The 55,173-nt window shown below is 69.3% G+C and carries 59 protein-coding genes and 2 riboswitches (2 of these 61 running past the window's edge); of the genes, 26 read left to right on the top strand and 33 right to left on the bottom strand.

Annotated elements, in window-relative coordinates:
- Positions 1-644 carry the 5' portion of a DUF1349 domain-containing protein gene (locus HNR30_RS17735; RefSeq protein ID WP_181610933.1) on the bottom strand. Its footprint begins 280 nt before the window's first position, so the window shows 644 of its 924 coding nt (coding positions 1-644); it begins with the start codon at positions 642-644; its stop codon lies beyond the left edge, outside the window.
- A gap of 214 nt (positions 645-858) precedes the next feature.
- Entirely contained in the window at positions 859-1,224 is a 366-nt protein-coding gene (locus HNR30_RS49300) for a MerR family transcriptional regulator (RefSeq protein ID WP_181610932.1), read from the bottom strand.
- 74 nt (positions 1,225-1,298) lie between these two features.
- Here HNR30_RS49300 and HNR30_RS17725 point away from each other — a divergent pair, with 74 nt between their 5' ends.
- Complete coding sequence (locus HNR30_RS17725; RefSeq protein WP_181610931.1) at positions 1,299-1,640, top strand: hypothetical protein; 342 nt, start codon at positions 1,299-1,301, stop codon at positions 1,638-1,640.
- A gap of 24 nt (positions 1,641-1,664) precedes the next feature.
- On the top strand, positions 1,665-3,113 hold the full coding sequence (locus HNR30_RS17720) for a hypothetical protein (RefSeq protein WP_181610930.1): 1,449 nt from the start codon (positions 1,665-1,667) through the stop codon (positions 3,111-3,113).
- Positions 3,114-3,603: 490 nt separating this feature from the next.
- On the opposite strand, the gene HNR30_RS17715 is transcribed toward HNR30_RS17720, so the two are convergent.
- The 7 genes from HNR30_RS17715 to HNR30_RS17685 all read right to left on the bottom strand — a co-directional run bounded on the left by HNR30_RS17715 (position 3,604) and on the right by HNR30_RS17685 (position 10,171).
- Entirely contained in the window at positions 3,604-3,885 is a 282-nt protein-coding gene (locus HNR30_RS17715; RefSeq protein ID WP_181610929.1) for a metal-sensitive transcriptional regulator, read from the bottom strand.
- A 21-nt stretch (positions 3,886-3,906) separates the two neighbouring features.
- Positions 3,907-4,974, bottom strand: a complete 1,068-nt coding sequence (locus tag HNR30_RS17710; RefSeq protein WP_181610928.1) for a glycosyltransferase — start codon at positions 4,972-4,974, stop codon at positions 3,907-3,909.
- The gene (locus HNR30_RS17705; RefSeq protein ID WP_181610927.1) at positions 4,971-5,741 is read right to left on the bottom strand and encodes a hypothetical protein; all 771 of its coding nucleotides are present in this window, start codon (positions 5,739-5,741) and stop codon (positions 4,971-4,973) included. Before HNR30_RS17705 ends, HNR30_RS17710 begins: the two co-directional genes overlap by 4 nt.
- A gap of 97 nt (positions 5,742-5,838) precedes the next feature.
- Positions 5,839-7,935: a (Fe-S)-binding protein gene (locus HNR30_RS17700; protein WP_181610926.1), complete on the bottom strand. Its 2,097-nt coding sequence runs from the start codon at positions 7,933-7,935 to the stop codon at positions 5,839-5,841.
- A 108-nt stretch (positions 7,936-8,043) separates the two neighbouring features.
- On the bottom strand, positions 8,044-8,625 hold the full coding sequence (locus HNR30_RS17695) for a TetR/AcrR family transcriptional regulator (protein ID WP_181610925.1): 582 nt from the start codon (positions 8,623-8,625) through the stop codon (positions 8,044-8,046).
- The gene (locus HNR30_RS17690; protein WP_181610924.1) at positions 8,622-9,365 is read right to left on the bottom strand and encodes a class I SAM-dependent methyltransferase; all 744 of its coding nucleotides are present in this window, start codon (positions 9,363-9,365) and stop codon (positions 8,622-8,624) included. The genes HNR30_RS17695 and HNR30_RS17690 overlap by 4 nt, the downstream gene beginning before the upstream one ends.
- Complete coding sequence (locus HNR30_RS17685; protein ID WP_181610923.1) at positions 9,362-10,171, bottom strand: sugar phosphate isomerase/epimerase family protein; 810 nt, start codon at positions 10,169-10,171, stop codon at positions 9,362-9,364. Before HNR30_RS17685 ends, HNR30_RS17690 begins: the two co-directional genes overlap by 4 nt.
- Before the next feature lie 39 nt (positions 10,172-10,210).
- Between HNR30_RS17685 and HNR30_RS17680 the strand changes: the two genes are divergently transcribed.
- The 8 genes from HNR30_RS17680 to HNR30_RS17645 all read left to right on the top strand — a co-directional run bounded on the left by HNR30_RS17680 (position 10,211) and on the right by HNR30_RS17645 (position 16,567).
- Positions 10,211-10,909: a class I SAM-dependent methyltransferase gene (locus tag HNR30_RS17680; protein WP_181610922.1), complete on the top strand. Its 699-nt coding sequence runs from the start codon at positions 10,211-10,213 to the stop codon at positions 10,907-10,909.
- Positions 10,910-10,950: 41 nt separating this feature from the next.
- A complete protein-coding gene (locus HNR30_RS17675) occupies positions 10,951-11,301 on the top strand; it encodes a MerR family transcriptional regulator (RefSeq protein ID WP_181610921.1) in 351 nt (116 codons plus the stop codon).
- Positions 11,298-11,606, top strand: a complete 309-nt coding sequence (gene trxA / locus HNR30_RS17670; RefSeq protein ID WP_181610920.1) for a thioredoxin — start codon at positions 11,298-11,300, stop codon at positions 11,604-11,606. The genes HNR30_RS17675 and trxA overlap by 4 nt, the downstream gene beginning before the upstream one ends.
- A 48-nt stretch (positions 11,607-11,654) precedes the next feature.
- Positions 11,655-12,545 carry a neutral zinc metallopeptidase gene (locus HNR30_RS17665; RefSeq protein WP_181610919.1) on the top strand — a complete coding sequence of 297 codons (891 nt, stop codon included), beginning with the start codon at positions 11,655-11,657 and terminating at the stop codon, positions 12,543-12,545.
- 45 nt (positions 12,546-12,590) lie between these two features.
- Entirely contained in the window at positions 12,591-13,496 is a 906-nt protein-coding gene (locus tag HNR30_RS17660) for a neutral zinc metallopeptidase (protein ID WP_181610918.1), read from the top strand.
- 33 nt (positions 13,497-13,529) lie between these two features.
- Positions 13,530-14,942, top strand: a complete 1,413-nt coding sequence (gene radA / locus HNR30_RS17655) for a DNA repair protein RadA (RefSeq protein ID WP_181610917.1) — start codon at positions 13,530-13,532, stop codon at positions 14,940-14,942.
- 100 nt (positions 14,943-15,042) lie between these two features.
- Positions 15,043-16,119: a DNA integrity scanning diadenylate cyclase DisA gene (gene disA, locus HNR30_RS17650; protein WP_181610916.1), complete on the top strand. Its 1,077-nt coding sequence runs from the start codon at positions 15,043-15,045 to the stop codon at positions 16,117-16,119.
- Positions 16,120-16,156: 37 nt separating this feature from the next.
- Entirely contained in the window at positions 16,157-16,567 is a 411-nt protein-coding gene (locus HNR30_RS17645) for a DoxX family protein (protein ID WP_181610915.1), read from the top strand.
- A 5-nt stretch (positions 16,568-16,572) separates the two neighbouring features.
- Here HNR30_RS17645 and HNR30_RS17640 read toward each other — a convergent pair whose 3' ends face one another.
- Positions 16,573-17,265: a hypothetical protein gene (locus tag HNR30_RS17640; protein WP_181610914.1), complete on the bottom strand. Its 693-nt coding sequence runs from the start codon at positions 17,263-17,265 to the stop codon at positions 16,573-16,575.
- A 168-nt stretch (positions 17,266-17,433) separates the two neighbouring features.
- On the opposite strand from HNR30_RS17640, the gene HNR30_RS17635 reads away from it, so the two are divergent.
- Positions 17,434-18,189 (top strand): iron-sulfur binding domain-containing protein, encoded by a 756-nt coding sequence (locus HNR30_RS17635; RefSeq protein ID WP_376771749.1) that lies wholly within the window; start codon positions 17,434-17,436, stop codon positions 18,187-18,189.
- Positions 18,190-18,193: 4 nt separating this feature from the next.
- Here HNR30_RS17635 and HNR30_RS17630 read toward each other — a convergent pair whose 3' ends face one another.
- Positions 18,194-18,511: a cupin domain-containing protein gene (locus tag HNR30_RS17630; protein ID WP_246378648.1), complete on the bottom strand. Its 318-nt coding sequence runs from the start codon at positions 18,509-18,511 to the stop codon at positions 18,194-18,196.
- Between the two features lie 107 nt (positions 18,512-18,618).
- Between HNR30_RS17630 and HNR30_RS17625 the strand changes: the two genes are divergently transcribed.
- Complete coding sequence (locus HNR30_RS17625; RefSeq protein WP_312894468.1) at positions 18,619-19,068, top strand: MarR family winged helix-turn-helix transcriptional regulator; 450 nt, start codon at positions 18,619-18,621, stop codon at positions 19,066-19,068.
- A 13-nt stretch (positions 19,069-19,081) separates the two neighbouring features.
- Here HNR30_RS17625 and HNR30_RS17620 read toward each other — a convergent pair whose 3' ends face one another.
- The 6 genes from HNR30_RS17620 to HNR30_RS17595 form a co-directional block, all read right to left on the bottom strand.
- Entirely contained in the window at positions 19,082-20,017 is a 936-nt protein-coding gene (locus HNR30_RS17620; protein WP_181610911.1) for a TIM barrel protein, read from the bottom strand.
- 496 nt (positions 20,018-20,513) lie between these two features.
- Positions 20,514-23,018: an ATP-dependent Clp protease ATP-binding subunit gene (locus HNR30_RS17615; RefSeq protein WP_181610910.1), complete on the bottom strand. Its 2,505-nt coding sequence runs from the start codon at positions 23,016-23,018 to the stop codon at positions 20,514-20,516.
- A gap of 447 nt (positions 23,019-23,465) precedes the next feature.
- On the bottom strand, positions 23,466-23,804 hold the full coding sequence (locus HNR30_RS17610; protein ID WP_181610909.1) for a histone-like nucleoid-structuring protein Lsr2: 339 nt from the start codon (positions 23,802-23,804) through the stop codon (positions 23,466-23,468).
- 464 nt (positions 23,805-24,268) lie between these two features.
- On the bottom strand, positions 24,269-24,739 hold the full coding sequence (locus tag HNR30_RS17605; protein ID WP_181610908.1) for an RDD family protein: 471 nt from the start codon (positions 24,737-24,739) through the stop codon (positions 24,269-24,271).
- A gap of 100 nt (positions 24,740-24,839) precedes the next feature.
- Positions 24,840-26,393, bottom strand: coding sequence for an RDD family protein (locus HNR30_RS50155; protein WP_181610907.1), 1,554 nt, complete (start codon positions 26,391-26,393; stop codon positions 24,840-24,842).
- Between the two features lie 86 nt (positions 26,394-26,479).
- The gene (locus HNR30_RS17595; RefSeq protein WP_181610906.1) at positions 26,480-27,040 is read right to left on the bottom strand and encodes an amino-acid N-acetyltransferase; all 561 of its coding nucleotides are present in this window, start codon (positions 27,038-27,040) and stop codon (positions 26,480-26,482) included.
- 253 nt (positions 27,041-27,293) lie between these two features.
- Positions 27,294-27,431, top strand: a riboswitch (cyclic di-AMP (ydaO/yuaA leader).
- Between the two features lie 11 nt (positions 27,432-27,442).
- Here HNR30_RS17595 and HNR30_RS49290 point away from each other — a divergent pair.
- Entirely contained in the window at positions 27,443-28,495 is a 1,053-nt protein-coding gene (locus HNR30_RS49290) for a C40 family peptidase (RefSeq protein ID WP_312894467.1), read from the top strand.
- A gap of 29 nt (positions 28,496-28,524) precedes the next feature.
- Here the strand turns inward: HNR30_RS49290 and HNR30_RS17585 are convergent, their stop codons facing one another.
- On the bottom strand, positions 28,525-28,737 hold the full coding sequence (locus HNR30_RS17585) for a LuxR C-terminal-related transcriptional regulator (protein ID WP_181610905.1): 213 nt from the start codon (positions 28,735-28,737) through the stop codon (positions 28,525-28,527).
- 366 nt (positions 28,738-29,103) lie between these two features.
- On the opposite strand from HNR30_RS17585, the gene HNR30_RS17580 reads away from it, so the two are divergent.
- Positions 29,104-30,054 carry a cytochrome P450 gene (locus HNR30_RS17580; RefSeq protein ID WP_312894466.1) on the top strand — a complete coding sequence of 317 codons (951 nt, stop codon included), beginning with the start codon at positions 29,104-29,106 and terminating at the stop codon, positions 30,052-30,054.
- Here HNR30_RS17580 and HNR30_RS17575 read toward each other — a convergent pair.
- Positions 30,036-30,434 (bottom strand): winged helix-turn-helix transcriptional regulator, encoded by a 399-nt coding sequence (locus HNR30_RS17575; protein ID WP_181610904.1) that lies wholly within the window; start codon positions 30,432-30,434, stop codon positions 30,036-30,038. The two genes, HNR30_RS17580 and HNR30_RS17575, sit on opposite strands and share 19 nt — an antisense overlap.
- A 77-nt stretch (positions 30,435-30,511) precedes the next feature.
- Between HNR30_RS17575 and HNR30_RS17570 the strand changes: the two genes are divergently transcribed.
- On the top strand, positions 30,512-31,432 hold the full coding sequence (locus HNR30_RS17570; protein WP_181610903.1) for an NADP-dependent oxidoreductase: 921 nt from the start codon (positions 30,512-30,514) through the stop codon (positions 31,430-31,432).
- A 74-nt stretch (positions 31,433-31,506) separates the two neighbouring features.
- Here HNR30_RS17570 and lysX read toward each other — a convergent pair whose 3' ends face one another.
- The gene (gene lysX / locus HNR30_RS17565; RefSeq protein WP_312894465.1) at positions 31,507-32,982 is read right to left on the bottom strand and encodes a bifunctional lysylphosphatidylglycerol synthetase/lysine--tRNA ligase LysX; all 1,476 of its coding nucleotides are present in this window, start codon (positions 32,980-32,982) and stop codon (positions 31,507-31,509) included.
- Positions 32,983-33,122: 140 nt separating this feature from the next.
- On the opposite strand from lysX, the gene HNR30_RS17560 reads away from it, so the two are divergent.
- Positions 33,123-33,605, top strand: a complete 483-nt coding sequence (locus tag HNR30_RS17560) for a hypothetical protein (RefSeq protein ID WP_181610901.1) — start codon at positions 33,123-33,125, stop codon at positions 33,603-33,605.
- A 52-nt stretch (positions 33,606-33,657) separates the two neighbouring features.
- Here HNR30_RS17560 and HNR30_RS17555 read toward each other — a convergent pair whose 3' ends face one another.
- The 5 genes from HNR30_RS17555 to HNR30_RS17535 are packed head-to-tail and all read right to left on the bottom strand — an operon-like array spanning position 33,658 to position 39,560.
- The gene (locus tag HNR30_RS17555) at positions 33,658-34,440 is read right to left on the bottom strand and encodes a type III pantothenate kinase (RefSeq protein WP_181610900.1); all 783 of its coding nucleotides are present in this window, start codon (positions 34,438-34,440) and stop codon (positions 33,658-33,660) included.
- Positions 34,440-36,908: an L-aspartate oxidase gene (locus tag HNR30_RS17550; protein ID WP_246378644.1), complete on the bottom strand. Its 2,469-nt coding sequence runs from the start codon at positions 36,906-36,908 to the stop codon at positions 34,440-34,442. Before HNR30_RS17550 ends, HNR30_RS17555 begins: the two co-directional genes overlap by 1 nt.
- A 38-nt stretch (positions 36,909-36,946) precedes the next feature.
- Positions 36,947-37,723, bottom strand: a complete 777-nt coding sequence (locus tag HNR30_RS17545; RefSeq protein WP_181610898.1) for a DUF4097 family beta strand repeat-containing protein — start codon at positions 37,721-37,723, stop codon at positions 36,947-36,949.
- A complete protein-coding gene (locus HNR30_RS17540; RefSeq protein WP_181610897.1) occupies positions 37,720-38,367 on the bottom strand; it encodes a response regulator transcription factor in 648 nt (215 codons plus the stop codon). The genes HNR30_RS17545 and HNR30_RS17540 overlap by 4 nt, the downstream gene beginning before the upstream one ends.
- The gene (locus HNR30_RS17535) at positions 38,358-39,560 is read right to left on the bottom strand and encodes a sensor histidine kinase (protein WP_312894464.1); all 1,203 of its coding nucleotides are present in this window, start codon (positions 39,558-39,560) and stop codon (positions 38,358-38,360) included. The genes HNR30_RS17540 and HNR30_RS17535 overlap by 10 nt, the downstream gene beginning before the upstream one ends.
- A 135-nt stretch (positions 39,561-39,695) precedes the next feature.
- Here HNR30_RS17535 and HNR30_RS17530 point away from each other — a divergent pair, with 135 nt between their 5' ends.
- Together HNR30_RS17530 and HNR30_RS17525 are read left to right on the top strand one after the other, a co-directional pair.
- Entirely contained in the window at positions 39,696-40,343 is a 648-nt protein-coding gene (locus HNR30_RS17530) for a DUF998 domain-containing protein (RefSeq protein WP_181610896.1), read from the top strand.
- The gene (locus HNR30_RS17525) at positions 40,343-40,948 is read left to right on the top strand and encodes a DedA family protein (protein WP_181610895.1); all 606 of its coding nucleotides are present in this window, start codon (positions 40,343-40,345) and stop codon (positions 40,946-40,948) included. Before HNR30_RS17530 ends, HNR30_RS17525 begins: the two co-directional genes overlap by 1 nt.
- Here the strand turns inward: HNR30_RS17525 and panD are convergent.
- The 4 genes from panD to HNR30_RS17505 all read right to left on the bottom strand — a co-directional run bounded on the left by panD (position 40,878) and on the right by HNR30_RS17505 (position 43,482).
- Entirely contained in the window at positions 40,878-41,288 is a 411-nt protein-coding gene (panD, locus tag HNR30_RS17520) for an aspartate 1-decarboxylase (protein ID WP_181610894.1), read from the bottom strand. The genes HNR30_RS17525 and panD overlap by 71 nt on opposite strands.
- 25 nt (positions 41,289-41,313) lie before the next feature.
- On the bottom strand, positions 41,314-42,123 hold the full coding sequence (panC, locus tag HNR30_RS17515) for a pantoate--beta-alanine ligase (RefSeq protein WP_181610893.1): 810 nt from the start codon (positions 42,121-42,123) through the stop codon (positions 41,314-41,316).
- Positions 42,114-43,004 (bottom strand): Rossmann-like and DUF2520 domain-containing protein, encoded by an 891-nt coding sequence (locus HNR30_RS17510; protein WP_181610892.1) that lies wholly within the window; start codon positions 43,002-43,004, stop codon positions 42,114-42,116. Before HNR30_RS17510 ends, panC begins: the two co-directional genes overlap by 10 nt.
- Positions 43,005-43,260: 256 nt before the next feature.
- The gene (locus tag HNR30_RS17505) at positions 43,261-43,482 is read right to left on the bottom strand and encodes a chaplin family protein (RefSeq protein ID WP_181610891.1); all 222 of its coding nucleotides are present in this window, start codon (positions 43,480-43,482) and stop codon (positions 43,261-43,263) included.
- A gap of 157 nt (positions 43,483-43,639) precedes the next feature.
- On the opposite strand from HNR30_RS17505, the gene HNR30_RS17500 reads away from it, so the two are divergent.
- The 4 genes from HNR30_RS17500 to HNR30_RS17485 are packed head-to-tail and all read left to right on the top strand — an operon-like array spanning position 43,640 to position 47,627.
- Positions 43,640-44,596 (top strand): SAM-dependent methyltransferase, encoded by a 957-nt coding sequence (locus tag HNR30_RS17500; RefSeq protein WP_181610890.1) that lies wholly within the window; start codon positions 43,640-43,642, stop codon positions 44,594-44,596.
- A gap of 4 nt (positions 44,597-44,600) precedes the next feature.
- A complete protein-coding gene (locus tag HNR30_RS17495; protein WP_181610889.1) occupies positions 44,601-45,083 on the top strand; it encodes a cation:proton antiporter regulatory subunit in 483 nt (160 codons plus the stop codon).
- A complete protein-coding gene (locus HNR30_RS17490) occupies positions 45,084-46,250 on the top strand; it encodes a cation:proton antiporter (protein WP_181610888.1) in 1,167 nt (388 codons plus the stop codon).
- 33 nt (positions 46,251-46,283) lie between these two features.
- The gene (locus HNR30_RS17485) at positions 46,284-47,627 is read left to right on the top strand and encodes an FAD-binding oxidoreductase (protein ID WP_181610887.1); all 1,344 of its coding nucleotides are present in this window, start codon (positions 46,284-46,286) and stop codon (positions 47,625-47,627) included.
- Here HNR30_RS17485 and HNR30_RS17480 read toward each other — a convergent pair.
- Together HNR30_RS17480 and HNR30_RS17475 are read right to left on the bottom strand one after the other, a co-directional pair.
- Positions 47,585-48,763: a cytochrome P450 gene (locus HNR30_RS17480; RefSeq protein WP_181610886.1), complete on the bottom strand. Its 1,179-nt coding sequence runs from the start codon at positions 48,761-48,763 to the stop codon at positions 47,585-47,587. The two genes, HNR30_RS17485 and HNR30_RS17480, sit on opposite strands and share 43 nt — an antisense overlap.
- Complete coding sequence (locus HNR30_RS17475) at positions 48,763-49,482, bottom strand: TerC family protein (protein ID WP_181610885.1); 720 nt, start codon at positions 49,480-49,482, stop codon at positions 48,763-48,765. The genes HNR30_RS17480 and HNR30_RS17475 overlap by 1 nt, the downstream gene beginning before the upstream one ends.
- A gap of 101 nt (positions 49,483-49,583) precedes the next feature.
- Positions 49,584-49,699: riboswitch (SAM riboswitch) on the top strand.
- A 35-nt stretch (positions 49,700-49,734) separates the two neighbouring features.
- Between HNR30_RS17475 and HNR30_RS17470 the strand changes: the two genes are divergently transcribed.
- Entirely contained in the window at positions 49,735-51,024 is a 1,290-nt protein-coding gene (locus HNR30_RS17470; RefSeq protein ID WP_181610884.1) for an aminotransferase class V-fold PLP-dependent enzyme, read from the top strand.
- Here HNR30_RS17470 and HNR30_RS47810 read toward each other — a convergent pair.
- On the bottom strand, positions 51,021-51,758 hold the full coding sequence (locus HNR30_RS47810) for a DoxX family protein (protein ID WP_246378642.1): 738 nt from the start codon (positions 51,756-51,758) through the stop codon (positions 51,021-51,023). The genes HNR30_RS17470 and HNR30_RS47810 overlap by 4 nt on opposite strands.
- A 120-nt stretch (positions 51,759-51,878) precedes the next feature.
- Here HNR30_RS47810 and HNR30_RS17460 point away from each other — a divergent pair, with 120 nt between their 5' ends.
- The gene (locus HNR30_RS17460) at positions 51,879-53,036 is read left to right on the top strand and encodes an NADH-quinone oxidoreductase subunit D (RefSeq protein ID WP_181610883.1); all 1,158 of its coding nucleotides are present in this window, start codon (positions 51,879-51,881) and stop codon (positions 53,034-53,036) included.
- Entirely contained in the window at positions 53,033-54,130 is a 1,098-nt protein-coding gene (locus HNR30_RS17455) for an acyltransferase family protein (RefSeq protein WP_220133623.1), read from the top strand. The genes HNR30_RS17460 and HNR30_RS17455 overlap by 4 nt, the downstream gene beginning before the upstream one ends.
- Positions 54,131-54,161: 31 nt before the next feature.
- Here the strand turns inward: HNR30_RS17455 and HNR30_RS17450 are convergent, their stop codons facing one another.
- On the bottom strand, positions 54,162-54,995 hold the full coding sequence (locus HNR30_RS17450; RefSeq protein WP_181610882.1) for a helix-turn-helix transcriptional regulator: 834 nt from the start codon (positions 54,993-54,995) through the stop codon (positions 54,162-54,164).
- A 171-nt stretch (positions 54,996-55,166) separates the two neighbouring features.
- On the opposite strand from HNR30_RS17450, the gene HNR30_RS17445 reads away from it, so the two are divergent.
- Positions 55,167-55,173, top strand: the 5' portion of a protein-coding gene (locus HNR30_RS17445; RefSeq protein ID WP_181610881.1) for an NmrA/HSCARG family protein. The gene runs 863 nt beyond the window's last position; only the first 7 of its 870 coding nucleotides appear in the window; its start codon is at positions 55,167-55,169; the stop codon falls past the right edge of the window.

The following is a 55,173-nucleotide window of genomic DNA, read 5'->3' as shown; positions in this document are numbered from 1 at the left end:
GCGCCGCCCTCCTCCTTGTAGAGGGCGGCCACCAGCCCTCCCGTCCTGGCCAGGACGAGTTCCACCCAGCCAACCTTCACCGGATGCTCCTCCGGCTTGGAGCTGCCGTCGAGGGTCTCCTTGACCTCGACGCGGTTGGCGACGTCGCCCGTGCCGGTCGTCACGGACAACCAGTTGGGCTTGGTGTCGGAGTCGGGGACCCTGACCATCGCGCCGCCGAGCGAGAAGATCTGCTTGGGCGGGCCGCCCTTGAGCCCCTCCGACTTGACGCGCATGTGCATGACGATGTCGCCCGCGAGCTCCTGGTAGACGAAGGGGCCTCGGAAGCCGTCGAACCAGGCCGAGGGCTTGGGTTCCATGGTGAGGTGGCCGCCGGCGATCTCCAGCTTGGTGAGGCGGTTGAGGTCGCCTTCCGTGTCGCTGAGCTTCAGCCATACGGGCAGCTCCGCCGTACTGGTGAATTCGCTCGAGGCCGAGCCGACCTCGCCGCCGGGGTCGGGCGGTTCGGCTTCTGCCAGGGGGAGGGCGGCGGTCGCCTGGGTGCCGCCGGTCGGCGCCGCTGGTGGAGGGGTCGATGGACCGCCCGTCGTGCAGCCGCTTACCCCGCAAACGACCACAAGAGCCGCAATTACCCTCGCCCGCATATCGGACATTCTGCCGTCTCTAATGGCCGGGGCGGCACCTGACTGGCATGTTCATGATCCTGCCGCACCACCGGAGTGCTGTCTGCGCTACCTCCCGGGCGGCATCCCGGACTCCCGCTTGAAGGCCAACTCCGAGGAGCATCGCCACATGGAGTCGAGCAGCCAGCTCGGCAGGATCGTCGTCGCCGTCCGGCACTGAAGCAGGATCCCGGTTTCACAGCAGGAGCCTGCAGCGACCGGCCTCGCAGTCCCGCAGGCTCTCCAGGGCGGCCTGCCTGGCCCTTCCCAGCTCGGCGATCCTGGCGTCGATCCGGGTCACCACCGCCTCCAAGCGCCACCGCTCGCTGTCGCACGTGGCGTCACCCTGATCGTGGGCTGTCAGGGCGTCGACGACCTCGTCGAGGGTGAACCCGAGCTCCTGCAGGCTCCTGGCCATCTGGATGCGCTCCACCGCGGCCGGGGTGAAGACGCGGTAGCCGGACGGCCGGCGTTCCACGGCGGGCAGGATGCCGCGGCGCTCGTAGAAGCGGACCGTGTCGACGCTGACCCCGGCCTCCCGCGCCACTTGACCGATCTTCACCTGATTCACCTCTTGACTCTGGACTCAGGTCCAGAGTCTACGGTTTGAGCAACAGCGACAGAAGGAGACCCGTCATGGACATCCCACCCCCCTCCACCCCGGTCGTGTGCGACATGACCGCCGCCCAGGACACCGTCGAGGAGCGGGTGCAGGAGTATCGGCGACTGTTCGAGCGGCACCTCGCGGGCCGGGAGCGGACCGGCCAGGGCATCCGGTTCCTGCTGCGCGCCGAGGACGGGGTCGAGGAGTGGGTGCGGGATCTGGCGGCCAGGGAGAAGGCCTGCTGCGCGTTCTTCGCCTTCGAGGTGTCGGCCGAGGGCGACCAGGTGGTGTGGGAGTGCGCGGTCAGCAACGACGACAACGCTCGTGCCGTCCTGGAGGAGTTCTTCCGGCTTGCGGGGGATGCGGTCCACTAGCGGGTGGCGCGTACTATTGCCGCCATGCCCGACCGCTGGGACGCGTTCGACGAAGCCGAGGCGGAGGCGAGGGCCATGATCCTCGACCCGCGCTGGTCAGGCCTGGCCGTACCCGTCAGAGCTCAGGCCATCGCCGCCCGCATCCTCGTCACCTCCGACGGCAGCAGGTGGCTGTTCGGCGCCTACGGCCGGTGGCACGTCCAGGATCCGGTCGACGGGCGCTGGCATCTGGCCGCCCCGCCCGCCCGCTGCCCGGCGACGAGGGTGGCCCACCCGGCGGCCGTGGTGCTCACGCACCTGATCCCGACCGGGCCGGACTGCGCGCCCGACGCGGGATCGGTGCAGGGGTTCATCGGGCCCGACGTGCCGAAGGAGCTCACCGAGCGCATCCGGGTGCTGCTGCGGGCCGCGGGCAGGCGGCCGATCGGCGAGTATCCGCTCACCGCCTTCACCGAGATCTTCGCCGCCGACGTGCCCAGCACCGTGGCCGCGATCTGGGGCACGATCATGTGGTGCGCCTACGCTCCGGCCTTCGACGGGAACGAGCGGCTGATCACGGTCTTCGGCGAGTACCTGGGCAGGCCGCTTCCCGGCGACGAGTGGGTGCGGTGGATCCCGTCGCCGGGGCTCACGGACCTGGCCACGTTGTTCGCAGAGCGCGTACGGGGCGGGGAGCATCGGGCGGCGCTGCGGCTCGTGGCGCTGATGGCCGACACCGCGCACGCCCTGGCCGACGACGCCCGGTTCCGGCCCCGGGCCGCGGCGCTTCTGGCGATGGTGGAGCCGCTGCTGCGCCAGCCGGATCTCGACGACCGCGCCGCCGTCCACGGCGATGAGGCCGTACGGCACGCGTGGCTGGCTCGTTGCCCCCGCGACTTCGACCGGGTGGTGCTGGCCGAGCGCTCTCCCGGCGAGGCGTTCAGGCATGCCGTGTACGACCTGGTGGGCAGCCTGGCCTTCGCCACCGAGCCGCTGGTGTGGGCGGGGGCGTTTCTCGCCGAACTGCCCGATCCGGAAGGGCGCATGGAGGCGTGGCTGGATCACCGCCTGCGCTCCGCGGTGCGAGGTCAGGGGCAACCGGGGGCCGCCCCTTTCCAGCGGGAGGCGGCGACGGACAACAGGGTGGCGGGCCGCGGGGAGGCGGCGACGACCAGGGTGGCGGGCCGCGCCTCGACCGATTCCTGGGAACTGCCCACGGGCGAGTGGGCTCCCGATGCGAGCGACTGGAGCGGCTCCACCTCCCGGCCCAGGCCGGAGCCGCCGATTCCCACGCTTCCCAGCCCCGCCGTACAGAAGCTGATCGACCGCGAGCCGCCTGACCGGTCGACCGCCGCCGCGGTCCTGGGCGCCGCCTACGCGGCCGCGCACGCCTGGGCGAGGCTGACGGGCGTCGAGCTCAGCCAGCATCCGGGCCCCAAGGCCGTCGCGGAGCGGATCGCGCACGAGCGGGACGACCCTCACGTAAACCACTAATCCCGCTATTTCACCCTTACTCCGCCTATATCGTTCTAACACTCAACCCATCCCGTGATTTCCCGAATTGTGATCTTAGAAACCGGGAAATGATCCTGTTGGGGGTAGCGCGGCGCAGAAAGGAATGACTCCGATGGGCCATGTCGCCGCAAGGCCCCCCGCCGTAACCTCGAAGAGGGTGTGGGCTGCGGAAGGAAGGACGACGCGGTGGGGCACGAAGACTTGGACCTCCGGGTCCATGACCGTGTCGCGTTGGACGAGATTGCGCTCTACGCCGAGGTACTCTCCGCCGTGGCGATCAGCCCGCGGCGACTGACCTTGGACGAGCTCGACGACGCGCTCGGGTTGCGGACTTCGGCAAGTCACTGAGAGAAGTCACGAGAGCAAGTCAGCACAGGACCATCACAAAGACCTAGTCCCGGACTCCCAAGGGGTCCGGGACGGTGGTTTACGGGCCTCGGAAGGGGCCCCGGGGTGACTAGTCCCCGCGTTATGAGCGCACCAGCCGGGCGATGGCCGCCGAGGCCTCCTTCACCTTCGCGTCCGCCTCAGGGCCCCCGCTGTTGATCGCGTCGGCGACGCAGTGGGAGATGTGATCCTCGAGCAGCCCGAGCGCTACGGCCTGCAGCGCCCGCGTGGCGGCGGAGATCTGGGTGAGCACGTCGATGCAGTAGGAGTCGTCCTCCACCATGCGCTGCAGGCCCCGGATCTGACCCTCGATCCGCCTGAGGCGGGTCAGATACGCCTGCTTGTCTCCGCTGTACCCATGCATGACTACAAGGTACCGGCTCCGTCAGCGCAGATCGCTGACCAGTTTCTCCCATTGTTCGCACACCTCTCCGGCGGAGTGGCGTACGACGGTCTCCATCGCCCCGGCGGCCAGGGAACGCCTGCGCCGCTCGTCGTCGATCACGGCGAGCAGGGCCAGGGCGAACCGCTCGGACTCGTTGTCGCCCTCGGGCACGAGCACCCCGTTGTAGCCGGTGGCGATGAACTCGGAGGGCCCGCGCGCCCCGTCGAAGGCGACGACGGGCACGCCGCAGCCCATCGCCTCCAGCACCGTCATGCCCAGGTCCTCCGAGCGCGACGAGGTGGCCACGATCGAGGCCTTGGCGAACTCTCCGGCCAGATCGGAGGTGGTGCCCATGAAGTAGACGTGGTTGTGCAGGTTGAGCTCGCCCACGAGTTGCCTCAGGCGCGACTCCTCCGGGCCTGAGCCGTACAGCCGCAGCCGCCAGTCGGGCCGCTTGTCGGCGACGACGGCGAAGGCCCGCACGAGCCTGTCGTAGGCCTTGACCGGCACCCACCTGCCGCCGGCGGCGACGATGCGGTTGTCCATGCGCGAGCGCGGGAACGGCCCGGGTGGGAGGGCGTCGGGCACGACGTGCACGCCGGGGCCCTGCTCGAGGAGGCGGTCCCACTCGTCCTTGGCCGACTCGGTGCCGGTGACGACCGCGTCGAGCCGCGGGTAGTACTTCTTCACGGGCCCTGGTACGGCGGGGCGGCCCCACTCGCGGGCGATTCTGAAGATCTCGCGAGGCGCGTACCTGGCCGCCTGGACAGAAAGCCCAGGTCTGGTGGTCAGCAAAATGTCACTCTTGAGACCACGCAACATGCGCCACAACGCCACCTCTGTCCGCACCTGTCCCCGCGGCAGCAGGTGACGCACGCCCGGCCTGGCGTCGATGAGCGACCGCATCCGCACATTCGGGCCGACCGGGAAGAAGGGTTTCTCCTTGTGCCGCCTGATGCTCACGACCTCGACGTCGTGGCGCAGCGACAGCGCGTCGGCGAGGTTCAGGGTGGCCCGCACGTCCCCGCGCATGCCGTACGCGGAGGGCAGCACCAGCGTGATCCTCACCCGCCCACCTCGATCCGCAGCTCGTCGTCGGCGGTGTAGCTGGGCCGTACGGGCACGCCGTCGACGCGGGCGGCGGGATAGTGCACGCGGCGGCGCTTGCCGTCGACGTCGTCGAGGCGGGAGCTGAGGCGCAGCGGCGTCGGCACGCCCTCGACCTCCAGCGCGGGCTCCCAGCTGCCGGGGTCGTCGGTGATCACGTCGACCAGGGAGACGGCCGCGTGGAAGCGGATGCCCTGCACGGTGGCCGGGGTGCGGATGGTGGCCTGGGGGCGGTGGAGGGTCAGCCTGGCCTCGTGACGTGCGTCGTCGTCGTCGAGGCCGGTGTAGGCGAGCACGCCCGTGACCTCGAACCGGCCCTCGCGGAACCACACCGCCTTGACCTCGGCCGCGGGCGCCGCGTCGGCGATCTTCAGCGCCAGGTAGCCGTTGCGGGTGCGGTATGAGCGGTATGCCAGGGTGCGCTTGCACAGCGCGTAGGTGTCGAGGTGGTCGAGGGAGAAGCCCGGATCGATGGATCTGAGCCGCGTCTTCTTGCCGTCGTGGCGCAGGTAGGCGTCCCAGCGCCCCGCGCTCAGGTCGAGCGGGGCCAGGGAGACCGCCAGCGAGGCGGTCTCCAGCGGACCCAGCGGGATCTCCCGCTGCACCCCGCTCACCCGATGTTTCAGCACCAGGTGGGTGCCGTCGGGGAGGGGGTGCTCCATGGCGAGGCGGAGGGAGAGCACATCAGCCAAGGTGACCTCGGCGTCCGTGACGACCACGCGTATCACCGGCCCCCTCCCCGTCGATTGAAGCCATGCGACGTTGAGGTTACCGTGATTTTCCCGTTATGTGGATGCCGGGTTTCGTACCTGACATCCGGATGTTTCAGGATTTGACGGAACGAATCAGAAGCTGCGCCACGTCCACCACTTCCAGCGACTCCTTGGCCTGGCCGCCGTTCTTCTTCTCGTTGATGGCGTCACCGAGCATCACGAGACAGAAGGGGCAGGCGGTGGAGACGGTGTCGGGATCGGTCGTCAGCGCCTCGTCGACCCGCTCGGTGTTGATGCGCTTGCCGAGCCGCTCCTCCATCCACATGCGCGCGCCTCCGGCGCCGCAGCAGAAGCCGCGGTCCTTGTGGCGGTGCATCTCCTGGGTCTGCACGCCGGGCACCTTCGACATGATGTCGCGGGGCTGGCTGTAGACCTTGTTGTGGCGGCCGAGGAAGCACGGGTCGTGGTAGGTGATCTTCTCCTCGATCGGGTTGATCGGCACCAGCTTGCCCTCGTCGACCAGCTTGGCCAGCAGCTGGGTGTGGTGCACGACCTCGAACTGACCGCCCAGCTGCGGATACTCGTTGGCCAGGGTGTTGAAGCAGTGCGGGCAGGTCGCGACGATCTTCTTCGCGCCGACCTCGGTCAGCGTCTCGATGTTCTGCTTGGCCAGCATGTTGAAGATGAACTCCATGCCCAGGCGACGGGCGGGGTCACCGGTGCAGGCCTCCATGGGACCGAGCACGGCGAACTTGACGCCCGCGATGTGCAGCAGCTCGGCGACGGCCTTGGTGGTCTTCTTGGCCCGGTCCTCCAGGGCTCCGGCGCAGCCGACCCAGAAGAGGTACTCCGTGTCCTCGGAGAGCTTCTCGTCGACGACCTCGACCTCGAAGTCGAGCTCCTCGATCCAGTCCGCCCGCTTCATCTCGGACATGCCCCACGGGTTGGCCTTGTTCTCCAGGTTCTTGATCATCACACCCGCCTCGGACGGGAACGACGATTCGACCATGACCTGGTAGCGGCGCATGTCGAGGATGTGGTCGATGTGCTCGATGTCGACGGGGCACTGCTCGACGCAGGCGCCGCAGTTGGTGCACGACCACAGCACGTCGGGGTGAATGACGCCGTCCTCACCGACGAGCGGCTTGTCCAGCAGCGCCAGGACGTCCTGGCCGGCGTGCGAGGTGTCGGCGCCGGGCAGGAGGTACGGCGCGACCTTGAAGGCGTGGTCACGCTGGTCGAGGATGAGCATCTTCGGCGACAGCGGCTTGTCGGTGTTCCACGCCGGGCACTGCGACTGGCAACGCCCGCACTCGGTGCAGGAGTAGAAGTCGAGGAAGCCCTTCCACGTGGTGTCGCCGATCTTGCCGCGGCCCAGCTTCTCGGGGTCGAGGTCCTCGTCCTCGAAGTCGACGGGCTTGCCGTCGATCCGCATCTCGGGCGCCTCACCCAGGCCGTCGGGACGGCGGGAGAACAACACGTTGAGCGGCGCGGTGAAGATGTGCAGGTGCTTGGAGTTCACCACGATGACGAGGAACACCAGCATGAAGCCGATGTGCAGCAGCAGGGCGATCTCTTCGAGCAGCGTGCTGGCGGGCAGGATGTTGCCGAGCCCGATGGAGACGAAGGCGCCGCTGTCGTAAGGCAGGTTGCCGTTGGCGCTGGCGGCGCCGCGGGCGAGGAACAACGTCCAGATGATGTTGAAGATCATGAACAGGACGAGCCAGGCGCCGCCCAGGTGGGAGCCGAAGAAGCGCGACTTGCGGCCCTCGGTCTTGGGAGAGTTCTTGATCCGGATGACCGCGAAGGCGACGAGGCCGAGCAGACAGGCCACCGCGATGAAGTCCTGCAGGAAGCCGAGCACCGCCCACTGCCCGATGATCGGGATGTGGAAGTCGGGCTCACCGGTGATCGCACCCTGGATGATCGCGCCGTAGGCCTCGATGTAGACCGTCAGCAGGATGAAGAACGCCCACATGACGAAGAAGTGCGCGATGCCAGAAGGGGTCCACTTGAGCAGCTTCTTCTGGCCGAAGACCTCGACGATCTGCGCCTTCAGCTCTTCGGGCACATGGGTCTTGGCATATTCGATCCGCTCGGGAGCGGGCGGGCCGGAGGTGGCCAGCTTGAAGAGGAACAACGCCCGCCTTCCGGCCACGGCCACCGCCGCGACGGTCATGACGAGCGCGAGGATCGCTACCCAGAGCACCGGGTCCCTCCCACAGAGTTGCGTTGCCAATCAGCCTACGTCGGCTGGTCAGCCACGTTCTCCCCAGCCTTGCTACTGGCGAGTAACGTTACCATCTAGAACAATGCTCTATGGGTCAAGGTAGCGCTGGAGCGTCGGCCCCACCAGTTCGACGATCTCTTCCAGGTCAGCGGAGGCGATCGGTTCCAGCCGGAGGACATACCTCGCCATGATGATCCCAAACATCTGCGCGAAAGCCGCCTCGATGCGGATGTGGGGCACCTCCAGCGCGTCGGCCACGCGGAACAACATCGCGCTCGACATGAACTCCCGCAGTGTCTCCCTCGCCTGGTCGTTGGTCATCGCCGAGCGCATCAGCGCGATGACCGGCTCCCTGGCCTGCGGGTCGGAGGTCACCGTGAGCAGCAGCCTGACCAGCCGCTCCCCCAGTTCGTGTCGCGGCGCGCCGAGGAGCTCGGGCAGGATCACGTCGGGCGTGACGGGAAGCTGCAGCGCCTCCGCGAAAACGCCCTCCTTGTTGGCGAAGTAGTGGTGCACCAGGGCAGGATCGACGCCCGCCTCCCTGGCGATGCCGCGCATGGTGGCCTTGTCGTACCCCTTCTCCGAGAAGACCTTCCGCGCCGCCGTGAGGATCTCTCCCCTGGTGTCGGCCGCACCCGGGCGGCGTCCGGGCCTGCGGGCCGTACTCAACGACCCACCGCCAGGTAGACGCGCATCGGCACGGTCAGCACGCCTTCCTGAGCGTCGCCGTCGAGCCGCCCGCGCAGCCTGCCGACCAGCTCGTCGGCCTGACCGGGATCGAGGGCGGCCATGTAGGAGTGCGACCTGAGATCGAGCAGGAAGTCGTCGACCGTCACCAGCCGGGTCCAGTGGACCCAGCGTTCCTCGACGTCGAGCACGGCCGCGATCGACGGCACACGCCACTGGGGATGCGCGGGACCCCAGTATTCGGGGGCGAGCTCGGCCAGCTCGGCCTCGTAACCGGCCAGCCAGTCGGCCCTGGCCGTGTCGTGGGTGTTCCACCACGCGGCGATCATGCCCGTACGGCGGAGCACGCGCCGCGCCTCGTTCACCGAGACGACCGGGTCGAGCCAGTGCCACGACTGGGCGTAGCACACCAGGTCGGCCACCCCGTCGTGGAGCGGGAGCTGGTTGCCGTCGGCCCGCACCGCCGCGCCCGCGCCTCGCGACACCAGGCGCGACAACATCTCGGCGCCGGGGTCGACGGCCACCACCCGCGCACCTCTGGCCTGCAAGGCCCTGGTCGAGATGCCGGTGCCGGCGCCGACGTCGACCACCAGGGCGCCGTTGAGCGAGGTTTCCGCCAGCTCGGCCAGCGCCGCGAACAGGCCGTCGGGGTACCCGGGCCTGGCCGCGTCGTAGGCGTCGGCCACCCGGTCGAAGACCTTGCCGAGGGTGCGTCTGATCATGGAGAGGTCGCGAGGTGGAGCCGGGCGAAGGCCAGCGCCTCCGCGAGATCGTCGATACGTTCCGTACGGCTGACGGCCTTACGGGTGTTGATCTCGAGCACCACGTTGCCGGTGAAGCCGGTCGTGGCCAGCCGCTCGAGTATCGCCGCGCACGGCTGGTTGCCGCGGCCCGGCACCAGGTGCTCGTCGAGGTTGGTCACCCCGGTCCCGTCGGCCAGATGCAGGTGGGCCAGCCGGTCGCCCAGCTTGACCGCCATCTCCATCGCGTCGGAACGTGACACCGCCGTGTGCGACAGGTCGAGGGTGACGTTGGGGAAGTCGTAGTCGATCGGGTTCCAGTCGGGTGAGTAGGGCACCACCGCCTTGCCCCTGGCCTTGAGGGGGAACATGTTCTCGACGGCGAAGACCACGTCGGTCTCGTCGCGCATGCGGGCCAGCCCGATCTCGAAGTCACGGGCGTAGTCGCGCTGCCAGCGGAAGGGCGGGTGTACCACGACCGTGGTGGCGCCCAGCCGCTCGGCGGCCTGCTGTGCCTTGACCAGCTTGGCCCACGGGTCACGGCCCCAGACCCGCTGGGTCACCAGCAGGCAGGGCGCGTGGATGGCCAGCACCGGCACCTCGTAGTGGTCGGACAGCCGCTCGATGACGTCGATGTCCTGGCTGACCGGGTCTGCGCCCACCATGATCTCGACACCGTCGTAACCGAGGCGCCCGGCGAGTTCGAACGCGTCGGGAGTGCGTTCCGGATATACCGAAGCCGTGGACAATGCGATCTTCGCATTGGGCACGCGGATGACGTCTGTCACCCTGCCAGCCTAAAGCGCGAGCTCTCCTATCGTTGACCCATGCCACGCATCCACACCGGCGCGATCCCCAGCCCCAACATCTGGAACACCCCCGCGGTCTACGAAACCGAGAACCGCGCGGTGGATCCCGAGGGCCTGGCCGACGCCCGCCTGCGTGAGCTGCGTCCCTGGAGCGGCGCCACCGTCCTCGACATCGGCTGCGGCACCGGCTACCACCTTCCCGCCTACGCCCGCGAGGCGCGCGCCGTGATCGGCGTCGAACCCCACGGCGACCTGGTGAGCGTGGCCAGACGCCGCTGCGCCGCCCTGGACAACGTCACCGTCCACGCCGCAGCCGCGCAGGCGCTCCCCCTGCCCGACGCGTCGGTCGACGTCGCGATCGCGCGGTGGGCCTACTTCTTCGGCCCGGGGTGCGAGCCCGGCCTGCGGGAGCTGTCCAGAGTCGTACGGCGGGGCGGCGCGGCCTTCGTGATCGACCTCGACGGCTCGCGCGGCGCGTTCGGGCGGTGGTTCCGCGAGACCGTGCCGCAGTACTCCCCCGCCAAGGTGGAGGAGTTCTGGACCCGGCAGGGCTGGGAGCGCGAGGAGCTCGACCTGCGGATGGCCTTCGAGACCAGGGCGGACCTGGAGGCGGTGCTGCGCATCGAGTTCACCCCCAGGGTGGCGCGCTCCGCCGCGTCGGAGGTGACCGGACTCGAACTCCCCTACCCGAACGTGCTGCGCTGGCGCCGCTTCTAGGCCTTGACCCTGACATCGGTGTCAACGTTTACCTTGGCGGTATGCGAATCGGCGAGCTGGCCACCAAGACCGGCGCGAGCACCCGCTCCTTGCGCTACTACGAGCAGCACGGCCTGATCTCCGCCAGACGCGAGAGCAACGGCTACCGGGAGTACGACGAGGGCGACGTGCGCCTGGTGAGCGAGATCCGTGAGCTGCTCGCGATCGGCTTCACCCTGGAGGACGCCAGGCCCTTCGTCGACTGCCTGCGCAGCGGGCAGCCCTCGGGCGGCTCCTGCTCGGAGTCGGTCGAGGTCTACCGCCGCAAGATCGCCGAGATCGACGAGGAGATCCGCGTCCTGCTCGCCCGCCGCGCCGAAGTGGCCGCCCAGCTCAAGGGAGCGTTGCAATGATCGAGTTGACCGCCGACACCTTCGAGGAGCAGGTGCTCAGGAGCGACAAGCCGGTGCTCGTCGACTTCTGGGCCGAGTGGTGCGGTCCGTGCCGCATGGTCGCGCCGGTGCTGGCCGAGATCGAGGCCGAGCACGGGCTGACGATCGGGAAGCTGAACTTCGACGAGCATCCGCAGATCGGGGCCCGGTACGGGGTGATGGGGCTGCCGACGATGGTGCTCTTCGAGAACGGGGAGCCGGTGAAGCAGATCGTGGGGGCCAAGCCGAAGCGGATGCTCGTTATGGAATTGGGCCTAGAGGGATAAAAGCGACATAAGGCATGATTTGCGGCTGTGTGCCGCAAATCTCCCCTTGTGCTGCTGTTCCTGCTGGTGACGGGCTGTGCGACGACCTCGGTCGTCGCCGCGCCTTCCGTGCCGGTGTCTCCCACGCCCACGGCGACGGCGACGGCGACGGCGACGGCGACGGCGACGGCGACGGCGACGGCGACGCCCGCTCCGAAGCCCACCCCCAGCAACGCCCCCACCGGTGACGCGGCACGCGACCACAACCCGCTCAACCGCCTGGCCAAGGCCAAGGCCATGAGCTGCAAGGCGCCGGGAGTGCGCGACCGCGACTTCGGGTCCATGAAGAAGTACCTCGGCGCGGTGACGGCCTGCCTCGACCGGTTCTGGAAGCGCGAGTTCGCCCGCGCCGGGCTTCGCTACGAGGCGCCGGAACGCAGCTTCGTGCGCTCCAAGCCGAAGCGGTTCTGCGGCGGGAAGTGGTCGAAGGGCGCCGACGGCATCTACTGCAACGACCCGGAGTCCAAGGACGCCCATCGCTTCACGGTCGTCATCGACGAGGGGTGGCGCTGGGCGGACCTGCGGCTCGACATGGCGATCCTGACCGCCCACGAGTACGGTCACCACGTCCAGGAGATGTCGGGCTACTCCTCACACGTCGAGGACTCCTACTGGCGCTCCAAGGGCCGCAAGGCGGAGGACCTCGTGACGCGCCGCTCCGAGCTGCAGACCACCTGCTTCGCCGGAATCGCGATCGGCGCCCTCCACGACTCGATGTTCTCCTCCAGGTGGCACTGGGATTCCTACCGCAGGGCCAACCGCGAGTGGAACCAGCCGGACGCCTGGGACCGCACCCATGGGCTGCCCAAGACCCAGCTCACCTGGCTGGAGCGTGGTTTCAAGGCGCGCACCACCGGTGCCTGCAACACCTGGCGGTACAAGACTTCCGAGGTGAAGTGACCCCATCCGGAAACGCATATATCGTGATACGCCACTATGCCCCGCATGCTCCCCCTGCTCGTGGCCGCTTTCCTGATCACCGGATGCTCCCTGCTCCCGGTGCCCTCGGCGTCCACGCCGCCCGCGCCCACGAAGCAGGCGGCGCGCCCCAAGCCCACCGCGACCGCCAAGCCCAGGTCCAAGCCCTCGGCCACTCCCGCGCCGCGCCGGGTGCTGAGCGATCCCCCGGTGGGTGACGCCGCCCGTGACCGCAACCCGCTGAACAAGCTGACCAAGGCCAGGCCACGTGCCTGCAAGACGCCCGCCGTGCCGTACAACAGCTGGAGAGGCATGCGGAACTACCTGGCGGCCTTCGCCTCGTGCCTGGACCGGCACTGGAAGGCCGAGTTCACCAGGGCGGGGCTGAAGTTCCAGGTGCCGCGGCGCTCCTTCCTGTCCAAGCCGGCCAAGAAGGCGTGCGGCGGGTGGATCAAGGGCGCCACCGGGCTGTACTGCGGCGACTCCCGCTCGAAGGACTACAGGCGGCTGTGGGTGCTGATCACGAAGGACGACCTGTATCCGGAGGCGCGGATATACATGGTCGACCTGATCGCCCATGAGTACGGCCACCACGTGCAGGAGATGTCCGGGTTCGGCGACGTCACCAACCGTGCCTACTGGCGCGCCGACGGCGAGGGCAAGAAGGCCGAGGACGCGGTGACACGCAGGTCGGAGCTGCAGGCTCAGTGTTTCTCCGGCATCGGGCTCGGCGTGTTCTACGACGCGTTGTTCCCCACGCCCACCACGCTCGACCAGTATCGCGAGTCGATCGTCACCTGGGACCAGGACAACGAGTGGGACCGCACGCACGGCCTGCCGCGCACCCAGTTCACGTGGTTCGATCGCGGCTTCGACCAGCTGCGGCCCGCCGCCTGCGACACCTGGCACGCCCGGGCCGCGCGCGTGAAATGAGATTTGTCGGCGGGCCCCGCTAGCCTGCTCGGCATGGCGAAGACAGCTGCAGCTGGATACCGCTGCACCGAGTGCGGCTGGCGCACGCTCAAATGGGTCGGCCGGTGCTCGGAGTGCCAGGCGTGGGGCACTGTCGACGAGGAGGGCGCCGCCAGGGGCGTGCACGTCGTTCAGGCGGGCGCCACCAGCGCGCCGGCGATCCCCATCGGCCAGGTCAAGGCCGAGGTGGCCATCGCCCGCACCACCGGCATCGGCGAGCTCGACCGCGTGCTCGGCGGCGGCCTGGTGCCCGGCGCGGTGGTCCTGCTGGCCGGCGAGCCCGGCATCGGCAAGTCGACCCTGCTGCTCGAGGCCGCGGCCAAGCTCGCCGACCGCGAGACGGTCCTCTACGTCACGGGCGAGGAGTCCGCCTCCCAGGTGCGCCTGCGCGCCGACCGCATCGGCGCCCTGCGCGACCGGCTCTACCTCGCGGCCGAGACCGAGCTGGCGGCGCTGGTCACCCACGTCGAGAAGGTCCAGCCCAGGCTGCTCGTCGTCGACTCCGTGCAGACGATCGGCTCGGCCCAGGCCACCGGCGTCCCCGGCGGCGTCACCCAGGTCCGCGAGGTCGCCGCCAACCTCGTACGGCTGGCCAAGGAGCGCGACATGTCGACCGTGCTCGTCGGCCACGTGACCAAGGAGGGCTCGATCGCCGGTCCGCGCACCCTTGAGCACCTGGTCGACGTGGTGCTCAACTTCGAGGGCGACCGCCACTCCCGGCTGCGCCTGGTGCGCGCGGTGAAGAACCGCTTCGGCCCCACCGACGAGGTCGGCTGCTTCGACCTGCACGAGCGCGGCATCGAGGGCATCAGCGATCCGACCGGCCTGTTCGTCTCCCACCGCACCAAGCCGGTGCCCGGCACCTGCGTCACCGTGACCGTCGAGGGCACCAGGCCGCTGCCCGCCGAGGTGCAGGCGCTGGTCGCCCGCACCGAGGCCCAGCAGCCGCGCCGCACCAGCTCCGGGCTCGACACCTATCGTGTGCAGCTCATCCTGGCGGTGCTGGAGCGCAGGCTCAACGCCAAGCTGGGCGGCTGCGACGTCTTCACCGCCACCGTGGGCGGCATCAAGCTGGCCGACCCCGCGGTCGACCTGGCCGTCATGCTCGCGGTGGCCAGCGCGGCCGGTGACCGCGCCCTGCCCGCCGGGCTGATCGCCCTGGGCGAGGTCGGCCTGGCAGGAGAGTTGCGCCCGGTGCGCGACGTGCGACGGCGCCTGACCGAGGCCGCCCGGCTCGGCTTCACCCGCGCTCTGGTGCCCAAGGGCTCACTCGACGAGGGCACCCGCCGGCCCACCGGCCGCCAGCAGCAACGTTCGCTCGTGCCCGTCGGCCCCACGCAGTTCGCGCCCGGCTTCGAGGTGGTCGAGGCGGAGAATGTGTGGGATGCCCTGACTCACGTCACTTGATCCTTCTGACCCTCGTGATGTGATCCTTTGGAAACCCCAGGCAGGCTTCCCCCAAGAGAACGCTAAGCTGGATTTGGTATACAGCGACACCGGGGGCCACGTGGGAAACGACAGGAGCGTCGACGACCGCCGTCGCGAGGCCCTTGCCGCACTGGCTCCGGGCACTCAACTACGCGACGGTCTTGAGCGCATCCTGCGCGGACACACCGGCGGGTTGATCGTGCTCGGCTACGACGCCGACGTCGAGGCCATCTGCAGCGGCGGATTCCAGCTCGACGTCGAGTTCTCCGCCACCGGCCTGCGCGAGCTGGCCAAGATGGACGGCGCCATCGTGCTGCGCTCGGGCGACTACCAGATCGTGCGCGCGGGAGTTCACCTCGTGCCCGATCCCTCGATCCCGACCGACGAGTCCGGCACCCGCCATCGCACCGCCCAGCGGGTCGCCCGGCAGACCGGCTTCCCGATCATCGCGATCAGCAAGTCGATGCGGATCATCGCCCTCTACCTCGACGGCATCCGTTACGTGCTCGAGGAGTCGGCGGCGATCCTCTCCAAGGCCAACCAGGCCCTGGCCACGCTTGAGCGCTACAAGCACCGCCTCGACGAGGTGTCCGGCACGCTGTCGGCGCTCGAGATCGAGGACCTGGTCACCGTCCGCGACGTGGCGGCCGTCGTGCAGCGGCTCGAGATGGTCAGGCGCATCGCCGACGAGATCGAGGGCTACGTGGTCGAGCTCGGCACCGACGGCCGGCTGCTGTCGCTGCAGCTCGAAGAGCTGGTCGCGGGCGTCGATTCGGAGCGCGAGCTCATCGTGCGCGACTACCTGCCCTCCGACACCTCCCGCGCCTTCCCGCAGGCGCTGCGCGACCTCAACAAGCTGTCGTCGAGCGAGCTGCTCGACCTGGGGGCCGTGGCCGACGTGCTCGGCTACTCCGGTGGCGAGGCGCTCGACGGGCCGGCCAGCCCGCGAGGCTTCCGGCTCCTGGCCAAGGTGCCGCGCCTGCCGGGATCGGTCGTCAACCGCCTCGTCGGCCACTTCGGGGGCCTGCAGAAGCTCCTGGCCGCCAGCATCGACGACCTGCAGGCCGTGGGCGGAGTCGGCGAGTCCAGGGCGCGCAGCGTGCGTGAGGGGCTGTCGAGGCTGGCCGAGTCGTCGATCCTGGAGCGTTACGTCTGACCTTGACGAATCTATACAAGTGTTTAGATTCGTGGGTATGGCGCTCGTCGTCGTCTCCGTGATCCTGGCAGGGCTGCTGGTGTATTCAGCGGCCAGGAAACTGAGCCACCGCGAGGACGTCGTGCGGACCTACGCCAGGGTGGAAGTGGCGGAGTCGAGGCTCAACCTGCTGGCGGCGCTCCTGCTGGCGGGCGCGGCGGGCCTGGTCGGAGGGCTGGCGTGGGCGCCGCTCGGGCTGGCCGCCGCGATCACGCTGGCGTGCTACTTCCTCGTCGCGGTCCTCTTCCACGTGCGCGCCCGCGACCTGCGCAACCTGCCGACGCCGCTGGTCCACCTGGCGCTGGCGATCACCGTCGTCGTGCTCACCTGGACCACCGAGGGCGTCGTGCTCACCTGGACCAGCGAGGGCATGGTGGTCGGCTGGACCTCCATGCCCTTCCACGAGTGACCCCGTCACCGCAGGTGGAAGACCGCCTTGCGACTGCGCAGGGAGCCGCCGTCGACCACCGCGACGTAGGTGCCCGCCAGCGCGGCCTGCCCTTCCTTGCCGCACGTGGCCGCGGACCGGCGGCGATCCCACTGCACGGTCCGCACGAGCGGGATCCCCCGCTCCAGCTTGTGAACCTGGCCGTCCTCGCCGCTCACGCAGTCGGCCGTCGACCAGATCCGGTCCTGGCCCGAGGTGATCAGCAACTCCAGCGCACGCGGCCCGACATCGGTGGTGCACATGACCGGCCCGGTGTTGACCAGCGTGTAGACGAACCCCGGCTGGGCCGAACCCGTGTAGACCTCCTGGCGTCCCTGCAGGCTGAGCACCAGTTCGCTGCGCTCGCACGGCATGCCGGGCTTGCGCGGCCTGGGCTTGGCGGCGACCGCCTTGACCGAGGCCGACGGCTTGGCGGACGGCGACGCCGACGAGGAAGGGCTCACGGTCGGCGACGGGCTCAACGTCGGCAGCCCGGACAACACCGGGCCGGCCGGGGGACTTGCGAGCGACTGAGCACTCGACTTGCCCGCGGGCCCGTCGGATCCGCTGGAGCATGCCCAGGCCACGACGGCCACCACGACCAGCGCCCCGACCAGGACGCTCATGCGCCGGCGCCAGTAGACATCACCAGCGTCGCCACGGAAAGTGTCCGGTTCCATACGCACAGCATGAACGAAAACCCGTGCTTGCAGCGTGACGACCCGCCGTAGTCTTGACTGGTGGCCGACCTGCACTCCCCCATCCTGAGCTGGTACGCAGAGAATGCCCGAGATCTTCCGTGGCGCCGTCCCGACGCCACGCCCTGGGGCATCCTCGTGAGCGAGATCATGCTGCAGCAGACCCCGGTGGTCCGGGTGCTGCCGATCTGGCTGGAGTGGATGGAGCGCTGGCCGACGCCGAAGGACCTGGCGGCACAACCCTCCGGCGAGGCCGTACGCCACTGGGGCCGGCTCGGCTACCCGCGCCGGGCACTGCGCCTGCACGCCTGCGCCACCGCGATCACCGAGGAGCACGGCGGCGAGGTGCCCTCCGACCACGCGACGCTGCTCGCCCTGCCCGGCATCGGCGAATACACCGCCGCGGCCGTGGCCAGCTTCGCCTTCGCCGGCCGCCATGCCGTACTGGACACGAACGTACGGCGGGTGTTCGCCAGGGCCGTCCGGGCGGAGGAGTATCCACCCACCGCGACCTCCGCGATCGAGCGGCGCCTGGCCGAGTCGCTACTGCCCGAGGTGGGCGCCCCGACGTGGGGGGTGGCCGTGATGGAGCTGGGGGCTCTGGTCTGTACGGCACGCGCACCACGATGCGCCGACTGCCCGATCGCCGACCGTTGTGCGTGGCGCCTGGCGGGCAAGCCCCCGCACGCCGGGCCGGCACGCAAGGGACAGACCTACGAGGGCACCGACCGGCAGTGCCGGGGCAGGCTGCTGGCCGTCCTGCGCAACGCGCACGGGCCGGTGCCCAAGGAGGCGCTGGACGTGGTGTGGGACGACGCGGTGCAGCGCGAACGCGCCCTCGACGGCCTCGTCGCCGACGGCCTCACCGAGGTCCTCGACGACGGCACCTATCGCCTGCCTGGCTAGGCCGTCAGGCGATCCAGGCCGGGACTCCGAAGTCCTTGCCGTCGACCGCCGCCCTGGCCTCGGCGGGGGCGGTGCAGATGGCCACGAATCCGCTCTCGCCAGCCGTCACCTGCCGCACCACCCCGGCAGGCATCACCACGGTGTCACCGGCGACGACCGCGAGGTCCTCCTCCCCCAGGCGTACGCTCACGGCTCCCTCCAGGAAGGTCCAGACCTGGTCGGCACTGATGGTGTGCACGGGCCCGGAGACACCCGGCTTGCCCTCGACCCGCCAGATCGACAGCCCCGCCGCGCCCTGGGTCGGAGAGGCAAGGGTGGTCATGATTCCCCCGGGAGTCTCGGTTCGGCGCGCGTCGGCCTCGCGAATCAACATTCGATCTCCTAAGATAGACAATGGCGTTGTCTAAATAGTGAACCAGGTTGTCTATCGTGTCAAGCGAACTCCCTCTCCGCTTCCTGCTGGCCTTCCGCACCATGATCGATGAGCTGCATGCCGAGCTGGCCCGGCAGGGTCATCCCGACATGCGGCCCATGCATGGTTTCGTGCTGCAGGCCATCGGGCCCCAGGGCACCACCGCCGTCGAGCTGGGGCGCACGCTGGGCGTCTCCAAGCAGGCGGCGGGCAAGACCGTGGAGGCGCTGGAGCAGATCGGCTACGTGGAACGGGCCGTGGATCCGGCGGACACCCGGCGGAAGATCGTCAAAGTGACCGACCGCGGGTACGACGCGCTGATCCGCTCAGGTGAGATCCTGCGGCGTCAGCACCGGCGCTGGGCCGAGACCCTGGGCGCCGACCGCCTGGCCGCACTGGAGAACGACCTGCGGAAGATGACGCCCGAGAACGTATGGAAGCTGGACGCGCCGGGCTGGTTCAGCTGAGGCCGAGATCCTGTCAGGCGGCGAGTTGCAGGCCCAGGCCCGTGAGGTTGGTGCGGGCCCAGTCGAGCTCCTCCGCCAGCACCGACACCAGCGCCCCCGGCCCCTTGGCCTTCAGCGGAGCCGCCAGGTGGTGCATCTCCACCTCGATGTGCGCGGTGCCCGCCACGGCCCCCGACAGCATGGCGGCCAGCGTGTCGTGCAGCACGGCGCCCGTGTCGGGGCTCTCGTGGTTGTGCACGTGCCCGAGCTTCACCACGGGCGCCCCCGCCTGGGCCAGGCCGCGCAGGGCGGTGCCCGACTCCTCGGTGTCTCCGCACGCCAGGTTGCACGCGTCGAGGCAGACCCCGAGATGCTCGGAGTCGATGCCGCCCACGCGCTCCAGCGCCTGCTCCGTCGTCTCCAGCACACATCCGGGCCACGGCTCGAAGCCGACGCGGATGGTCTTGCCGGTGACGCTGTAGATGCCGCGCAGCTCGCGGGCCAGGCGCTCCAGGCGGCGGGTGGCGATCGAGTGCAGGTCGGCGGGCCAGTCACGGCGCCAGCCGATCGGAATCGTGGAGATGCTGCCGAACCGTACGTCTTCGGGCAGCAGGAAGGCGAGGATCTTCGCCAGCGCCATCGTGTAGCGGTAGCGCTCGGGCTTGGCCCAGTCGGGGCCCGGCGCTTCCTGGTGGCGTCCGCCGGTGCCGTTGAGGCTGACGACCTCCAGCCCGCGCTCCTCCAGGGAGCGGCGCAGCCGTACGAGCTCGATGCGGTCGGCGGTCAGGTGGTCGGCGACGCCAGGCGACAACCACAGGCCGATGCCCATCCGCTCGACGCCGAGCCGCTTGCGCACGGGGACGGCGTAGCGGGTCAGGTGGGCGATGAGGTTCTCGAGGTCCTCGGCGGGGTGGACGCCGGCGTTGTAGGCCAGGTGAACGAGAGTTCCGTCCTCGTGACGCAGGCGCATCGGCTTCCTCCACGGCTTCGACTGTCGGCGTTCTCGCCTGCCTCGAGCATTGCGGCTCCGGGGTCTCCGGTGCGTCCGCCCTGAGTTGACTGCTTACTACTCCCCAGGGAGCAGCCTCACCCTAGGAGCCTGCTCTTGGGGGAGACTTGCGTGAGACTTGGCGATGTCTTGCTCTACGGAGTGTAGTACTACTTCTGGTGGTGGTATAGCCGATCCGGCAACCATTCCATCTCGGTTCGCGGGACGCGCACCATGGGCGCTTTTCCCACCCACTGTGCGATCTTGTACACGCGACGACGCATGGCCGAGCCCGATCCCGCCCTGCCACCGGCCGGCTCGGCAAGAAGACACCGGGAGTTCTGCTGCACGCCGGCCTCAAGAGGGACAACCCGGGCCACCTCACGCGATGGCCGCCCCCTCCAGCCGCGCCATCCTATGAAATGAGAAAAGGCCCCCGCTCCGCTTCGGAGCGAGGGCCTTTCTCAGGCAGAACCGGTCAGTTCTGGATCGGCTCGGCGATCGCGGCGGCCGAGTCGGGGACCCGGGCCGGAGCGGTCTCGCCGGCGAAGACGAACTTGGCGTTGTCGCCCTCGCCCTCGACCGTCACCTTGATGATCTGACCAGGACGCAGCTCGCCGTACAGGATCTTCTCCGACAGAGAGTCTTCCAGCTCGCGCTGGATCGTCCGGCGCAGCGGGCGAGCACCCATGACGGGGTCGTAGCCGCGGTCGGCCAGCAGCTGCTTGGCCTCGTCGGAGACCTCGAGCCCCATGTCGCGGTCCTTCAGGCGCTCGGCCACCTGGGCGAGCATCAGATCGACGATCTGGATGATCTCCTTCGGCGTGAGCTGGTGGAAGACCACGATGTCGTCGACACGGTTGAGGAACTCGGGCCGGAAGTGCTGCTTGAGCTCCTCCTGGACCTTCGACTTCATCCGGTCGTAGTTGGAGTCGGCGTCGTTGTTCTTCGCGAACCCGACCCCGATGCCCTTCGAGATGTCTCGGGTGCCGAGGTTGGTGGTCATGATGATGACCGTGTTCTTGAAGTCGACGACGCGGCCCTGGGCGTCGGTCAGGCGACCGTCTTCCAGGATCTGCAGCAGCGAGTTGAAGATGTCCTGGTGGGCCTTCTCGATCTCGTCGAAGAGCACCACGGAGAACGGCTTGCGCCGCACCTTCTCGGTGAGCTGGCCACCCTCTTCGTAGCCGACGTATCCGGGCGGGGAGCCGAACAGCCGCGAGACGGTGTGCTTCTCCATGAACTCGGACATGTCGAGCGTGATGAGGGCGTCCTCGTCGCCGAACAGGAACTCCGCGAGCGTCTTGGCGAGCTCGGTCTTACCGACACCCGAGGGGCCGGCGAAGATGAACGAGCCACCGGGACGGCGCGGGTCCTTCAGACCGGCGCGGGTGCGGCGGATCGAACGGGACAGACCCTTGATGGCGTCGTCCTGGCCGATGATCCGCTTGTGCAGCTCGTCCTCCATGCGGAGCAGGCGCTGCGACTCCTCCTCGGTCAGCTTGAAGACCGGGATGCCGGTGGCGGTCGCGAGAACCTCGGCGATGAGCTCCTCGGTGACCTCGGCCACGACGTCCATGTCGCCGGCCTTCCACTCCCGCTCGCGGCGCTCGCGCTTGAGCTGGAGCTGCTTCTCCTGGTCGCGGAGGGCGGCGGCCTTCTCGAAGTCCTGCGCGTCGATCGCGGACTCCTTGTCGCGGCGCACCTTCGCGATCTTCTCGTCGTACTCGCGCAGGTCCGGCGGAGCGGTCATCCGGCGGATGCGCATCCGCGAACCGGCCTCGTCGATGAGGTCGATCGCCTTGTCGGGAAGGTAACGGTCGCTGATGTAGCGGTCGGCGAGCTGCGCGGCGGCGACCAGCGCTCCATCGGTGATGGAGACGCGGTGGTGGGCCTCGTAACGGTCGCGCAGGCCCTTGAGGATCTCGATCGTGTGGCTGAGCGAGGGCTCGGCCACCTGGATCGGCTGGAAACGACGCTCGAGGGCGGCGTCCTTCTCAAGGTACTTGCGGTACTCGTCGAGCGTGGTGGCACCGATGGTCTGGAGCTCGCCACGGGCCAGCATCGGCTTGAGGATGCTGGCGGCGTCGATCGCTCCTTCGGCGGCGCCCGCGCCGACGAGGGTGTGCAGCTCGTCGATGAACAGGATGATGTCGCCGCGCGTGCGGATCTCCTTGAGCACCTTCTTCAGGCGCTCTTCGAAGTCACCGCGGTAGCGGGAACCGGCCACGAGCGCGCCGAGGTCAAGCGTGTAGAGCTGCTTGTCCTTGAGCGTCTCGGGCACCTCACCCTTGACGATCTTCTGTGACAGGCCCTCGACGACGGCGGTCTTGCCGACGCCGGGCTCGCCGATCAGAACCGGGTTGTTCTTGGTCCTCCGGGAGAGGACCTGCATGACCCGCTCGATCTCCTTCTCACGGCCGATGACCGGGTCGAGCTTGCCCTCGCGGGCAGCCTGGGTCAGGTTTCGGCCGAACTGGTCGAGCACCAGGGAGGTGGAAGGAGCGGACTCCTGCGGACCGCCGGCGGCGGCCGGCTCCTTGCCCTGGTAGCCGTGGAGCAGCTGGATGACCTGCTGCCGCACACGGTTGAGATCGGCTCCAAGCTTCACGAGCACCTGGGCCGCCACACCCTCACCCTCGCGGATGAGACCGAGCAGGATGTGCTCGGTGCCGATGTAGTTGTGACCCAGCTGCAAAGCCTCACGGAGCGACAGCTCGAGGACCTTCTTGGCCCGCGGGGTAAAGGGAATGTGCCCCGACGGAGCCGACTGGCCCTGGCCGATGATCTCCTCGACCTGCTGACGCACACCCTCAAGGCTGATGCCGAGACTCTCCAGAGCCTTGGCGGCAACGCCCTCACCCTCGTGGATCAAGCCCAGAAGGATGTGCTCAGTGCCGATGTAGTTGTGGTTGAGCATCCTGGCCTCTTCTTGGGCCAAGACGACAACACGCCTCGCTCGGTCGGTGAACCTCTCGAACATCTCGTCGCTCCTCACAGAGCGGTCAGCCCAGGCCCGGCAAATCCGGTCCCGTCATCCCGCATGCTAGCCCTGGCTCGGCGATCCTTGCCCTCTGCCGCTCTATAGCAGAGAACGTTCCCCGAGAGCAGGGCGTTCACCCTCCATCCAACTACTGTCTGAGGGTGGTGTGTTCCCGATACGCCGCAAGCGAACGAGGTTTAGGGGCTCTCGGAGAAAGCATCACGAGGCAGTGCCCACATCCTACCGGCCAGAAGGCCGAAAGACCTCACGCGCTGATCGCCGAGGGCGAACACCCGGCCGTGGCGGTGAACGGCCGTACGGCGCCGCGAGGCACTGTGATCAAAGCGCGGAGACAAGAAAAGAACGCAAAACCTGACAGCAAGACGATCATGCGCTTATGGCATCCGCCGGGGTTCTTGGCGATCGTCATAAGCGCATGGGCGTCGACTAGTGAGCCGCTTCGTACTGCTCCACGATGTTTCCCGCGATGCGGCCACGCTCGCTGACCGGCAGCCCCCGCTCCTTGGCCCAGGCGCGGATACGCGCGCTCTGGTCGCGGCTCATCTGGCGAGAACTCGCCCGGCCGCCGCCACGTCGGCGAACGGCGGTGGCGCCCGACTTGCGAGCACCCTGCACGAAAGGCGTCAGTGCGTCACGCAGCTTCTTGGCGTTTCCGTCGCTCAGGTCAATCTCGTAGGAGGCACCGTCAATAGCGAAGCTGACCGTCTCATTGGCCTCGCCTCCATCGAGGTCATCGATGAGAATCTCCTGGATCTGCTTGGCCATCTACGCATTCCTTTCCGGAGTATTGCTTCATTCGCCTGCCCAAACATATACCCGGAAAGGCGCCGGCACAATTCAACGCCACGTGATTCCGATGGGCGGCGGATCAGTTCTGGTTCTCGGGCCCTTCGGAGGCGTTTGACCGCCGGCCGGCGGCCTCCGACTTGACCAACTTCACCACGCCATAGATGAAGACGGCGGCCACGACAGTGGGCGGAAGCAACGCAGTGATTACATCGGTAACGGCTTGCATTCGTCCTCGACTCCACGGGGGGCACTTAATGCACAAGCAACACCACGGACGTGCGGCGCTGCCACGCGCCGCCGGACAGTACACGACCCTAGCGCGATCGACGTCCCACCCGCTCAGCGGGGGTGATGGGACACCACGTGCTCAGCCTAATACCAGTCTGGGCAGAGTTCTTACCGGATCATGGGAAATCTACGCAATTGTGTTGCTTGCCACGTCATCGTCCATCTTTGACCACTACCGTTCCGGCCCACCGGTCATGGAGACCACGCTGGCGGGGCTTGTCGATCAAGATGAACAACCCCACGGCGAACACCAGCATTCCGGCAAGCAGATTGCACAGCGGAATGCCCATCACGATCGCCGGGCCCGGATAGAGCAGGGCCCGTTTCAGCGCGGCGGTGCCCGTGTGCGGGGAGACACGAATCTTCATGATCGACTTTCCGAAGGTGCGGCCACGCCGGGAAAGAGCACGCCACTCATAGCCGGTATAGGCGGCGCCCGCCAAGAACCAGGCGCCGACGACGATCAGGTCATCAGGAAGGCCGACAGTCCGGAAGAAGAGCCACAGCAGGATGGACAGAATGTAATAGAGGACGCCGAAGACGAGCACCTCAATGAGGCGGGCGGCGAAGCGTTCCCACCATTCGGCGGGGACCACGCGCGTCCCTGGCGGGGTCTCGGCCATATCCACTCACCTCCCACCGGGCTAAATCGCACATTTGGGTCCGGGGCCGGGTACGAAACAGGGGCCGGCATCTGCCGGCCCCCGTTTGTGCTCGGTCGGGTTACTTGACCTTCACGACCACGGTCTTGGCGAACTTGTCGGCGAACGTCTGCTGAAGGGGCTTGTCCCACAGCAGCGAAGCGCCGTTCACGGCCACCAGAAGACCGCCCAGCCCCATTCCGAACGGAAGGATGAAGGCCAGGCCGTAGAGAATGTAACCGCCGTAGGTCACCAGCGACCGCTTGAGCGAGGCGTCCGTCGACAGACCGCCGGGCTGCACGGGGCCGCCCACCGGGACCACCTTGATGCCCATGATCATCTTGCCGACCGTCTGGGCCTTCAGCTGGTTCATGAAGAAGTCGTAGCCGACCCAGACCACCGTCGTCACGAGGGCCACGACGATGTAGTAGAGCGCCCAGCTTCCGCTCGACCCGCCCGTCGCCCAGTTGTAGCTCGGGATCAGGAAGCCGAAGATCGCGGTCAGGATGCCCGCGACGACGCCGAGGATGACGCCGTCGACGATCCTGGCCACCAGGCGCTGCCACCACTCGGCGAGCGGGGCCGGGGCGCCGGGCGGCTGTACGCCCACAGGCTGGTGCCCGTAGCCGGGCTGCTGGCCGTAGGCGGGCTGTCCGTACTGCTGCTGGCCGTAGGCAGGGGGCGTGCCGTACTGCTGCTGGCCGTAGTCGGGCTGCTGGCCGTAGGCCGGCTGGGCGTAGCCGGGCTGGGTGCCCTGACCGTACTGCTGGCCGGAAGCGGGCTGCTGGCCGTAAGCCTGCTGCCCGTAGGCCTGCTGCTGGTCGCCGTAGCCGGGCTGCTGCTGGCCATAGCCCTGCTGCTGACCGTAGTCAGGCTGCTGGCCGTAGCCCTGCTGCTGGCCGTACTGCTGGCCTGAGGCGGCCTGCTGGCCATAACCCTGCTGCTGGTCGCCGTAGCCGGGCTGCTGCTGGCCGTAACCCTGCTGGCCGTAGCCCTGCTGGCCCTGCTGGCCCGACGCCGACTGCTGGCCGTAAGCCTGCTGCTGGTCGCCGTAACCGGGCTGCTGCTGGCCATAGCCCTGCTGCTGACCGTAGTCAGGCTGCTGGCCGTAGCCCTGCTGGCCCGACGCCGACTGCTGACCGTAAGCCTGCTGCTGGTCGCCGTAGCCGGGCTGCTGCTGGCCATAGCCCTGCTGCTGACCGTAGTCAGGCTGCTGACCGTAGCCCTGCTGCTGGCCGGAGGCGGCCTGCTGGCCATAGCCCTGCTGACCGTAGTCCGGCTGCTGGCCGTAACCCTGCTGGCCGTAGCCCTGCTGGCCCGACGCCGACTGCTGGCCGTAAGCCTGCTGCTGGTCACCGTAACCGGGCTGCTGCTGGCCATAGCCCTGCTGGCCGTAGGCCTGCTGACCGTAGCCCTGCTGTTGCTGGCCATAGCCCTGCTGCTGCTGACCGTACGGCTGCTGCTGGCCATAGCCCTGCTGGCCGTAGCCCTGCTGCTGGCCGTAGGTGCCGTCCTCGGCGCGGTAGCCGACGACGGTCACGTCCGGGTCTGAGTTCTGCTGTCCGTATTCGGGAGCCCGGGGCTTGTCGTTCTCATCGGGATCACCCTGTGGATACGGCGGCTGTCCGGTGCTCACCGTGTCACCTCACTTCGAGTTCGCATGTGGCACATGTCAGGACACATGCTTGCTGCTGCCCAAGGTATCGGCATAGGTATCAACAATCACCTTTCCCCTTGGTCAACACTCGGGTCATTTGCCGCCAGGTGCAGCAGCATCCGAGTGTTGCCGAGGGTGTTCGGCTTGACGTGCTCCAAGTCGAGAAACTCGGCCACGCCCTCGTCATAGGAGGCCAGCAGTTCGGCGTACACCTCGGGCGACACAGGTGTGCCGTCGATGGGCAGGAAGCCATGTCTGGCGAAGAAGTCAACCTCGAAAGTGAGGCAGAAGACCCGGCGTAGCCCGAGTTCGCGGGCGGTGGAGATGAGTGCGGCGACAATCCGGTGACCCACGCCCATGCCCCGGAGATCGGGATCCACGGCGACTGTACGGATTTCCGCGAGGTCCTCCCACAAGACGTGCAATGCGCCGCAGCCGACGACTTTTCCATCGTGTTCGGCTACCCAGAATTCCTGGACATCCTCATAGAGGGTGACGGTGGCCTTCTCCAGAAGCCGGGGCCCGGCACCGGCATAGGTGTCGACGAGACGCTTGATCGTCCGTACGTCGGCAGTGCGTGCCCGCCTGACGAACGTCTTGGTCTCGCGCTCGGCGACCTGCTCCATGAGGCTCCAGCGTACCGATCTATTTACGGCTAGCCCCTATCTCGGGCCTGCTCGGCCGCCGAGCCCCAGGAGTCACCGCTGGTCACAGCAGTCCCAAAGCACCGTAAACTGCGCACAACACTCGGGTGACCGCGCGTGCGTGTGATCCTGGCGTGATCCGGACGATGCCAAACCTCAACGGAATTCGCAGTTCTGGTTGAGCAGGAACTGATCGTGCACTAGTGTCCAGCGTCGATATCCCTTTGTGATCCTGCGAGGGGATGCGCCCAATCCCCTCGTCGGGGGAACCGGGGAACCACAAATGCACCTGGGGTGAGTCCGAGCAGCGGCTCGGTAGGGCTGCTCCGGCCCGAACCCGACAGCTAACCCGGTCGGCGCGGTGAGAGGAGAGGTGGCTGCTTGGTGAAGCGCACACGCGGTCGTGGAGGGAAGTCGGCGGGCAAGCACGCCCGCCCCCCGGAACACCCGGCGCTCGCCGTCAGGCGCGGCAGGCGGATCGTCGCCGTCTGCGCGGCCCTCATGGCGCTGACCGTCGCCCTCCCGCTGGGTTCCGCGGCGGCCGATCCCGAGCCGACGATCAATGAGCTGGCCAAGCAGGCCGAGGAGCTTCACACCCAGATCGGGCAGCTGACCGAGCAGTACAACGGCCAGCGGGTGAAGCTGAAGGACGCCGAGAAGACCTCGGCCGAGGCCCAGAAGACCCTGGCCAGCCGCCAGCGCGAACTCGCCACCAAGCGCCGTACGGCCATGCTGCTCGCGCAGAGCGCCTACATCTCCGGCGGCTTCGACCACGCGCTGGCCTTCAGCCAGAAGGGTGACCCCGACGCCTTCCTCGACAGCGCCGCCACGACCTCCGCCCTGGAGGAGCAGCACAGCGGCCAGCTCAAGGAAGTGGCCCAGGCGATGAGCAAGGCGACGCAGGCGGAGAAGGACGCCACCGCCAAGATCAGCCAGGTGCAGGAGCTCATCTCCGATCTCGACGGACGGCGCGACAAGATCGTCAAGCTGGTCGCCAAGGTCGAGAGCAGGCTCTACTCCGACGCGCTCGCCCAGGCCAGCAACCGCGGCCGTGCCGTACGCGTCAATCTGCCGATCATCGGCAGCGGCAAGGCGGCCGAGGCCGTGCGCTGGGCGCTGACCCAGCAGCTCAAGCCGTACGTGTGGGGAGCCGAGGGTCCCAACTCCTACGACTGCTCCGGTCTGGTGATGGCCGCCTACCAGAAGGTCGGAATCAGCCTGCCGCACTACACGGGCGATCTCTGGACGGCCGGCAGGCATGTTTCCAAGGAGGAGCTCAGGCCGGGTGACCTGGTGTTCTTCTACAGCGACCTGCACCATGTCGGCATCTACGTCGGCGGAGGCATGATGGTGCACGCCCCGCAGACCGGAGATGTCGTCAGGCTGGCCCCCATCGGCCGCCGCCCGTGGGCGGGAGCCGTACGTATCGCGGACTGACGCCACGCAGCCGGAGACCAGCCGACGGCCTAGATCAGCTGACGGCGCGCCGCCCAGGCGACCGCCTCGATGGCGGTCGCCACTCCGATGCGGTCGCAGATGACCCGCAGACGGCGTCGTACGGTCCGCCCGCTGATGTCGAGCCTGCGGCCCACCCGATCGACCGTGACGCCCTTGGCCAGTTCACCGAGCAGAGCCAGATCGGCCCGGCTCAACTCAACGCCCTCGGTGAGTAAATCCATCCGGAGCCTCCCCCCACTGCAGAAGCCGGCGGTGTCTCGCCCGAGCGAAACGGTAAACGCATTCTGGAAAGGTCGTCAAGGTGGGCCATCTCCCCACTTGACCAGCACTATTGACGTGATCAACACAATGTGAACTACTCACGATATGTCAGAACACGTCGTGATGAGCCGGGAGATCTCGACAATGATCCTGACACCCGAGCTGCGTGCCTCGTGACCGCGGCGGATCTCCTCGGCTTCGATCCCGCCGACCCCGAGTTTCTTCGCGACCCATACCCAACTTACGGCCGCCTCCGGGAGCATGCTCCCCTGGTCAGAACGCCGCTCGGTATGCTCCTGGCGACGACCCACGAACGATGCTCGGCCGTGTTACGTGACCCACGTTTCGGCCATGGCGCGACCGGAGCCGAATCCTTCCTGTTCATGGATCCGCCGCAGCACACAAGACTGCGTTCACTCGTCAGCAAGGCCTTCACCCCGCGCATGGTGGAGCGGCTGCGTCCGCGCATCGAGGGCATCGCCAAGCAGCTCGTCGACGACCTTCCCGCCGAGGCCGACCTGATCGCCCGCTTCGCCTACCCGCTGCCCGTCCTGGTCATCACCGAGCTGCTCGGCGTGCCCGCCAGCGACCACGAGCGCTTCCGCGGCTGGAGCGAGAAGCTGGCCCGCAGCCTCGATCCGCTGCTCCCCTCCGACGAGGAGGCGCAGACGTTGCGCGCGCGGGCGGAGTTTCGCGAGTACTTCCGCGAGCTGATTGTCCTGCGCCGCCTGTGGCCGGGCGACGACCTGCTCAGCGCCCTGGTCGAGAACCAGGAGCTGACCGAGGACGAGATGGTCGCGACCTGCATCCTACTGCTGGTCGCGGGACACGAGACGACGGTCAACCTGATCGCCAACGGGGTGCTGGCCCTGTCGCGGCACGACATGTGGAGCCTGGCCTCCGATCATCCCAAGCAGGTCGTGGAGGAGGTCCTGCGCTACGACCCGCCCGTGCAGCTGACCGGGCGCGTGAGCCTGGTCGACACCGAGATCTCGGCCAGGGGCGAGATGGTGCTCCTGCTCATCGGGGCGGCCAACCGCGACCCGGCGATCTTCCATTCGCCCGAGGTCTTCGATCCGCTGTCAAGCTCGCCCAGGCACCTGGCCTTCGGGCTGGGCATCCACTTCTGCCTCGGGGCGACGCTGGCGCGCCTGGAGGGCGAGATCGCCCTGAAGGAGCTGACCCGCCGGGAGCCACGGCTCCTGGAACACGCTCCGCCGTACAAGGAGAACCTCGTGTTGCGCGGGCTCGCGCGGCTTCAGGTCAGGCTGTCGTAGCGGCTGCGCGCCGCCTCGACCTCCTCGATGTGCTCCTCGGCCCAGGTCTTGACCGCCGCCATCAACGGCAGGAGGGTACGGCCCAGCGCGGTGAGCTCGTAGTCGACGCGCACCGGCACGGCCGGGGTGACGGTGCGGGTGACCAGCCCGTCGCGCTCCATGGAGCGCAGGGTCTGGGTGAGCATCTTCTGGCTGACCCCGGCGATCCGCCTGGCCATGTCGCTGTAGCGGCGCGGCCCGTCGGACAGGGCGACCAGCACCAGGCTCACCCATTTGTCGCTGAGCGTGTCGAGCAGCTTCCGCGATGGGCACTTGTCGATGTAGGCGTCGTAGGCGACCTTGGCCTCCGCGCGCCGTTCGGCTGCTGTCTGGGTGGGCACGACACTCCTCAGGGTGAGTTACGCACTTCTGGGTGCCTTCTTACCAGAGGAGAGCAACTCTTCCTAGGGTCGTGGCCATGAGAGCACTCATCGCCCGTGACGGGCAGCTGGACATCATCGAGACGCCCACCCCCGAGGCGGGGCCCGGCCAGGTACGGATCAAGGTCGAGGCGGCCGCCGTGAACCCCATCGACGTGGTCACCGCGGCCGGCGTGCTGCCCGACTACGGGCTCGCGCCCAAGCGCGACACGTGGGCGCTGGGCTGGGACGTGGCGGGCGTCGTGGACCAGGTGGGCGCGGGCGTACGGCTCGGCGTCGGCGACCGGGTGATCGGCCTGTCGGACCGGCTCGCCGTCCCCCTCAAGACCCAGGCGGACTACGTGGTCCTGGACTCCACCGCCGTCGCGCCCGCCCCCGACGGCATCGGCGCCGCCGAGGCCTCCACCCTGCCGCTCAACGCGCTCACCGCCCTCCAGGCGCTGGACCTGGCCCGCCTGGAGGCCGGGCAGACCGTCCTGGTCACCGGGGCGGCTGGCGGGCTGGGCGGCTACGCGGTCGAACTGGCGGCCCTGCGCGGGCTCCGGGTGATCGCCGTGGCGGCGGAGCAGGACGAGCAGGCCGTGCGCGGCTTCGGCGCCGAGTGGTTCCTGCCGCGCGGCGACGACCTGAGCTCGGGGGTGCGCGCGCTCGTGCCCGGCGGGGCCGACGGGGTCGTCGACGCCGCCGCCGTGGGCCTGGACGCCCAGGACAGTGTGCGCAACGGCGGCGTCTTCGTCGCCGTGCAGGCGGGCGCCGCTCCCCTGCCGCTGCGCGGTCACCGCGTCGAGACCGTCTTCGTCACCGCCGACGCCACCCAGCTCACCGCCGTCTCGCGGCTCGCGCAGGCCGGACGGCTCTCGGTGCGGGTGGCGGGCACCTATCCGCTGGAGCGCGCGGCGGAAGCTCACACGCGCCTGGGCAGGGGCGGGCTTCGAGGACGCCTGGTCCTGATTCCCTGACAGGGCTGAGGACGGCTGGTCCTGGTTCCCCTGACAGGGCTCAGGAGGCCGGCCTGACCAGCGGGAACCAGGGCTCAGGAGGTCGGCTTGACCAGCGGGAAGAGGATGGTCTCGCGGATGTTCTTGCCCGTGAAGGCCATGACCAGCCGGTCGACGCCCAGCCCCATGCCGCCCGTGGGCGGCATGCCGTACTCGAGCGCGGTGAGGAAGTCTTCGTCGAGCTGCATGGCCTCGGCGTCGCCCCCGGCGGCCAGCAACGACTGCTGGGTGAGCCGCTCGCGCTGGTCGATGGGGTCGGTCAGCTCCGAGAAGGCCGTGCCGAGCTCGGTGCCGAAGCCGATCAGGTCCCACTTCTCGGTCAGCATGGGGTTGTCGCGGTGCTTGCGCGCCAGCGGCGAGGTCTCCATGGGGTAGTCCATGACGAACGTCGGCTGGACGAGGGTGTGCTCGACGAGCTCCTCGAACAGCTCCTGGACCAGCTTGCCCTGGCCCCACTTGGCTTCCCAGTGGACCTCGTGCTTGTCGGCGAGCTCGCGCACCCGCTCGATCGGGGTCTCGGTGGTGATCTCCTCGCCGACGGCGGTGGAGACCGCGCCGTAGAGGGTGATCCGCGGCCAGCGCTCTCCGCCGAGGTCGACCTCTCCGTCGCCGAACGGCACGACGGTGGTGCCCAGGGCCGACACGACGGCCTTCTGGATCATGCGCTGGGTCAGGTCGGCCATGTCGTTGTAGTCGAGGTAGGTGCCGTAGGCCTCGAGCATCGTGAACTCGGGGTTGTGGGTGGAGTCGGCTCCCTCGTTGCGGAAGTTGCGGCCGATCTCGAAGACCTTCTCGATGCCGCCCACGACCAGGCGCTTGAGGTAGAGCTCGATCGCGATGCGGAGGTAGAGCTCCATGTCGTAGGCGTTGATGTGCGTCTTGAAGGGACGCGCGGCGGCACCGCCGTGGATGGGCTGCAGCTGGGGGGTCTCGACCTCCAGGTAACCCTCTTCGTGCCAGAAGTCGCGGATGGCGCGCACGACGCGGCTGCGCACGTAGGCGGTGGCGCGTGCCTCGTCGTTGACGATCAGGTCGAGGTAGCGCTGGCGCACGCGCGCCTCGGGGTCGGTCAGGCCGGTGTGCTTCTCGGGAAGCGGGCGCAGGCACTTGGAGGTGATGACCCAGCGGTCGGCCAGGATCGACAGCTCGCCGCGGCGGGAGGTGATGACCTCGCCCTCGATGCCGACGTGGTCGCCGAGGTCGACGTCGGACTTCCAGGCCGCGAGGGACTCGTCGCCGACCTTGTCGAGCGAGATCATGACCTGCAGGTCGCCGGAGCCGTCGCGCAGGGTGGCGAAGCAGAGCTTGCCGCCGATGCGGTTGAGCATCACGCGGCCGACCACGCCGACGCGGTCGCCGGTGGCGGTGTCGGGCTCCAGGCCGGTGTATTTCTCCCTGAGCGCGGCGTTGGTGGTGGTACGCGGGAAGTTCACCGGGTACGGGTTGACACCTTCACGCTGGAGGCGGTCGAGCTTCTCCCGCCTGATACGCATCTGCTCAGGAAGTTCCACAGCACTAAAGGTTACCGAAGTGCAAGCGATGGTCAGCCGGATGCATGATCCATGAAAGCGGCTCGCCTTATCACTTTCTTACGGGCTCAGGGGGGAACCGGCAAGGCGCCGGTCCAAGGGGAGCCCAAGGGAGACACTCCATGTTCAAGAAGATCGCGATCGGCCTGGTCGCCGCTGCCGCCGCCACCGCCATGGCCGCCTCGGTGCCCGCCGCCGCCAGCGCCACCACCGTCCCGTCCGACTACCACAGCGACTGGGGCTACTACTACTCCAAGCACTACCTGGCCAAGGCCAAGGGTCACATCTCGGTCGACTGGTACGACCACCACAGCAACACCACCGAGGTCTCGGGCAAGCTCTACGACCTCGACCCCCGCAAGTACAGCCAGGGCGGCAAGTGCGCCTACGTCAAGTTCCAGGTGAACTACCTGGGCGACGACCACCACGAGTGGGAGCAGGTCTACAGCAAGAAGTACTGCGGCTACCCCGGCTACAAGTCCTTCCACTTCGAGGAGGACGACGTCCGCAGCGTGCGCGTCAAGGTCTGCCAGACCGACAAGCACGGCACCTACTTCACCAAGTGCAGCAAGTGGAACTACCTCTACGACTACGAGGCCGTGTGATCGCCCTGACGCACCCTGTGATGCCCTCCCGCAAAGGCGCGGGAGGGCATTCTCACGTCGTGTTGCGGTTGTAGATGAGCCGCAGCCCGATCAGGGTCAGCCAGGGCTCGTGGATGTCGATCGAGCGGGCCTCGCTGACCACCAGGGCGGCGTGCGCGCCCGTGGCGACCACGGTCACGTCGTCGGGGTCGTCGGCCAGCTCGGCGGCCATGCGCTTGACGATGCCGTCGACCTGCCCGGCGAAGCCGTAGATGATCCCCGCCTGCAACGCCTCGACCGTGTTCTTGGCGATCACCGAGCGCGGGCGGACCAGCTCCACCTTGTGCAGCTGCGCTCCGGCTGCCGCCAGGGCCTCCATCGAGATCTCGACGCCGGGTGCGGTCACCGCCCCGACGTACTCCCCCTTGGCGGAGACCGCGTCGAAGGAGGTCGCGGTGCCGAAGTCGACAATGACGCAGGGCCCGCCGTACTGGTCGATGGCGGCCAGCGCGTTGACGATGCGGTCGGCGCCGACCTCCTTGGGGTTGTCCATGCGGACCGGCACGCCGGTGCGCACTCCTGGCTCCACGATGACCGCCGTCACGTCGCCGTAGTAGCGCCGGCACATCTCGCGCATCTCGTTCAGCACGCTCGGTACGGTCGAGCAGATCGAGATGCCGGAGATGTCGACGTTCTTCAGCAGGGGCGAGAGGTTGAGCAACCCTTGCAGCACGACGGCGAGCTCGTCGGCCGTACGGCGGGCGTCGGTGGCCAGCCGCCAGTGTTCGACCACCTCCTCGCCCTCGAACAGGCCGAACACGGTGTGGGTGTTGCTGACGTCGATCGTGAGCAGCATCAAGCTCCCCGTAGGTCCAAGGCGATGTCGAGCGCCGGCGCCGAGTGCGTGAGCGCGCCCACCGCAAGGTAGTCCACGCCAGTCTGAGCCACAGCCGCCGCCGTTTCCAAGGTCAGCCCGCCACTGGCTTCGAGCCGCGCGCGGCCGGCCACCAGCTCGACGGCCTCACGCAACTCGGCGACGGTGAAGTTGTCGAGCAGGATCTCGGCGGCGCCCTCGGCGAGCACCGGCTCGATCTGGTCGATGTGGTCCACCTCCACCTCGATGGGCAGGTCGGGGTAGGCCCCCCGCACAGCGCGGAACGCCTGCGCCACTCCACCCGCCGCCACGACGTGATTGTCCTTGATCAAGGCGGCGTCGGACAACGACATCCGGTGGTTCGTGCCGCCGCCGGCGCGCACCGCGTACTTCTCCAGCGACCGCAGCCCCGGCAGGGTCTTGCGGCTGTCGCGCACCGCCGCTCTGGTGCCGCGCAACGCCTCCACCCACAGGGCCGTCTGCGTGGCGATGCCCGACAGGTGCGTGAGCAGGTTGAGCGCGGTGCGCTCCGCGGTCAGCAGGGCGCGGGCAGGCCCTTCCACCGTCATCAGCGCGTCGCCGCGCGCCACCCGCTCGCCGTCCTTGGCCCTGCGCTCCGTACGGCCGGCGCCCAGGGCGAGGAAGACCACCTCGGCGACGGCGAGCCCCGCGACCACGCCGTCGGCGCGCGCCACCACGTCGCCCACCGAGACCTGGTCCTCCGGGATGGTGGCCAGGCTGGTCACGTCGCCCGCGGCCTGCAGGTCCTCGGCCAGCGCGCGGTCCACCACCTGCTGGACCCCGGCGGGGTCGAGCCCGGCCGAGCGCAGCTCGTCGGCGATCCGCCGCGGCATCGTGTGCGGTGCGTAGGTCATGGCAAGCCCCTCCTCGGTCAGCCTGAGGTCGATGTGCCCCAGCCATTCGTCGTCGTCACGCTCGGGGAAGTCCTCGCGCCAGTGCGAGCCCCTGGTCTCCTGGCGCACCCGGGCCGCGGCCACCAGGGCGGAGGCCACCGTGAGCAGGTTGGTCGTCTCCCACGACTCCACACCCGGCAGGACCGCCACGGGTGTCCACTGGGCGTCGGTCAGGGCCTTGGCCACCTGCTTCAGCGAGCCGGCGCTGCGCAGGACGCTGGCGCCGCGGCTCATGTGCGCCTGGATCCGCGCGCGGGCACGCGGGTCGACCAGCCCGGACTCCGGACGGCTCGGCGCGACGGTGCCGGGCGTGTGCTGGGCGAGGAAGATGTCCGAGGCGATGCGCTCGGCGAAGACCAGCCCTTCGAGCAGGGAGTTGGAGGCCAGCCGGTTGGCGCCGTGCACGCCGGTGCAGGCCACCTCTCCGCAGGCGTACAGCCCTTCGATCGAGGTACGGCCGAGCAGGTCGGTCCTGACGCCACCGCTCGCGTAGTGGGCGGCCGGCATGACGGGCACCGGCTCGGCGGCCGGGTCGAGGCCGTGCTCCAGGCAGGCCTGGTAGATCGTCGGGAAGCGCGACTTCCACAGGTCGGCGCCGAAGTGGCGCCCGTCGAGGTAGACCTGGCCAGGCTCGCGCATGATGGCCTTGGCCACCACGTCACGCGGCTGCAGCTCGTCGGTGAACCGTTCGCCCGCCTCGTTGATCAGGTAGGCGCCCTCGCCGCGCACCGCCTCGGAGATCAGCGGCTGCTGCCCGGTCGAGTCCTCCCCCAGCCACAGCACGGTCGGGTGGAACTGCACGAACTCCAGGTCCCTGACGACGGCTCCGGCCCGAAGCGCCAGTGCGACGCCGTCGCCGGTGGAGACGACCGGGTTGGTGGTGGAGGCGTAGATCTGGCCCATGCCGCCGGTGGCCAGCACGACCGCGCGGGCGTGGACGGCGCCGACGCCGTCGCGCGCGCCCTCTCCCATGACGTGCAGCGTGACGCCCGCGGCGCGGCCCGCCCCGTCCTTGAGCAGGTCGAGGACGAGCGCGTGCTCGATCACCCTGACCTGCGGGCAGGCGCGCACCGCTTCGATCAGGGCTCGCTGCACCTCGGCGCCGGTGGCGTCGCCGCCGGCGTGCACGATCCTGTTGCGATGATGCCCGCCCTCACGCGTCAGCTGCAGGCCGCCGGCGGCGTCGCGATCGAACCGCGCTCCGCGCGCGATGAGCCGGTGCAGCGCGGCGGGTCCCTCGGTGACCAGGGCCCGTACGGCGGGCTCGTCGCAGAGCCCCACACCCGCGACGAGGGTGTCCTGCAGATGCTCCTCCGCCGAGTCGGCGGGGTCGAGCACGGCGGCGATGCCGCCCTGGGCCCACTGCGTGGAGCCGGACGACAGCACGTCCTTGGTCACCACCAGGACCTTGGCGGAGGAGTCGAGCTCGACGTGGCGCAGCGCCACCGTGAGCCCCGCGATACCGGATCCGACCACGACCACATCGGCGTCAACCGTCCAGCCCGGCTCGGGCGCCGTCAGCTTGAGGGGAACCATGGGCATCCTTTCGTCACTATGACGATAACCCCTTCGCCTCAGCGGATCCGCAGGGACCCCTCCGTCACGCGCGCGGTGATGACGCTGGTCGCGGCCTCACTGGTCGCCACATCGACGGTCTCGCCGCCTCGTGTGACATCGCTCACAACGCGGTAGCGGCCCTCGTCCGGGACGTCGAGCGCGATCGTGCCCTCGGTGAGGATCGCCGAGACCTTCTCCGGCACCCCGGCGAAGTCGAGCGTCACGTCGCCCACCAGGCTCTGCACGTCGACCTCCGGCGAGCGCAGCCCGGCGGCCACGACACTGCCGCTGCGGGTGCGCAGGGTCAGCGCGCCCGAGGCGTCGCTGACCATGACCGTGCCGTCGGCGGCGGTGAGCTGGAGCGCTCCATGTATGCCCGTGACGGCCAGGAGGCCGTCGCCGACGTCGGCGCGCAGCCTGGTCTTCGGCGGCACCCAGACGCGGTAGTCGGCCTCGCAGAGCGATCCGGTCAGGTGGGTGCTCCTCGGGCACTCCAGCTCCAGCCGCAGCTCGCCACCCTCGTACGTCTGGACCACGCGTGGCTCGGCCCGGTCCCATCGCACCTTGCGCTCGACCCTGACCTCGCCCGGCCTCCCGGCGAAGACCTGCACCTCACCGGGGCCGCGCACGGCGTTCAGCGCCAGGTCGGCGGCGGTCAGCGGGTAGGTCTGCTGCGCGGTCACCTCCTGGCTCGGCGGGCGCTCCAGCAGCACCCAGCCGACGAACACCCCGGCGGCCAGGGCGATCGCGGTCGCGACGGCGCCCCAGGCCACCCAGGTCTTGCGTGAGGTCACCTGCCGGACTCCAGGAAACGCAGCACGGCCAGCACCCGCCGGTGGTCCTGGCTGTCGGCGCTCAGGTCGAGCTTGGTGAAGATGTTGTTGATGTGCTTGGCGACCGCGCTCTCGCTGATGACGAGCGTGGTGGCGATGCCGGTGTTGGCGCGGCCCTCGGCCATGAGGCGCAGCACGTCGATCTCGCGCGGGGTGAGCCGGTCGAGCGGGCCGTTGTGGCCGCGGATGAGCAGCTGGGCGACCACCTCCGGGTCGAGCGCGGTCCCGCCGCCCGCCACCCGGTGCACCGCCTCCAGGAACTCCGACACGTCGGCCACCCGGTCCTTGAGCAGGTAGCCGACGCGGCTGGTGGCCGTGGCCAGCAGCTGGGTGGCGTAACGCTCCTCGACGTACTGCGACAGCACCAGCACCGCCAGGTTCGGCCGCTCCCCGCGCAGCACGAGCGCGGCGCGCAGCCCTTCGTCGGTGTGCGTCGGCGGCATGCGCACGTCGGTGACGACCAGGTCGGGCTCGTGCTCGTCGACCGCGCGCAGCAGCTCGTCGGCGTCGGCCACGGCGGCGACGACCTCGATGCCGGCCGAGCCGAGCAGCCGGACCAGGCCCTCGCGGAGCAGGACGGAATCTTCGGCGAGCACTACCCGCATGGCAGCTCCACGGTGATGGTTGTCGGTCCCCCGAGGGGGCTGTCGATGGCGAGGGTGCCGTCGACGGAGTTGACGCGCTGGGCCAGGCCGCGCAGCCCGCTGCCCGCCCCCAGCCTGGCACCGCCGCGGCCGTCGTCGGTGATCTTCAGCAGCAGCGTGCCGCCCGAGCGGACCACCTCGATGGTGGCCCTGGCGGCTTCGGCGTGCTTGACGATGTTGGTGAGCGTCTCGGAGACGACGAAGAACGCCACCGCCTCGATGGCCGGTGCCGCTCGTTCCGCGACGTCGACGCTGAGCCGTACAGGGAGAGGAACCCGGGCCGCCAGGCCCGACAGCGCCGCGTCGAGGCCCTGCTCGCCGAGGATCGCCGGATGCAGGCCGCGCACCAGGTCGCGCAGTTCCTTGACGGCCTGCTTGGCCTCCTCGTGGGCCTCCCTCAGCGCGACCTGGACGGGCTCGGGCACGTCGGTGAACTGCGCCCTGGCCATGCCCAGGTTCATCGCCAGCGAGACCAGGCGCTGCTGGGCGCCGTCGTGCAGGTCGCGCTCGATGCGGCGGCGCTCGGCGTCGGCCGCGGCGACGACCTCGGCGCGGCTGACGGTCAGGTTCTCGACCTTGTGGGTCAGCACGTCGCTGCGGGTCGGGCCGAGCATGCGGCGGGCCACGAACAGGTCGGCCTGCACCACCGCCTGGGCGATCATCGGGGCGAGCGCCAGGAGCAGCAGGCCCGTGGGAGTGAGCTCCAGGAGCGTGCGGCGGCTCTGCGGGCTCCAGAGCAGGCTGGTGGCCATGGTCGCCCCGCCCGCCCAGGCCGCGGTGACCACGGCGGCGCCGACGACCCCGATGATCGGGGCCACGAACAGGTGATGAATCAGGGTCCGCCAGGTCTCGCCGCGCCGCCACGCGAACCGGTCGGCGGGGAACGACGGCATCGGCACGCGCTCGCCCAGGAAGGCCTCGAACCGCGCGCCCTGCCGAGCGGTGTAGGCGTGCAGGCCCTTCGACAGGTGCCGCAGTACGGCACGCGAGAGGAAGAAGGTCCAGCTCAGCGCCAGTGCCAGGACCACGCGCAGCAGGATGAGCAGGAACGGCGGCAGCGCAAGCGGCAGCCCCACCACGGCGTGCGCGGTGTTGAGCCAGGCGCGCGACGACCAGGGCAGGTTGCGCGCCTTTGGGGCCTGGATTGCGGTCACAAGGCACAACCGTAATGCCCCTGAGAAGGTGCTTCGCGAAGTCAGGGTGGAGTCTCCAGGGTGGTGCAAACTGCACCCCAAATCGGATGATCACGCCAGCGACCGGAGGGGGCTGACCTCGGGATTCTTGGTGACATGACGACGACGCTTCGCCCCCTCGCCCACCTGGCCTACCTCGGGCTCGGACTGACCGCGGGCATGACCGTACTCGGCCACGTGGGAGCCGACTCCCGCCTTTCGGCCATCGGAAGCACGATCAGCGACTTCGCCGCGGCCGACTTCACCGGGCCGGTCTCGGTCGGCATCTTCCTGTGCGTGGCCGCATCCCTGGCCCTCTACGGCGGGCTGCACAAGATCGGCGCCCCGCTGACCCGCTGGACGCGCACGCTGTTCCTGACCTGGTGCGGCAGCCTCTTCGTGACCGCCGCGGTGCCCACCGACGACCCGTTCACCATGATCGAGCTGAGCACCGCCGGTTACGTGCACCGCTACTCCTCGGCGCTGGCCTTCGTCGCGCTCATGGCCTTCACCTGGTTCTTCGGCCGGGCGATGCGCGCCGACGGCCCCTGGAAGGACCTGGCAGGCCGGGTGCGCTGGATGACGCTCGCCGCCGCGGGCAGCGGCGCGGCCATGGTCGCCACCACCTATGTCGGCGACCGCTTCCTCATCGGCCTGATCGAGCGGGGCATGGCCGCCTTCGCCGTCGGCTCGCTCATCGTGGTGGCCCTGCGGGTGCTCAAGCTCGCCGAGCGTCCGGCCCCGCGCCTGGCCCTGGCCTTCTGATGCCGGTCGCGCAATGGCTCGGCCACCTGCCGGGAGGCTGGGTCCTCGCCCTCACCGGGCTGGCCATGGTGATCGAGGCGGGGCTCCTGGTGGGCCTCATGATCCCCGGAACCACACTGCTGCTGACGCTCGGCATCCTGACCCAGCTCGGGGTGGTGCCGCTGGCGGCCAGCCTGGCGACGGCCGTCGCGGCCACGGTGCTGGGCGCCCAGCTGGGATTCTGGAGAGGGACCACGACAGGCGTGCCGCTCACCCGCCTGGTGGAGCGCCCGCTCGGCCGGGCGGCAGGGCTGGTGGCCAGGCACGGGGGCAGGGCGGTGGTGATCGGGCACTGGAGTTCGTTCGGCCGCAACCTCGTCCCCCGGCTCGCGGCAGCAGGGCGCATGCCGTACAAGACGTTCGCGACGGCGGTCGTGCCCAGCGGCGCTCTGTGGGCCACCGCCATGGTGCTGATCGGTTACACCCAGGCGGCGGCCCTGCAGCACTACGCCGGGCTGGCCGGCCCGTGCGTCGCGGTGGTGCTGGTGGTCGCGCTCATCTGGACAGCTCGTCGCCGCGGGTCGTCCCCGGGACCGGCGCGGCCAGGTCGGCACCCAGCTCGATGATCCGGTTGCCGCCGTCGACGTGGACCACCTTCGGCTCGAACGTCTTCAGCTCGTCGTCGTCGATCTGTACGTAGCTGATGATGATCACCAGGTCGCCCGGTGAGACCAGGCGGGCGGCGGCGCCGTTGATGCCGATCACGCCGGAGCCCCGCTCGCCGAGCAGGGCGTAGGTGACGAGCCGGTTGCCGTTGTCGATGTCGACGACGTGCACCTGCTCGCCCGGCACGATGCCGGAGGCGTCGAGGAGGTCTTCGTCGATCGTGATCGAGCCCACGTAGTGCAGGTCGGCCTGGGTCACCGTGGCGCGGTGGATCTTGCCGGACAACATCGTCCTGAGCATGAAACGGCTGCCTTTCGCTGAGGGGTCACAGCTCCAGGAGAACGTTATCGATCAAGCGAGTAGTCCCGATACGGGCGGCTACGGCCAGGACGGCGGTCCCGTAGTACTTGTCGTCGACCTCGGTGAACGTCGCGGGGTCGACCAGCACGAGGTAGTCGGGCTCGATCCCCTCGCCGGCCAGGACGGCACGAGCGGCACGCAACACGGCCGACGGAGCCCGCTCGGCCTCCCCCGCCCGCAACGCCCGCGACAGGGCCAGGGCCCTGACCCGCTCGTCGGCCGAGAGGTAGACGTTGCGGCTCGACATGGCCAGCCCGTCGTCCTCGCGCAGGGTGGGAGCACCGACGATCTCGACCGGCACGTTGAGGTCGGCGACCATGCGCCGGATGACCGCCAGTTGCTGGGCGTCCTTCTGGCCGAACAGCGCCACGTCGGGCCGGACCAGGTTGAAGAGTTTCAGCACGACGGTCAGCACACCGTCGAAGTGGCCGGGACGGACCGCGCCCTCCACGATCGTGCCCATGGTCCCGGACGAGACGGTCACCTGGAGCGGCGAGGGGTACATCTCCTCGACCGAGGGCGCGAAGACGGCGGCCACGCCCTCGGCCTCACAGGCGGCCAGATCCTGCTCGAAGGTGCGCGGATAACGGGAGAAGTCCTCGTTGGGCCCGAACTGCAGGGGGTTGACGAAGACGCTGACCACGACGTGGTCGGCGTGCTTGTGCGCCAGGCGGATCAGCGAACGATGACCCTCGTGCAGGGCTCCCATGGTCGGCACCAGGGCGACCCTGCCGATCAGCTCGGGGAGCTCGTCACGCGTGCGTGCTAGGTCCATATGTTGCCTCCCAGGGCGTCCAGGAGACGCTCGGCGGCTTCGGGCTTGAGCAGCCCGGCGGCCAGCGCCCGGTCCGCCGTGAGCCTAGCGAGCACCACGTAGGCGTCGGCCGCCTCGGGTGCCGCCAGGATCAGCGCGTCGACGTGCTTGCGCACCGTGCCCGCGTCGCCGCGCACGACCGGGCCCGTCAGCCCGGAGATGCCCAGCCGCAGCACGTTGTCGAGCGCCGCGCCCAGCAGCGGGCCGAGCATGCGGCCCGGGTGCTCGACGCCGATCTTGCGCAGCAGTTCGGACGATTCGGCGATCAGGGTCACCATGTGGTTGGCCGCTCCGGCCAGGGCCGCGTGATAGAGCGCGCGGTCGGAGTCGTCGATCCAGACCGGCTCGCCGCCCATCTCGAGGACCAGTGCCTCGGCGATGGGGCGCAGCGGCTCGGGCGAGGTGACGCCGAAGGAGCAGCCGGTGATCCTGGTGAGGTCGTCGTCGCGCCCGGTGAAGGTCATCACCGGGTGGAGCGCCAGCGGCAGCGCGCCCTCCCTGATCGCCGGCTCCAGGACCTGCAGGCCGTACGCGCCGCTGGTGTGGGCCAGCAGCTTGGTACGGAGGTCCGCTCCGGTGGCGGCCAGGCCGGTCACCAGGTCGGGCAACGTGTCGTCCGGCACGGTCAGCAGGATCAGGTCCGCCGCGCGCACCACTTCGTCCGGCGGCACGGGCTCGACGCCGAGCCGTTCGACCGCCCATCGGTGCGAGCGGTCGGAAACACCGCTCGCGGCCACCACCCTGTGCCCTGCCGTCGCGAGCGCCGCGCCCAGGGCCGAGCCGACCTTGCCTGCCCCGAGCACGCCGACCTTGAGCCGGCCTGGCCGATCACCAGCCTCCATGCCGACCAGAGTAGTCGGAGCTCCGACTCTTACCCCGCGTGACGTGACTGGGGTTTTGCCGCGAGTTGAGGTAGCGACAAAACAGACAAGGGCATACAAACATCGCACCCCCTGCCGCAGGAAATCGAACGAGGGGATCGATTCATCGCATGACAGCAGGCGCCGGGTTCCGCTTGAAACCGACGCCCGCTTGACGATGTGCTACCCATGGAGGTGCAGCCCGGTCGGTCGACGAACCGACCGGGTCTCCCGGTTTCTAGCGGTGCACGTGGGCCGAGGCGCCACCCTTGCAACCGGCGATGGCCGTGCCCGCGATGGCGAGGGCGTTGCCGCAGACGTTGATGGGCGCCGTGATCGGCAGGAAGATCTGGTTCCCCGACAGCACGCCGCTCTCACCACTGGTGATGTCGGCATGGGCCGGGGCGGCCAGGGACATCAGCGCGAGGACACCGGCGACGACGGCGGTCTTCTTGAGCATGAGGAACTCCTCTCGATAGGGGCGGAACCATCGGCGGCGACCGCGCCCGCTGGGGGTCGGGCCGGGCGATGTTCCGATGACAGTGCGTAACGTTAGCGCAAAGCGATCACAACAAGTAGTCAGTTAGATACTCAGCGTGTCATGAGATAGTCATGACATGTGGCTCACCTGGCGCGCGGCAATGGAGCACGCGCTCTACGGCGAAGACGGCTTCTACCTGCGCGAGCGCCCTTCCGGCCACTTCCGCACCTCCGTCGGGCCGATCTTCGCCGCCGCGGTGCTGCGCCTGCTGGTCCGCACCGACGAGGAGCTCGACCATCCCGGGCGGCTCGACCTGGTCGACATCGGCGCCGGCGAGGGCGAGCTGGGCGCGCGGGTGCTCGAGAGCGCTCCGGACGAACTGCGTTCGCGCCTCCGGGTCACCGCCGTCGACCTGTCGGACCGCCCGCACGACCTGGCCGCCGAGATCGCCTGGTCGACCACCATCCCCACGGGCATCACCGGGCTGGTGATCGCCAACGAGTGGCTCGACAACATCCCCCTCGACGTGGTCGAGCTGACCCCCTCGGGCCCCCGGCTGGTCATGGTCGAGACCGAGACCGGCGAGGAGCGTCCGGGCCAGGCACCGCACCCCGACGACTGCGCATGGCTGGCACGCTGGTGGCCGCTGTCGCGGGTGGGCGACCGCGCCGAGGTGGGCCGGGCCCGCGACGCGGCCTGGGCAGCCGTGCTCGTACGGCTGGCACGAGGCCGGGCGGTGGCCATCGACTATGCACACCCTGTGGATAACCGTCCCCGTTTCGGAACTCTCGCCGGATATCGCGACGGTCGTCTGGTCTCTCCCATACCCAACGGGACCTGCGACATCACCGCCCACGTCGCCCTTGACGCCTGCGCTGCGGCGGGTGAACGGGCGGGCGCGTTGTCCACAGAGTTGTCCACACAACGCGAAGCCCTGCGCGAGCTGGGCGTCACCGGTCTGCGCCCGCCCCTCGACCTGGCCCACCACGATCCGCGCGGCTACCTGCGCGCGCTGTCGGCTGCCACCGGGGAGGCCGAGCTGATCGACCCCTGCGGCCTCGGAGCCTTCGGATGGCTGGCTCAGCTACGGTAAAAGGGTGGATATCCAGCAGACCGCCCTGCCCGGGATCGGGCTGAAACACGAGTTCGACACCCACTCGGGCCGCCACATCGCGGTGATCTCCCATCGTTCCGGGCGCCGAGACCTGATCGTCTACGACCGCAACGACCCCGACCGCGCGTGCGAAGCCATAGCGCTCAACGACGACGAGGCCGACGCGCTCGTCGAGCTGCTCGGCGCCCCCCGCATCGTGCAGCGGCTCAACGACCTGCACCGCGAGATCGAAGGCCTGGTCAGCCTGCAGCTCCCCATCCCGGCGGGCTCCCCGTACGCCGGCCGTACCCTCGGCGAGGCGCGTATCCGCACCCGCACCGGCGCCTCGGTGGTGGCCGTCGTGCGGCGCGGCCAGGTGCAGACCAGCCCCGGACCCGACTACCGCTTCGAGGCGGGCGATGTCGTGGTCGTGGTGGGCGACGAGGAGAACACCTCCGAAGTCTCCGACATCCTCACGGACGGATAAGTGCACCACACCGCGATCGTCTTTCTCGAACTCGGTGCCATCGTCCTGGCCCTCGGCGTGCTCGGCGCCCTGGCCCTGCGGTTCGGCATCTCCCCCATTCCCCTCTACCTCGTGGCCGGGCTCGCCTTCGGCGAGGGCGGCCTGGTCCCCCTGGAGACGAGCGAGAGCTTCGTCGCCATCGTCGCCGAGATCGGCGTCGTCCTGCTCCTGCTCACCCTCGGCCTGGAGTACAACGCCAACGAGCTCGTCACCAGCCTTCGCGGCAACGCCCTGGCGGGCGTGGTCGACCTGGTGGCCAACGCCGCGCCCGGCGTGATCGCCGCGCTGCTGCTGGGCTGGGGCCCGGTCGCCGCGGTGGCCCTGGGCGGGGTGACGTACATGACCTCATCGGGCATCACCGCCAAGGTGTTGTCGGATCTGGGATGGATCGGCAACCGAGAAACGCCGGTCGTCCTCAGCCTCCTCGTCTTCGAGGACCTGACGATGGCCGTCTACCTGCCCGTTCTCACGGCCCTGCTGGCCGGGGTCGGTGTGCTGAGCGGGGCGGTCTCCGTCGGCATCGCGCTGCTGACCGTCACCGTCGTGCTCGTGGTGTCGCTGAAGTTCGGCCGCTTCATCGAGGCCTTCGTCAGCAGTCCGAGCGCCGAGGTGCTGCTGCTCAAGGTTCTCGGCCTGGCCCTGCTGGTCGCGGGCATCGCCCAGCAGTTGCAGGTCTCGGCGGCGGTCGGCGCCTTCCTGGTGGGCATCGCCCTCTCGGGTGAGCTGGCGCACGAGGCTCGGGCTCTGCTGGCGCCGCTGCGCGACCTGTTCGCCGCGGTGTTCTTCGTCTTCTTCGGGCTCCAGACGGACCCGTCGAAGATCCCTCCGGTGGTGGGGCTCGCGGTGCTGCTGGCGGTGATCGGCATGGCGACCAAGCTCGCCACGGGCGCCTTCGCCGCACGCAGGGCCGGGGTGGCGCGAGCCGGCCGGGCCAGAGCGGGCATCGGCCTGATACCCAGAGGCGAGTTCAACATCGTCATCGCCGGTCTGGCGGTGGCCGCGGGCGTGCATCCGGATCTGGGACCGCTGGCCGCGACCTACGTGCTCATCCTGGCCGCCTTCGGACCGCTCGCCGCCCGGCTCGTGGAACCGCTGCTGACCCGCCTGGTACGTAGTTCTCCCAGCTAGCGGGCGATCTCGGGGCGGGCCGACACTCGGGGCATGTCGTTGAACCTCGTCCAGCCGGGTGACTCTGAGTATCCAGCTCTCTGCTCTGCGTGGAACGCGGGACTCCAGCACCGGCCCGCCCTGATCCTGGCCGCCCGGTCGGCCGAAGAGATCGCCGAGGCCGTCGCCCACGCCTCGGACCGCGGCCTGCGTGTGCGCGTGCAGGCCACCGGCCACGGCGCGCTGCGCCCGGCCACCGGCGACGACCTGCTGATCGTCACCTCGGGCATGACAGGGGTGACGATCGAGGACGACACCGCCCTGGTGCAGCCGGGCACGAAATGGAAGGCCGTGCTCGACGCCGCCCACCCCCACGGGCTGGCGCCGCTGCTCGGCAGCACCAGCGACGTCGGGGTGATCGGCTACAGCCTCGGCGGCGGGCTGGGCTTCCTGGCGCGCAAGTACGGCCTGGCCGCCGACGCCATCGTGGAGCTGCAGCTGGCCTGCGGCGACGGCAGGCTGCGCTGGGTCGACGACACCAGCGATCCGGAGCTCATGGGCGCGATGCGCGGGTGCGGTCCGAGCTTCGGCGTCGTCACCGCGATGCGCACCCGCCTCGTCCCCGCCGCCGAGGTCTACGGCGGCACCATGTTCTGGCCCGCCGAGCTGGCCCGCGAGGTGATCCTCGCCTACCGGTCGTGGGTGAGCGGCACCCCTGTCGAGCTCACCTCGGCCGTCGGCGTGCTGCACGTGCCCGACCTGCCGTCCATCCCCGAACCGATGCGCGGGCAGTCCTTCACCCGCGTCTGCCTGTGCCACTGCGGTCCCGACTTCTCCGGCGTCGAGGAACTGCTCGCCCCGCTCCGCGCCGTCCCCGGGCTGATCGCGGACATGACGCAGCGCATGCCGTCCACGCGCATGGACGAGATCACCATGGACCCGACCGAGCCGCTGCCGTTCGCGATCCGCGGCGAGATGATGGCAGACCTGACCGACGAGGCCGTCGACTACCTGGCCTCGATCTCACCGCGCGAGCGGGAGCCGTACCTGCTGTGGCTGACCCGCCACGTCGGCGGCATGCCGTACCGCAACGCCGGGCTGGGCTGGGCGCAGGGCGAGTTCGTGACCGAGGCCGTCAGCGTGGTGCCCGACGAGAGCCTGGCGGGCGTCGTGCGGGCCTTCGGCGACCGGTTCTCCGCCGGGCTGCGCTCGGCGGCGACCGGCTACACGCCGCTCAACTTCGTCGGCTCGCCCGAGGAGACCGGCCTGGCCTTCACCAGCCAGTACGGCACGCATCTGGCCGAGCTGAAGAAGCGCCACGACCCCACGAACCTGTTCGGCGGCGACCGCCCGCTTCAGACCGACATCTCCAGCGAGCGCAACCCGCGGATGATGTAGTTGCCCGTCCATTCGGGCTCGCGCAGGAGTTCCGGTTTCGGCGCCTTCCGCAGGAGGGCGCCGAAGGACTCGATCAGCTCGATCCTGGCCAGCGGCGCTCCCAGGCAGAAGTGGATGCCCGCGCCGAAGGAGATGTGCGGGTTGTCGGCCCTGCCCACGTCGAGGCGGTCGGGTTCGGCGAAGACCTCGGGGTCGCGGTTGGCCGAGCCGAACAGCAGCGCGACCTCCGCACCCTTGGGGATGGCCACCCCGCCGACCTCGATGTCCTCGAGCACCCAGCGCTCGAACATCTGCAGCGGGGTGTCCCAGCGCATCAGCTCCTCGACCGCGGTGGGCAGCAGGCCAGGGTCCTCGCGCAGCCGCGCGAGCTCCGCGGGGTTCCTGAACAGGGCCCACCAGCCGTTTCCGGTGACGTTGACGGTGGCCTCGTGACCGGCGTTGAGCAGCAGCACGCAGGTGCCGACCAGCTCGTCCATGGTCAGCTCGTCGATGGCGGCCAGGGCGGCGATCAGGTTGTCGTCGCCCGGGTCGGCGGCCCTGTCGCGCAGGTAGTCGCCGAACTCCTGAGCGGCGCGCACGGCGGTGTGCTGGGCCTCGATCGGCGGGTTCAGCTCGTACATCCCGCAGATGTCGGCCGACCAGGGCCTCAGCAGGTGGCGGTCGGACTCGGGAATGCCGAGCATGTCGGCGATGACGGTGACCGGCAGCGGCTCGGCCACCTCGGCGATCAGGTCGCCGCCGCCCTTGGCGACGAAGGCGTCGACCAGGCTCTCGGCCGTCTTCCTCACGCGGGGGCGCAGGGATTCGACCATGCGCGGGGTGAAGGCCTTGGAGACCAGGCGGCGCAGGCGGGTGTGGACGGGCGGCTCGACGTCGAGCATGCCGGCCCTGATCACCCGCCAGAACGGCTCCTGGAAGTCCGGCTCGGCCGGTTTGCCGAACTCCTCGTGGGTGGCCAGGTGCAGGTAGGAGCGGCCGAGGCGGCGGTCTCTCAGCAGGGCGTTGACGTCGGCGTGCCGGGCGACGAGCCACTGCCCGGTCGGCTCGAAGAAGCTGACCGGGCGGTGCTCGCGCAGGTCGGCGTAGACGCCGTAAGGATGAGCAACGAAATCCGGATCCCAAGGATCAAAGCGCACTATTTCACTTTAGAGCGGCTCCGCACCCGGATGTTGAGCAGTTCCACGATGAGCGAGAACGCCATCGCGAAGTAGATGTAACCCTTCGGAACGTGCTGCCCGAAGCCCTCGGCGATCAGCATGACGCCGATCAGCACCAGGAAGGAGAGGGCGAGCATCTTGATGGTCGGATGCTTGTCGACGAACCTGCTGATCGGGCCGCTCGCGAACAACATCACCAGCACCGCGACGATGACCGCCGCGACCATGACACCCAGCTCGTCGACCATGCCGACCGCGGTGATCACCGAGTCGAGCGAGAAGACGACGTCAAGGATCATGATCTGGACGATCGCCGAACCGAAGGAGCCGACGGCCCGGCCGCCGCGTTCCTTCTCCTCGTGCGACTCCATGCTGTGATGAATCTCGATCACGCTCTTGGCCAGCAGGAACAATCCGCCGAGCAGCAGGATGAGATCTCGGCCCGACACCTCGTGACCGAGCACGCTGAACAGCGGCTCGGTGAGCTTGACCACCCACGACAACGCGAAGAGCAGGGCCAGCCGGCTGATCAGCGCCGCCGCCAGGCCCAGCACCCTCGCCCGGTCACGCTGCTCCGGAGGGAGCTTCCCGGCGATGATGCTGATGAAAATGATGTTGTCAATGCCCAGAACGATCTCAAGCGCGACCAGGGTGATGAACCCGATCCATATTTCTGGGTTGGCCACCCAGTCCCACATCGCGAACCTCCTTGCGTCTCAACCTGCACACAACGATCGTGCGTCCCGGAAAGTTCGCGACTTGCGTTTTTCGCCCCAGTGTCGGTTATAGTTCGGGCGAAGGTCATGAGTGCCAGCGCACAGCCCCGGCTTGCTGGCCGGCAACCCTCGCGTCCGCGGCGGGGTGCCCCGGGTGAGGACCTGGTCCGTCACGGTCGGTGGCGGGCAAGCGCGGGCTCCGCAGCGGGCCCATGGCCTCTGAGGAGCACTGCCGTGTCCACGCTCAGCATCTTTTCCGGCAACGTCCCCGCCCAGGCTCAGGCCCAGGAGCAGCAGCACGGCCACCGGCCGCTGCCCGCGGTCCTCGGCACCGACCTGGAGGTCCCCGTCAAGGGCGGCAAGCTGGTCCGCTACGCCAACCTCGACTACGCCGCCAGCGCGCCGTGTCTGGAGCCGGTCAGCGCGGCCGTCAACGCCGCCCTACCGGCCTACTCCAGCGTCCACCGCGGCGCGGGCTACGCCTCCCAGCTCACCACCCAGCGCTACGAGCAGGCCCGCCACACCGTGCGCGCCTTCGTGGGAGCCCGCCCCGACGACGCGGTGATCTTCACCCGCAACACCACGGACTCCACCAACCTGCTCGCCCGGTGCCTGCCGCAGAACGCCACCGTCGTCGTCTTCGACACCGAGCACCACGCCTCCCTGCTGCCGTGGGCCGACGTGGTCCGGCTGGCGCCGCCCGCCTTCCCCGGCGAGGCCGTGCGCGCCGCCGACGAGGCCCTGCGCGAGATCGACGGGCCGAAGCTCCTCGTGGTCACCGCCGCCTCCAACGTCACCGGCGAGCTGTGGCCCATCGCTGCCCTGGCGCACATCGCCCACCGCAACGGCGCCCGCATCCTCGTCGACGCCGCCCAGCTCGTGCCGCACCGCCGGCTCAACCTGACCGCGCTCGACCTCGACTACGTCGCCTTCTCCGGGCACAAGCTCTACGCGCCCTTCGGCGCCGGCGTGCTGGTCGGGCGCCGCGACTGGCTGTCGGCCGGCGAGCCGTACCTCAAGGGCGGCGGCGCGGTGCGCGCGGTGGCCGACGAGATCGAGTGGCACGAGGACGCCGAGCCGCGTCACGAGGCGGGCACCCCCAACGTGCTGGGCGCCGTGGCCATCGCCGCCGCCTGCGACGCCCTGTCGGCCACCGGCTGGACCGAGCTGGTGCGCGAGGAGGAGCGGCTGATCGCCCGCCTGCGCGCCGGGCTGGCCTCCGTCGAGGGCGTGCACGAGCTGTCGCTGTGGGGCCCCGAGCACCCGCGGGTCGGCATCGTCTCCTTCGTCGTCGACGGGTACACCGCTCGCGAGGTGGCCGAGGCCCTGTCCGGCGAGTACGGCATCGGCGTGCGCGACGGCAAGTTCTGCGCGCATCCGTTCGTGCGTCACCTGCTGGGCACCTCCGACGGCGGATGCGAGGACCCGACGGCCTCCGCCGTACGGGCCTCCATCGGCCTGGGCACCACAGAAGAGCACGTCGACCGGCTCGTCGAAGCCCTGCGCGAGCTCCTGTCGCGTTAGGGGCCCGCGGGCGGCTCGGGCGGATCCTGCCGCGCAGAGGACGGCGGAGCAGGCGGCGGCCCAGACTGTGGCCCGGACGGCGGCGTTGACGGCGGCGCCGACCGTGGTGCCGACGGCGGCGCCGACTGTGACGATGACCGCGGCGTCGGCGGGTCCTCGGCGACGAGCGCGTCGATCTCGGTGAGCTCGTCCTGGGTGAGCCGCTGCGAGGGCACCTCCCTCTGGGCGACGGGCGGCGCGGCCTGTCCTGTGGTCACGGTCGTGGTCACCGGAGCGGTGGTTCCCGGCGCGGTGGCGACCTTGTACGCCTCCTTGCGCTCCTTGTTGCGGCGCATGACGCCGCCGAACAGGCCGTCCAGGCTGATCCGCCCCGGCCCGGCGACCATCAGGAGCAGGCAGCCCGCGCCTAGCGCGCCGACCAGCTCCCAGCCGTTGTCGGCGACGAAGATGCCGTTGTAGATGTGCACGTAGGCGATGGCACCGATGCTGACCGCCAGCAGGGCCAGCGCGACGATGCGGGTGATCAGGCCGAGCACCAGCAATGAGCCGCCGCCCAGTTCGGCCACGGCCGTGAAGGTCGCCGCGGCCTGCGGCATCGGCACACCCGCCTGGACGAACATCTGCGTGGTGGCGTCCAGGCCGTTCTGCCACTTCTGCCAACCATGGGCGATGAAGATCACGCCGATGGTGACTCGCGCGATCAGCGCGCCTAGGTCATAGACGATCTTCCCCATGACAAATCCCCCCGTTCATCACCTTTCTCCCCAGGTGGATCACCCGAAATGCGGAACCTTGCCGTTCCTTGACCAAGTGGTGCGCTGGATCACCCGTTGTGTGGGTGGCAGCATGGGCCTATGACAGAACGGGTGGTGGGCATCGGAGCGGGCGCCGCCGAGGTGGGCAAGGAGCTCGCCACCGAGGACATGGTCCTCAACATCGGCCCCCAGCACCCGTCCACGCACGGAGTGCTGCGCCTCAAGCTGACCCTCGACGGCGAGCGCATCTCCAGCGCCGAACCGATCATCGGCTACATGCACCGCGGCGCCGAGAAGCTCTTCGAGGTCCGCGACTACCGCCAGATCATCATGCTCGCCAACCGCCACGACTGGCTGTCGGGCTTCGCCAACGAACTCGGCGTGGTGCTGGCCGCCGAACGCCTGCTGGGCATGGAGGTGCCGCCGCGCGCCGTGTGGTCGCGCACGCTGCTGGCCGAGCTCAACCGCATGCTGTCCCACCTGATGTTCCTCGGCTCCTACCCGCTGGAGCTCGGCGCCATCACCGCCATCTTCTACGCCTTCAACGAGCGCGAGCGCATCCAGGCCGTCATGGAGGAGATCTCCGGCGGGCGCATGCACTACATGTTCAACCGCGTCGGCGGCCTCAAGGAGGAACTGCCGGAAGGCTGGCTCGACCGCGTCTCCCAGACCCTGGCAGAGGTACGGCGGCGCGTACCCGACATCGAGGGGCTCATCCTCGGCAACGAGATCTTCCTGGCCCGCACCAGGGGCGTCGGGATCCTCACCCGCGAGCAGATCATGCAGTACGGCGTCAGCGGCCCGATCGCCCGCGCCTCCGGCGTCGACTTCGACCTGCGCCGCGACCAGCCGTACCTGGCCTACAACGAGCTGCCCGTCAAGGTCGTCACCCGCACCGCCGGCGACTGCCACGCCCGCTTCGAAGTGCTCTACGAGCAGCTGCTGGTCTCGCTCGACCTGGCAGAACGCTGCGTCGAACGGCTGCGCGAACTGCCGCCGGGGCCGATCAACCAGCGCCTGCCCAAGGTGCTGAAGGTGCCCGAGGGCCACACCTACGCCTGGACAGAGAACCCCCTGGGCATCAACGGCTACTACCTGGTCTCCAAGGGAGACAAGACGCCGTGGCGGATGAAGCTGCGCGCCGCCTCGTACAACAACGTGCAGGTTCTCCGCGAGATGCTGCCCGGCCACCTGGTCGCCGACATGGTGGCCATCCTCGGCTCGATGTTCTTCGTCGTGGGTGACATCGACAAGTGAGCTCTCCGACACCGCGTGACCCGTACGTCGACTGGCTGCGCGCGCTCAGCCTCATCGTGGTGGTCGTCTGGCACTGGGCCTTCACCATCCTGCAGTGGACACCCGAAGGGCCCATGCCGACCAGCCCGCTCGGCTTCACCTCCGGGCTGTGGATCCTCACCTGGCTGCTGCAGGTGCTGCCGCTCTTCTTCTACGTCGGCGGCTACGTGCACCTGCTGTCGTGGGACCGGGCCTGCGCCCGCGGCGTCGGCATCGGCTCGTTCGTGTGGCGGCGCATCCGCGCGCTGGCCGTGCCCGCCCTCGTCCTGTCGGCCGCGTGGATCACCATCGGCGTGATCGTCACCATCGTCTTCGACGTGACGTGGATGCCCCTGGTCGTGCTGCTCATCCTCAGCCCGCTGTGGTTCATGGCGGTCTACATCGCCCTGGTGGCGCTGCTGCCCGTCGCGCTGTGGCTGCACCGGCGCTACGACGTGCTGGCGCTCATCTGGCTGGGCGGCGCCTCGCTCGTGGTCGACGTCGTACGGCTGCGCTACGGCGTGGAGTGGGTGGGATGGCTCAACATGATCCTGGTGTGGGGCCTGGCCCACCAGGCGGGCTTCTTCTACCAGCGGATCGTGGTGCTGCCCAGACGCTACGACTTCGCGATCCTGTGGACCGGGCTGTTCGGGCTCGTCGGGCTGGTGTACTCCGGCATCTACCCGGGCTCCATGGTGGGGGTGCCGGGCGACAAGTGGTCGAACATGGCGCCGCCCACCTTCGTCATCGTCTGCCTGCTGGTCTTCCAGATCGGGCTGGTGGAGGTGCTGCGCCCGACCATGGAGCGCGTGCTGCAGCGGCCCAGGTGGAAGAAGGTCAACTCGACCATCAACCGCTACGCGCTGCCGCTGTTCCTCTTCCACACCACCGGGATGGCGATCGCGCTGGGCATCTCGTGGGCACTGCTCGGCCGTCCAGGGGCGCACACGCCGCCCGACCTGTACTGGTGGCTGGAACGGCCCATCGCCATCCTCGGACCGCTCATCTGCACGGTGCCGGTGATCGCGCTGTTCACGCGACGGCGGGCCGCCAGGGAGAAGGCTCCCGTTTCCTGAAGTTCCGTCAGCGCCGCTCCCCCGCTCGTCGTCAGGCGAGCCCCAGCAGCGCCGCGACCCGGTCACGATCCCGCTCGCCGGCCGGTACCTGCAGCACCATCAGCAGGTCGGGATCCTCGACGAGGCGCAGCTGGAACATCTCCAGGCTGATCTCCCCGACGCCCGGATGGCGCACCTGGATCGTCGCCGGGCGGAACGAGCGCACCGGGTACTCGGCCCACCAGGCGCGGAACTCGGCGCTGGCCTCCGACAGCTCCTCGACGAGCTGGGAGCCGCGCGGATGCAGGTCGGCGGAGGCGCGGAACTGCGACAGCACGGCGCGCGCCGCAGGCTCCCAGCGCGCCAGGCGGGCACGCTCACCTGCCTCGGCGAACATGAACCACAGCAGGTTGCGCCTGCCCGGCGCCAGCGTGGCCGGGTCGTGCCGGACCTTGGCGTAGGCGGCGTTCCACGCCAGGTAGTCGAGGTGGGCGTCGTAGACGCAGGCCACGTTCGGCATGGCGGCGTCGACGAGGCGCTGCAGCCGGGGCCGTGGAACCTCGGACGGCTCCGCGGGCTCGGCGTCGGGCGCGGGCAGGTCGGCCAGGGCTCGCAGGTGCCGCCTGTCGTCGGCGTCGAGCAGGAGCGCACGGGCCAGGGCGTCGATCACCTGGGCCGAGGTGGAGATGTCGCGGCCCTGCTCCAGCCACGTGTACCAGGTCAGGCTGACCCCGGCCAGCTCGGCGACCTCCTCGCGCCTCAGGCCGGGCGTGCGCCGCGTGCCGTACGCGTCGGTGATGAGGCCGACGTCGGAGGGCTGCAACTTCGCGCGGCGGGCGCGCAGGAAGGCCGCCAGTTCCGCACGTCGCGCGCTTGCGTCGCTCACGGGCCTGACCCCCTGACTGGGCGCTCGAGTGATCGCAGGCTAGCAGTAGCGCTACCAGGAACAGCCCGGAGGATCTCCGTACTCTCGAGATCAGCGAGAGGCGATCTGAGAGATGCGAGAGCGGCTCTCCTTACTCTCGAAATCCGTGAGAGATGACCTGAGAGGTGCGAGATGAGCA

The sequence above is a fragment of the Nonomuraea soli genome, assembly GCF_013761175.1.
Taxonomy (GTDB): Bacteria; Actinomycetota; Actinomycetes; order Streptosporangiales; family Streptosporangiaceae; genus Nonomuraea; species Nonomuraea soli.
The sequence above is the reverse complement of the archived record's forward strand: the minus strand, read 5'-3'. Positions and strand labels throughout refer to the sequence as shown.

Excerpts from the sequence above, each read along its gene's own strand:
- HNR30_RS17725 (WP_181610931.1), top strand. The coding sequence starts at position 1,299 with ATGGACATCCCACCCCCCTCCACCCCGGTCGTGTGCGACATGACCGCC.
- HNR30_RS17720 (WP_181610930.1), top strand. The coding sequence starts at position 1,665 with ATGCCCGACCGCTGGGACGCGTTCGACGAAGCCGAGGCGGAGGCGAGG.
- HNR30_RS17715 (WP_181610929.1), bottom strand. The coding sequence starts at position 3,885 with ATGCATGGGTACAGCGGAGACAAGCAGGCGTATCTGACCCGCCTCAGG.
- HNR30_RS17690 (WP_181610924.1), bottom strand. The coding sequence starts at position 9,365 with ATGATCAGACGCACCCTCGGCAAGGTCTTCGACCGGGTGGCCGACGCC.
- HNR30_RS17680 (WP_181610922.1), top strand. The coding sequence starts at position 10,211 with ATGCCACGCATCCACACCGGCGCGATCCCCAGCCCCAACATCTGGAAC.
- HNR30_RS17675 (WP_181610921.1), top strand. The coding sequence starts at position 10,951 with ATGCGAATCGGCGAGCTGGCCACCAAGACCGGCGCGAGCACCCGCTCC.
- trxA (WP_181610920.1), top strand. The coding sequence starts at position 11,298 with ATGATCGAGTTGACCGCCGACACCTTCGAGGAGCAGGTGCTCAGGAGC.
- HNR30_RS17660 (WP_181610918.1), top strand. The coding sequence starts at position 12,591 with ATGCTCCCCCTGCTCGTGGCCGCTTTCCTGATCACCGGATGCTCCCTG.
- radA (WP_181610917.1), top strand. The coding sequence starts at position 13,530 with ATGGCGAAGACAGCTGCAGCTGGATACCGCTGCACCGAGTGCGGCTGG.
- HNR30_RS17645 (WP_181610915.1), top strand. The coding sequence starts at position 16,157 with ATGGCGCTCGTCGTCGTCTCCGTGATCCTGGCAGGGCTGCTGGTGTAT.
- HNR30_RS17640 (WP_181610914.1), bottom strand. The coding sequence starts at position 17,265 with ATGGAACCGGACACTTTCCGTGGCGACGCTGGTGATGTCTACTGGCGC.
- HNR30_RS17635 (WP_376771749.1), top strand. The coding sequence starts at position 17,434 with ATGCTGCAGCAGACCCCGGTGGTCCGGGTGCTGCCGATCTGGCTGGAG.
- HNR30_RS17630 (WP_246378648.1), bottom strand. The coding sequence starts at position 18,511 with ATGACCACCCTTGCCTCTCCGACCCAGGGCGCGGCGGGGCTGTCGATC.
- HNR30_RS17620 (WP_181610911.1), bottom strand. The coding sequence starts at position 20,017 with ATGCGCCTGCGTCACGAGGACGGAACTCTCGTTCACCTGGCCTACAAC.
- HNR30_RS17615 (WP_181610910.1), bottom strand. The coding sequence starts at position 23,018 with ATGTTCGAGAGGTTCACCGACCGAGCGAGGCGTGTTGTCGTCTTGGCC.
- HNR30_RS17610 (WP_181610909.1), bottom strand. The coding sequence starts at position 23,804 with ATGGCCAAGCAGATCCAGGAGATTCTCATCGATGACCTCGATGGAGGC.
- HNR30_RS17605 (WP_181610908.1), bottom strand. The coding sequence starts at position 24,739 with ATGGCCGAGACCCCGCCAGGGACGCGCGTGGTCCCCGCCGAATGGTGG.
- HNR30_RS17595 (WP_181610906.1), bottom strand. The coding sequence starts at position 27,040 with ATGGAGCAGGTCGCCGAGCGCGAGACCAAGACGTTCGTCAGGCGGGCA.
- HNR30_RS17585 (WP_181610905.1), bottom strand. The coding sequence starts at position 28,737 with ATGGATTTACTCACCGAGGGCGTTGAGTTGAGCCGGGCCGATCTGGCT.
- HNR30_RS17570 (WP_181610903.1), top strand. The coding sequence starts at position 30,512 with ATGAGAGCACTCATCGCCCGTGACGGGCAGCTGGACATCATCGAGACG.
- HNR30_RS17560 (WP_181610901.1), top strand. The coding sequence starts at position 33,123 with ATGTTCAAGAAGATCGCGATCGGCCTGGTCGCCGCTGCCGCCGCCACC.
- HNR30_RS17555 (WP_181610900.1), bottom strand. The coding sequence starts at position 34,440 with ATGCTGCTCACGATCGACGTCAGCAACACCCACACCGTGTTCGGCCTG.
- HNR30_RS17550 (WP_246378644.1), bottom strand. The coding sequence starts at position 36,908 with ATGGTTCCCCTCAAGCTGACGGCGCCCGAGCCGGGCTGGACGGTTGAC.
- HNR30_RS17540 (WP_181610897.1), bottom strand. The coding sequence starts at position 38,367 with ATGCGGGTAGTGCTCGCCGAAGATTCCGTCCTGCTCCGCGAGGGCCTG.
- HNR30_RS17530 (WP_181610896.1), top strand. The coding sequence starts at position 39,696 with ATGACGACGACGCTTCGCCCCCTCGCCCACCTGGCCTACCTCGGGCTC.
- HNR30_RS17525 (WP_181610895.1), top strand. The coding sequence starts at position 40,343 with ATGCCGGTCGCGCAATGGCTCGGCCACCTGCCGGGAGGCTGGGTCCTC.
- panD (WP_181610894.1), bottom strand. The coding sequence starts at position 41,288 with ATGCTCAGGACGATGTTGTCCGGCAAGATCCACCGCGCCACGGTGACC.
- panC (WP_181610893.1), bottom strand. The coding sequence starts at position 42,123 with ATGGACCTAGCACGCACGCGTGACGAGCTCCCCGAGCTGATCGGCAGG.
- HNR30_RS17510 (WP_181610892.1), bottom strand. The coding sequence starts at position 43,004 with ATGGAGGCTGGTGATCGGCCAGGCCGGCTCAAGGTCGGCGTGCTCGGG.
- HNR30_RS17505 (WP_181610891.1), bottom strand. The coding sequence starts at position 43,482 with ATGCTCAAGAAGACCGCCGTCGTCGCCGGTGTCCTCGCGCTGATGTCC.
- HNR30_RS17500 (WP_181610890.1), top strand. The coding sequence starts at position 43,640 with ATGTGGCTCACCTGGCGCGCGGCAATGGAGCACGCGCTCTACGGCGAA.
- HNR30_RS17485 (WP_181610887.1), top strand. The coding sequence starts at position 46,284 with ATGTCGTTGAACCTCGTCCAGCCGGGTGACTCTGAGTATCCAGCTCTC.
- HNR30_RS17475 (WP_181610885.1), bottom strand. The coding sequence starts at position 49,482 with ATGTGGGACTGGGTGGCCAACCCAGAAATATGGATCGGGTTCATCACC.
- HNR30_RS47810 (WP_246378642.1), bottom strand. The coding sequence starts at position 51,758 with ATGGGGAAGATCGTCTATGACCTAGGCGCGCTGATCGCGCGAGTCACC.
- HNR30_RS17460 (WP_181610883.1), top strand. The coding sequence starts at position 51,879 with ATGACAGAACGGGTGGTGGGCATCGGAGCGGGCGCCGCCGAGGTGGGC.